At 46.0% G+C, this 56,565-nt stretch carries 70 protein-coding genes and 1 other annotated feature (1 of these 71 only partly in view); of the genes, 1 reads left to right on the top strand and 69 read right to left on the bottom strand.

From position 1 onward, the window contains the following. From sat to G3352_RS12770, 61 genes are all read right to left on the bottom strand, one after another. Positions 1–218 carry the start of a sulfate adenylyltransferase gene (gene sat, locus G3352_RS13070; RefSeq protein ID WP_163757055.1) on the bottom strand. Its footprint begins 952 nt before the window's first position, so 218 of the gene's 1,170 nt are visible here — the first part of the coding sequence; the start codon lies at positions 216–218; its stop codon lies off the left edge, out of view. An 85-nt stretch (positions 219–303) separates the two neighbouring features. Then, positions 304–996, bottom strand: coding sequence for a phosphoadenylyl-sulfate reductase (locus tag G3352_RS13065; protein WP_163757053.1), 693 nt, complete (start codon positions 994–996; stop codon positions 304–306). Between the two features lie 671 nt (positions 997–1,667). Further along, positions 1,668–2,060, bottom strand: coding sequence for a 30S ribosomal protein S9 (rpsI, locus tag G3352_RS13060; protein WP_024633563.1), 393 nt, complete (start codon positions 2,058–2,060; stop codon positions 1,668–1,670). A 19-nt stretch (positions 2,061–2,079) separates the two neighbouring features. After that, a complete protein-coding gene (gene rplM / locus G3352_RS13055; RefSeq protein WP_024633564.1) occupies positions 2,080–2,517 on the bottom strand; it encodes a 50S ribosomal protein L13 in 438 nt (145 codons plus the stop codon). 205 nt (positions 2,518–2,722) lie between these two features. Continuing rightward, on the bottom strand, positions 2,723–3,496 hold the full coding sequence (truA, locus tag G3352_RS13050; protein ID WP_076292172.1) for a tRNA pseudouridine(38-40) synthase TruA: 774 nt from the start codon (positions 3,494–3,496) through the stop codon (positions 2,723–2,725). Positions 3,497–3,655: 159 nt separating this feature from the next. Then, positions 3,656–4,021, bottom strand: a complete 366-nt coding sequence (gene rplQ, locus G3352_RS13045) for a 50S ribosomal protein L17 (protein ID WP_017692102.1) — start codon at positions 4,019–4,021, stop codon at positions 3,656–3,658. A gap of 34 nt (positions 4,022–4,055) precedes the next feature. Further along, entirely contained in the window at positions 4,056–5,000 is a 945-nt protein-coding gene (locus tag G3352_RS13040; RefSeq protein WP_017692101.1) for a DNA-directed RNA polymerase subunit alpha, read from the bottom strand. Between the two features lie 136 nt (positions 5,001–5,136). After that, positions 5,137–5,532 (bottom strand): 30S ribosomal protein S11, encoded by a 396-nt coding sequence (gene rpsK / locus G3352_RS13035; protein ID WP_017692100.1) that lies wholly within the window; start codon positions 5,530–5,532, stop codon positions 5,137–5,139. A 19-nt stretch (positions 5,533–5,551) separates the two neighbouring features. Continuing rightward, positions 5,552–5,920 (bottom strand): 30S ribosomal protein S13, encoded by a 369-nt coding sequence (gene rpsM / locus G3352_RS13030; RefSeq protein ID WP_053779200.1) that lies wholly within the window; start codon positions 5,918–5,920, stop codon positions 5,552–5,554. Between the two features lie 20 nt (positions 5,921–5,940). Further along, entirely contained in the window at positions 5,941–6,054 is a 114-nt protein-coding gene (gene rpmJ, locus G3352_RS13025) for a 50S ribosomal protein L36 (RefSeq protein WP_003333770.1), read from the bottom strand. A gap of 152 nt (positions 6,055–6,206) precedes the next feature. Beyond that, positions 6,207–6,422, bottom strand: a complete 216-nt coding sequence (gene infA, locus G3352_RS13020; RefSeq protein ID WP_017692098.1) for a translation initiation factor IF-1 — start codon at positions 6,420–6,422, stop codon at positions 6,207–6,209. 3 nt (positions 6,423–6,425) lie between these two features. Further along, positions 6,426–6,734 carry a KOW domain-containing RNA-binding protein gene (locus tag G3352_RS13015; RefSeq protein ID WP_024633568.1) on the bottom strand — a complete coding sequence of 103 codons (309 nt, stop codon included), beginning with the start codon at positions 6,732–6,734 and terminating at the stop codon, positions 6,426–6,428. Between the two features lie 10 nt (positions 6,735–6,744). Beyond that, positions 6,745–7,497, bottom strand: coding sequence for a type I methionyl aminopeptidase (gene map / locus G3352_RS13010; RefSeq protein WP_053779202.1), 753 nt, complete (start codon positions 7,495–7,497; stop codon positions 6,745–6,747). A 4-nt stretch (positions 7,498–7,501) separates the two neighbouring features. After that, on the bottom strand, positions 7,502–8,146 hold the full coding sequence (locus tag G3352_RS13005) for an adenylate kinase (protein WP_163757051.1): 645 nt from the start codon (positions 8,144–8,146) through the stop codon (positions 7,502–7,504). Positions 8,147–8,236: 90 nt separating this feature from the next. Further along, on the bottom strand, positions 8,237–9,535 hold the full coding sequence (gene secY / locus G3352_RS13000) for a preprotein translocase subunit SecY (RefSeq protein WP_063567428.1): 1,299 nt from the start codon (positions 9,533–9,535) through the stop codon (positions 8,237–8,239). Next, on the bottom strand, positions 9,535–9,975 hold the full coding sequence (gene rplO, locus G3352_RS12995; RefSeq protein ID WP_062836188.1) for a 50S ribosomal protein L15: 441 nt from the start codon (positions 9,973–9,975) through the stop codon (positions 9,535–9,537). The genes secY and rplO overlap by 1 nt, the downstream gene beginning before the upstream one ends. Before the next feature lie 43 nt (positions 9,976–10,018). Next, positions 10,019–10,204, bottom strand: coding sequence for a 50S ribosomal protein L30 (gene rpmD / locus G3352_RS12990; protein WP_017692092.1), 186 nt, complete (start codon positions 10,202–10,204; stop codon positions 10,019–10,021). Positions 10,205–10,217: 13 nt separating this feature from the next. Further along, complete coding sequence (rpsE, locus tag G3352_RS12985) at positions 10,218–10,715, bottom strand: 30S ribosomal protein S5 (RefSeq protein ID WP_017692091.1); 498 nt, start codon at positions 10,713–10,715, stop codon at positions 10,218–10,220. Positions 10,716–10,742: 27 nt separating this feature from the next. Further along, positions 10,743–11,111, bottom strand: coding sequence for a 50S ribosomal protein L18 (rplR, locus tag G3352_RS12980; protein ID WP_063567427.1), 369 nt, complete (start codon positions 11,109–11,111; stop codon positions 10,743–10,745). Between the two features lie 117 nt (positions 11,112–11,228). Next, positions 11,229–11,771 (bottom strand): 50S ribosomal protein L6, encoded by a 543-nt coding sequence (rplF, locus tag G3352_RS12975; RefSeq protein ID WP_024633576.1) that lies wholly within the window; start codon positions 11,769–11,771, stop codon positions 11,229–11,231. Positions 11,772–11,801: 30 nt separating this feature from the next. Continuing rightward, positions 11,802–12,200, bottom strand: a complete 399-nt coding sequence (gene rpsH / locus G3352_RS12970; RefSeq protein ID WP_017692088.1) for a 30S ribosomal protein S8 — start codon at positions 12,198–12,200, stop codon at positions 11,802–11,804. Between the two features lie 32 nt (positions 12,201–12,232). Further along, complete coding sequence (locus G3352_RS12965; RefSeq protein ID WP_013312154.1) at positions 12,233–12,418, bottom strand: type Z 30S ribosomal protein S14; 186 nt, start codon at positions 12,416–12,418, stop codon at positions 12,233–12,235. Positions 12,419–12,491: 73 nt separating this feature from the next. Further along, positions 12,492–13,034, bottom strand: a complete 543-nt coding sequence (gene rplE / locus G3352_RS12960) for a 50S ribosomal protein L5 (protein ID WP_024633577.1) — start codon at positions 13,032–13,034, stop codon at positions 12,492–12,494. 32 nt (positions 13,035–13,066) lie between these two features. Further along, positions 13,067–13,420 (bottom strand): 50S ribosomal protein L24, encoded by a 354-nt coding sequence (gene rplX, locus G3352_RS12955; RefSeq protein WP_024633578.1) that lies wholly within the window; start codon positions 13,418–13,420, stop codon positions 13,067–13,069. 39 nt (positions 13,421–13,459) lie between these two features. Beyond that, the gene (rplN, locus tag G3352_RS12950; RefSeq protein ID WP_024633579.1) at positions 13,460–13,828 is read right to left on the bottom strand and encodes a 50S ribosomal protein L14; all 369 of its coding nucleotides are present in this window, start codon (positions 13,826–13,828) and stop codon (positions 13,460–13,462) included. Between the two features lie 35 nt (positions 13,829–13,863). Beyond that, positions 13,864–14,130 carry a 30S ribosomal protein S17 gene (gene rpsQ / locus G3352_RS12945; RefSeq protein ID WP_017692084.1) on the bottom strand — a complete coding sequence of 89 codons (267 nt, stop codon included), beginning with the start codon at positions 14,128–14,130 and terminating at the stop codon, positions 13,864–13,866. A 48-nt stretch (positions 14,131–14,178) separates the two neighbouring features. Continuing rightward, positions 14,179–14,376, bottom strand: coding sequence for a 50S ribosomal protein L29 (rpmC, locus tag G3352_RS12940; RefSeq protein ID WP_017692083.1), 198 nt, complete (start codon positions 14,374–14,376; stop codon positions 14,179–14,181). Further along, positions 14,366–14,800, bottom strand: a complete 435-nt coding sequence (gene rplP / locus G3352_RS12935; protein WP_076292170.1) for a 50S ribosomal protein L16 — start codon at positions 14,798–14,800, stop codon at positions 14,366–14,368. Before rplP ends, rpmC begins: the two co-directional genes overlap by 11 nt. Before the next feature lie 2 nt (positions 14,801–14,802). Then, positions 14,803–15,468: a 30S ribosomal protein S3 gene (gene rpsC / locus G3352_RS12930; protein WP_024633582.1), complete on the bottom strand. Its 666-nt coding sequence runs from the start codon at positions 15,466–15,468 to the stop codon at positions 14,803–14,805. A gap of 15 nt (positions 15,469–15,483) precedes the next feature. Next, the gene (gene rplV / locus G3352_RS12925; RefSeq protein ID WP_024633583.1) at positions 15,484–15,816 is read right to left on the bottom strand and encodes a 50S ribosomal protein L22; all 333 of its coding nucleotides are present in this window, start codon (positions 15,814–15,816) and stop codon (positions 15,484–15,486) included. A 35-nt stretch (positions 15,817–15,851) separates the two neighbouring features. Next, a complete protein-coding gene (gene rpsS / locus G3352_RS12920; RefSeq protein WP_024633584.1) occupies positions 15,852–16,130 on the bottom strand; it encodes a 30S ribosomal protein S19 in 279 nt (92 codons plus the stop codon). A 71-nt stretch (positions 16,131–16,201) separates the two neighbouring features. After that, entirely contained in the window at positions 16,202–17,032 is an 831-nt protein-coding gene (gene rplB / locus G3352_RS12915; RefSeq protein WP_076292169.1) for a 50S ribosomal protein L2, read from the bottom strand. 31 nt (positions 17,033–17,063) lie between these two features. Continuing rightward, positions 17,064–17,354, bottom strand: a complete 291-nt coding sequence (rplW, locus tag G3352_RS12910; protein ID WP_024633586.1) for a 50S ribosomal protein L23 — start codon at positions 17,352–17,354, stop codon at positions 17,064–17,066. Beyond that, positions 17,354–17,977 carry a 50S ribosomal protein L4 gene (gene rplD, locus G3352_RS12905; protein ID WP_062329471.1) on the bottom strand — a complete coding sequence of 208 codons (624 nt, stop codon included), beginning with the start codon at positions 17,975–17,977 and terminating at the stop codon, positions 17,354–17,356. Before rplD ends, rplW begins: the two co-directional genes overlap by 1 nt. Before the next feature lie 25 nt (positions 17,978–18,002). Beyond that, positions 18,003–18,626, bottom strand: a complete 624-nt coding sequence (rplC, locus tag G3352_RS12900) for a 50S ribosomal protein L3 (protein WP_024633587.1) — start codon at positions 18,624–18,626, stop codon at positions 18,003–18,005. Positions 18,627–18,672: 46 nt separating this feature from the next. After that, positions 18,673–18,981: a 30S ribosomal protein S10 gene (rpsJ, locus tag G3352_RS12895; protein WP_017692074.1), complete on the bottom strand. Its 309-nt coding sequence runs from the start codon at positions 18,979–18,981 to the stop codon at positions 18,673–18,675. A 434-nt stretch (positions 18,982–19,415) separates the two neighbouring features. Next, positions 19,416–20,606, bottom strand: coding sequence for an elongation factor Tu (tuf, locus tag G3352_RS12890; RefSeq protein WP_076292167.1), 1,191 nt, complete (start codon positions 20,604–20,606; stop codon positions 19,416–19,418). 97 nt (positions 20,607–20,703) lie between these two features. Further along, entirely contained in the window at positions 20,704–22,782 is a 2,079-nt protein-coding gene (gene fusA / locus G3352_RS12885; protein ID WP_163757049.1) for an elongation factor G, read from the bottom strand. A 47-nt stretch (positions 22,783–22,829) separates the two neighbouring features. Further along, positions 22,830–23,300, bottom strand: a complete 471-nt coding sequence (rpsG, locus tag G3352_RS12880) for a 30S ribosomal protein S7 (RefSeq protein WP_018753997.1) — start codon at positions 23,298–23,300, stop codon at positions 22,830–22,832. 87 nt (positions 23,301–23,387) lie between these two features. Continuing rightward, a complete protein-coding gene (gene rpsL, locus G3352_RS12875; RefSeq protein WP_056697677.1) occupies positions 23,388–23,810 on the bottom strand; it encodes a 30S ribosomal protein S12 in 423 nt (140 codons plus the stop codon). Positions 23,811–23,963: 153 nt separating this feature from the next. After that, complete coding sequence (locus G3352_RS12870) at positions 23,964–24,212, bottom strand: ribosomal L7Ae/L30e/S12e/Gadd45 family protein (RefSeq protein ID WP_076292165.1); 249 nt, start codon at positions 24,210–24,212, stop codon at positions 23,964–23,966. Positions 24,213–24,428: 216 nt separating this feature from the next. Beyond that, positions 24,429–28,043 (bottom strand): DNA-directed RNA polymerase subunit beta', encoded by a 3,615-nt coding sequence (gene rpoC / locus G3352_RS12865; RefSeq protein ID WP_163757047.1) that lies wholly within the window; start codon positions 28,041–28,043, stop codon positions 24,429–24,431. Between the two features lie 112 nt (positions 28,044–28,155). Next, on the bottom strand, positions 28,156–31,701 hold the full coding sequence (gene rpoB / locus G3352_RS12860) for a DNA-directed RNA polymerase subunit beta (protein ID WP_076292163.1): 3,546 nt from the start codon (positions 31,699–31,701) through the stop codon (positions 28,156–28,158). A gap of 392 nt (positions 31,702–32,093) precedes the next feature. After that, positions 32,094–32,711: a class I SAM-dependent methyltransferase gene (locus G3352_RS12855; RefSeq protein ID WP_163757045.1), complete on the bottom strand. Its 618-nt coding sequence runs from the start codon at positions 32,709–32,711 to the stop codon at positions 32,094–32,096. A gap of 96 nt (positions 32,712–32,807) precedes the next feature. Further along, complete coding sequence (gene rplL / locus G3352_RS12850; protein ID WP_076292161.1) at positions 32,808–33,170, bottom strand: 50S ribosomal protein L7/L12; 363 nt, start codon at positions 33,168–33,170, stop codon at positions 32,808–32,810. Between the two features lie 72 nt (positions 33,171–33,242). Further along, positions 33,243–33,746, bottom strand: coding sequence for a 50S ribosomal protein L10 (rplJ, locus tag G3352_RS12845; RefSeq protein WP_091001943.1), 504 nt, complete (start codon positions 33,744–33,746; stop codon positions 33,243–33,245). Between the two features lie 23 nt (positions 33,747–33,769). Next, positions 33,770–33,918: a sequence feature (ribosomal protein L10 leader region), on the bottom strand. A gap of 67 nt (positions 33,919–33,985) precedes the next feature. Continuing rightward, on the bottom strand, positions 33,986–34,678 hold the full coding sequence (gene rplA / locus G3352_RS12840; RefSeq protein ID WP_024633597.1) for a 50S ribosomal protein L1: 693 nt from the start codon (positions 34,676–34,678) through the stop codon (positions 33,986–33,988). A 95-nt stretch (positions 34,679–34,773) separates the two neighbouring features. Beyond that, positions 34,774–35,199 carry a 50S ribosomal protein L11 gene (gene rplK, locus G3352_RS12835; RefSeq protein WP_076292159.1) on the bottom strand — a complete coding sequence of 142 codons (426 nt, stop codon included), beginning with the start codon at positions 35,197–35,199 and terminating at the stop codon, positions 34,774–34,776. Positions 35,200–35,267: 68 nt separating this feature from the next. Beyond that, on the bottom strand, positions 35,268–35,801 hold the full coding sequence (gene nusG, locus G3352_RS12830; protein ID WP_024633599.1) for a transcription termination/antitermination protein NusG: 534 nt from the start codon (positions 35,799–35,801) through the stop codon (positions 35,268–35,270). A 22-nt stretch (positions 35,802–35,823) separates the two neighbouring features. Beyond that, positions 35,824–36,015: a preprotein translocase subunit SecE gene (gene secE / locus G3352_RS12825; RefSeq protein ID WP_024633600.1), complete on the bottom strand. Its 192-nt coding sequence runs from the start codon at positions 36,013–36,015 to the stop codon at positions 35,824–35,826. A 21-nt stretch (positions 36,016–36,036) separates the two neighbouring features. Next, positions 36,037–36,186 carry a 50S ribosomal protein L33 gene (gene rpmG / locus G3352_RS12820; RefSeq protein ID WP_072735843.1) on the bottom strand — a complete coding sequence of 50 codons (150 nt, stop codon included), beginning with the start codon at positions 36,184–36,186 and terminating at the stop codon, positions 36,037–36,039. Positions 36,187–36,490: 304 nt separating this feature from the next. After that, the gene (gene sigH, locus G3352_RS12815; protein ID WP_024633601.1) at positions 36,491–37,135 is read right to left on the bottom strand and encodes an RNA polymerase sporulation sigma factor SigH; all 645 of its coding nucleotides are present in this window, start codon (positions 37,133–37,135) and stop codon (positions 36,491–36,493) included. Between the two features lie 171 nt (positions 37,136–37,306). Continuing rightward, entirely contained in the window at positions 37,307–37,828 is a 522-nt protein-coding gene (locus tag G3352_RS12810) for an NYN domain-containing protein (RefSeq protein ID WP_076292158.1), read from the bottom strand. A gap of 5 nt (positions 37,829–37,833) precedes the next feature. Then, positions 37,834–38,580: a 23S rRNA (guanosine(2251)-2'-O)-methyltransferase RlmB gene (rlmB, locus tag G3352_RS12805; RefSeq protein WP_062329492.1), complete on the bottom strand. Its 747-nt coding sequence runs from the start codon at positions 38,578–38,580 to the stop codon at positions 37,834–37,836. Positions 38,581–38,666: 86 nt separating this feature from the next. Continuing rightward, a complete protein-coding gene (locus G3352_RS12800) occupies positions 38,667–39,203 on the bottom strand; it encodes a Mini-ribonuclease 3 (protein WP_481856287.1) in 537 nt (178 codons plus the stop codon). Then, the gene (gene cysS, locus G3352_RS12795; RefSeq protein ID WP_163757043.1) at positions 39,188–40,588 is read right to left on the bottom strand and encodes a cysteine--tRNA ligase; all 1,401 of its coding nucleotides are present in this window, start codon (positions 40,586–40,588) and stop codon (positions 39,188–39,190) included. Before cysS ends, G3352_RS12800 begins: the two co-directional genes overlap by 16 nt. A gap of 29 nt (positions 40,589–40,617) precedes the next feature. Continuing rightward, positions 40,618–41,283, bottom strand: coding sequence for a serine O-acetyltransferase (gene cysE, locus G3352_RS12790; protein ID WP_076292156.1), 666 nt, complete (start codon positions 41,281–41,283; stop codon positions 40,618–40,620). A 594-nt stretch (positions 41,284–41,877) separates the two neighbouring features. Further along, a complete protein-coding gene (gltX, locus tag G3352_RS12785; RefSeq protein ID WP_163757041.1) occupies positions 41,878–43,341 on the bottom strand; it encodes a glutamate--tRNA ligase in 1,464 nt (487 codons plus the stop codon). A gap of 33 nt (positions 43,342–43,374) precedes the next feature. Next, positions 43,375–43,851: a 2-C-methyl-D-erythritol 2,4-cyclodiphosphate synthase gene (ispF, locus tag G3352_RS12780; protein WP_053779226.1), complete on the bottom strand. Its 477-nt coding sequence runs from the start codon at positions 43,849–43,851 to the stop codon at positions 43,375–43,377. Then, complete coding sequence (gene ispD / locus G3352_RS12775) at positions 43,848–44,540, bottom strand: 2-C-methyl-D-erythritol 4-phosphate cytidylyltransferase (protein ID WP_163757039.1); 693 nt, start codon at positions 44,538–44,540, stop codon at positions 43,848–43,850. Before ispD ends, ispF begins: the two co-directional genes overlap by 4 nt. A 93-nt stretch (positions 44,541–44,633) precedes the next feature. Beyond that, on the bottom strand, positions 44,634–45,719 hold the full coding sequence (locus G3352_RS12770; RefSeq protein WP_163757036.1) for a PIN/TRAM domain-containing protein: 1,086 nt from the start codon (positions 45,717–45,719) through the stop codon (positions 44,634–44,636). A gap of 174 nt (positions 45,720–45,893) precedes the next feature. Between G3352_RS12770 and G3352_RS12765 the strand changes: the two genes are divergently transcribed. Continuing rightward, positions 45,894–46,289: a nucleoside triphosphate pyrophosphohydrolase family protein gene (locus G3352_RS12765; RefSeq protein ID WP_024633611.1), complete on the top strand. Its 396-nt coding sequence runs from the start codon at positions 45,894–45,896 to the stop codon at positions 46,287–46,289. 122 nt (positions 46,290–46,411) lie between these two features. On the opposite strand, the gene pssA is transcribed toward G3352_RS12765, so the two are convergent. The 8 genes from pssA to G3352_RS12725 form a co-directional block, all read right to left on the bottom strand. After that, positions 46,412–47,143: a CDP-diacylglycerol--serine O-phosphatidyltransferase gene (gene pssA / locus G3352_RS12760; protein WP_163757035.1), complete on the bottom strand. Its 732-nt coding sequence runs from the start codon at positions 47,141–47,143 to the stop codon at positions 46,412–46,414. 43 nt (positions 47,144–47,186) lie between these two features. Further along, positions 47,187–48,263 carry a DNA integrity scanning diadenylate cyclase DisA gene (gene disA, locus G3352_RS12755; protein WP_163757033.1) on the bottom strand — a complete coding sequence of 359 codons (1,077 nt, stop codon included), beginning with the start codon at positions 48,261–48,263 and terminating at the stop codon, positions 47,187–47,189. A 13-nt stretch (positions 48,264–48,276) separates the two neighbouring features. Further along, a complete protein-coding gene (gene radA / locus G3352_RS12750; protein ID WP_063567409.1) occupies positions 48,277–49,644 on the bottom strand; it encodes a DNA repair protein RadA in 1,368 nt (455 codons plus the stop codon). A 293-nt stretch (positions 49,645–49,937) separates the two neighbouring features. Beyond that, positions 49,938–52,400, bottom strand: a complete 2,463-nt coding sequence (locus G3352_RS12745; RefSeq protein ID WP_163757031.1) for an ATP-dependent Clp protease ATP-binding subunit — start codon at positions 52,398–52,400, stop codon at positions 49,938–49,940. Positions 52,401–52,588: 188 nt separating this feature from the next. Next, positions 52,589–53,659, bottom strand: a complete 1,071-nt coding sequence (gene mcsB, locus G3352_RS12740; RefSeq protein WP_053779232.1) for a protein-arginine kinase McsB — start codon at positions 53,657–53,659, stop codon at positions 52,589–52,591. A 28-nt stretch (positions 53,660–53,687) separates the two neighbouring features. Further along, a complete protein-coding gene (gene mcsA / locus G3352_RS12735; protein ID WP_076292148.1) occupies positions 53,688–54,212 on the bottom strand; it encodes a protein-arginine kinase activator protein McsA in 525 nt (174 codons plus the stop codon). A 30-nt stretch (positions 54,213–54,242) separates the two neighbouring features. Further along, complete coding sequence (locus G3352_RS12730; protein ID WP_024633618.1) at positions 54,243–54,704, bottom strand: CtsR family transcriptional regulator; 462 nt, start codon at positions 54,702–54,704, stop codon at positions 54,243–54,245. 471 nt (positions 54,705–55,175) lie between these two features. Beyond that, positions 55,176–56,351 (bottom strand): GNAT family N-acetyltransferase, encoded by a 1,176-nt coding sequence (locus G3352_RS12725; protein WP_163757029.1) that lies wholly within the window; start codon positions 56,349–56,351, stop codon positions 55,176–55,178. Positions 56,352–56,565: the final 214 nt, after the last annotated feature.

Genomic DNA, 56,565 nt, shown 5'->3' with positions numbered 1-56,565 from the left:
AGACGCATACGAGATATAACCGAAAGATAGTCTTCTTCATTCATAAAACCTTGAAGCGGTGAGAATGCACCCACACCAATGAGATCCAAATCCGAAATTGTCCAGCTGTTAATACGTAAAGAGGACAGTTTCTCACTCTCTCGTAATAATTGTTCCCGTTCTTCTCCTTGTACGACACGCTGTATCAGCGTACCTCCATGAGGCAGAATCGAAGTCATCTTGTCAGCTCCCTGTTTCACCATTTTTTATATCATCAAGAATGAATCTAGTGCATTATAAAATCCATCACTTATTCTGAATAAATTATTTATGAAGACCACATTCCGTTTTTTCGTTCCCAGACCAGCGTCCCGCACGTGGATCTTCTCCAGGCATAACTTGACGTGTGCAATACTCACAACCGATACTCGGGTAATTTTGATCATGTAGCGGATTGTACACGACATTATTAGCACGAATATAATCCCATACATCCTCTGTAGTCCAGTGGGCAATCGGGTTGAACTTCATAAGTCCAAACTTAGCATCATATTCGACCTTCTTGGAATTCGCACGCGTCGGTGCTTGATCTCTCCGAATACCGGTAATCCATGCATCGTACTGAGATAGAATACGTGTCAGCGGCTCAACCTTCCGAATATTACAACAAGCATTGGGATCCGACTTCCACAATTGTTCCCCATGTTGAGCTGCCTGCTCCTCAGGAGTAATTTTCGGAGCCACACGTACAAAATCTAGATTGTATTTCTCCTTCATTTTGTCACGAGTTTCGTAAGTCTCCTTAAAATGAAAATCAGTATCTAAATAAAATATATCCGTGGATGGGCTGATCTTCTGAAGCATATCTACAAGTACAACATCCTCTGCACCGAAGCTGCATGCAAAAGTGATATTTGGAAACGTCTCAATAGCATAACGAATAATATCCTCTGGACTTGCGTTTTCCAATTCTTCAGCCTTCGTCCGTGCAAGTTCTTCTTTCTCCAACAAGTTCATGTCTGCATTTCCCCCATTCTGCATTTCAACATTCACTAAAGCCGACTAATCTAATATGAATTATGTATAGTATAAATCTTTCATGGGGGATGTCAATGCCTGCCATATGGTAAAATACATCAGTTTTGGCCCATTTTTTTGTTGTTCATTTTGAATATAATTTGGTGTTCATTATGCATTTAATTGATTTGTGGATAAAATCATCCATGTGTAGCATCATCGATTTTCACCTTATCCTTATCTCCTCATCATTGAAATCCTTTGCCACTACTGGGTTTATGGTGCACATTTGATAAAACGAAGTATAGAATAACTCTATAAATTCAAACGAATATAGAAGAACGAGAAGGATTTAATAATGAGATAAATGCGGGATTTCTATTCTTCAATAGTAAGTGACCTTTATCAAAACCATAAGAAAAACTGATGAAATTTGAGAATGAAAAATGAATGATTATAACCATTATGAAGTTCTAAAACTGCAAATTTGATTAATGGTTATAGGTGGGTCGCATTTACTGGAGTATTCTCTGGAGGAAAAAACTTTAACCGTTACAAAGGAACCTGAAGCTACTTTGGTGCATCTTCTGAAGTAAAGAGCATTTAATATATCTATTGGTCTGTAGAATACAAAAAAGCCTTTGACCGAGGCCAAAGGCTTGTAATGCATATTAACGTTTGGAGAACTGAGGTGCGCGACGTGCGGCTTTGAGACCGTATTTTTTACGCTCTTTCATCCGTGGGTCACGAGTCAGGAATCCTGCTTTTTTCAGGGAAGCACGGTATTCCGGATCTGCTTTCAACAGAGCGCGGGAGATACCATGACGGATTGCGCCGGCTTGACCAGAGATTCCGCCACCATGAGCGATAACAAGAACATCATAGTTGCTGAGTGTTTCTGTCAGGTTCAGTGGTTGTTTTACGATCAGTTTGAGTGTTTCCAAACCGAAGTATTCATTAATATCACGTTTATTGATGACAATGCGTCCTTCACCCGGTACAAGGCGAACACGAGCTACCGAATGTTTACGACGACCTGTCCCATAGTATTGTACTTGTGCCATGAAACTGTCCTCCTTTTAATTAACCGCGAAGTTCATAAACTTCTGGTTTTTGTGCTGCATGTGGATGCTCAGTGCCTCTGTACGCTTTAAGTCTCAACTTCATTTTCTCGCCCATGCGAGTTTTAGGAAGCATACCGCGAACAGCCAATTCCAACATACGTTCCGGTTTGTTTTTAACCATCTCTTCAGCAGTAGTTACTTTCAAACCACCTGGGTGCATCGAGTGACGGTAGTATTTTTTACCTTGCATTTTTTTACCAGTCAATACAATTTTCTCTGCATTGATGATAACAACGAAATCGCCAGTGTCCACATGTGGAGTGAATTGTGGCTTATGTTTGCCGCGGATCAAAGCAGCTGCTTCGCTCGCCAAACGTCCGAGCGTTTTGCCTTCGGCATCAATGATGTGCCATTGGCGCTCAACTTCGTTAGGCTTCGCCATGTACGTGGTACGCATGAAAAGTTCCTCCTTAAAATGTTCAACATCATTATATTCATTTATCTTCATTCATTAAGTGATAACTTTAGGTGTTGATGGATAGTTCTTTCGTTGTGACCCTCTTAATTGGGGCTGTGGGAAAGCCATTAAGAAAACACAACTTTTATATTACATGATAGGAGCTTAAATCGCAAGTGTTAATTAAGCATTTCACTTCGCAAATTTAATCTTTTTTGTATTCAAGGTCCCAGAGCATTAAACCGCAGCTAACCGCAGTAGGTCCTGCAGCAGAACGATTACAAGCAGCAATCATATTCGGTACGTCAGAGGCTTTCCGTTTGCCCTCTCCGACCTCCAGCAGTGTACCTACAATAATACGAACCATATGCTGCAAAAAGCCGTTACCACTCACATAGATGTGAATGACACCCTGATCGCGCGGATGGTCCCTACACATTGAACGGTCCACTTCTATCCATGCTTCGTATACCGAACGTACATGATTTTCTTTCTGAGACTTGCGTGAAGCAAAGGAGGTGAAATCATACGTACCAATAAAATGACGCAACCCCTCCTGCATTGCCGCAATGTCCAGCTTGGCATGGTGATGATACTGCAGCCTCCGGTTAAATACATCCGGGAATTGATTCGCATTGACGGTATACCGATACGTTTTCTTTTTCGCAGCATAGCGAGAATGAAAATCGTTTGGTACTTCAACCGCATCAATAACGATAATATCGGATGGTAATCTGGAGTTGAGCGCCATACACCATCGTTCAATCGGGATCTGGGATTCCGTAGGGAAATTGAAGATCTGTCTGCGTGCGTGAACGCCAGCATCCGTTCTGCCTGAACCCGTAATTTTAACCTTCTCACCGGTTAAAGCACGAATGGCATCTTCAAGATGGTCCTGAATGGTATTCCCTCCTGGTTGAACCTGAAAGCCGTAATAGGCAGTGCCATCATAAGTTAACGTCATACACAAGTTGCGCATCAATACCACACCTTTGTTCCATACTATACATGTGCCTATCCCGAACAGCAAAAGAAGCCCCTTTCGGAGCTTCTATTACAGCACGAATTCCGAAATGAAGAGAAAAAAAGGGTTAATCCAGAATCAGTGATTCTGTCCCCTTTCCTCATCTCATCTGTTTTACGCGCGGTCAACCAGTTCCAAGTAAACCATAGGCGCAGCGTCACCACGACGAGGTCCCAGTTTCAGGATACGAGTGTATCCACCTGGACGCTCAGCGTAACGACCGGACAATTCGCTAAACAGTTTTTGGATTGCATCTTGCTCACCATCGATTGTTTCGCGGCGAACATAAGCTGCCACTTGGCGACGGGCATGAAGATCTCCCTTTTTCGCTTTAGTGATCAGTTTTTCAGCAATAGAGCGAACCTCTTTTGCTTTCGCTTCAGTTGTCTGAATGCGTTCGTATAAGAACAGGTCGGTTACCAGGTCACGGAACAAAGCTTTACGTGCGCTGGAATTACGGCCCAACTTTTGGTATGCCATTGTTTTCCCTCCTTCACTTCAAGCACTCGGCTGTCTATTCTTCTGTACGGAGTCCCAAACCAAGTTCCTCAAGCTTCTCTTGAACTTCTTCCAAAGACTTGCGTCCGAGGTTACGGACTTTCATCATGTCTTCTTCTGTTTTCGTAGTCAGCTCTTGTACGGTGTTAATACCGGCACGTTTGAGGCAGTTGTAGGAACGAACAGAGAGATCCAGCTCTTCGATCGTCATTTCGAGTACTTTTTCTTTTTTGTCTTCTTCTTTTTCGACCATAATCTCTGCATCTTTCGCTTCGTCTGTAAGACCCACGAAGAGCATCAGATGCTCGGTCAAAATTTTAGCGCCAAGGCTTACAGCCTCTTCAGGACGAATACTTCCGTCAGTCCAAACTTCCAACGTGAGCTTGTCATAGTTGGTTACTTGGCCGACACGCGTATTTTCCACAGCGTAGTTAACGCGGCTGATCGGGGTGAAGATGGAATCGACTGGGATGACGCCGATCGGCTGGTCATCGCGTTTATTCCGATCTGCCTGGACGTAGCCGCGACCGCGATTGGCAAAAATACGCATGTGAAGTCTCGAACCTGGTCCTAGTGTAGCAATGTGCAAATCCGGGTTAAGGATTTCCACATCGGAGTCAGCACGGATATCTCCAGCCGTAATTGCCCCTTCGCCTTCAGCATCAATCTCGAGCACTTTCTCCTCATCAGAATGAATTTTAAGCGACAAAGCTTTCAGGTTAAGAATGACCTCCGTAACATCTTCCATTACGCCAGGAACTGTAGCAAATTCATGCAGAACGCCATCGATTTGAACCGAAGACACTGCCGCACCCGGCAGTGACGAGAGCAAGATTCGGCGAAGCGAGTTTCCAAGCGTCGTACCGTATCCGCGCTCAAGCGGTTCTACTACGAATTTCCCATAGGTGCCATCATCGTTGACGTCTACCGTCTCAATTTTCGGCTTTTCGATTTCAATCACTGCAATACCCCTCCTTCAAAACGTCGGTCCTCTATGAAACATTTACCTTCTCTTGCGAAAACATGTAGTAGTATGCCTAAACAACCATTATTAGCAGATTGTGCCGGAAATATACCACACGCAGGGGCAAATCTCATTAGACACGACGACGTTTTGGAGGACGGCATCCGTTATGCGGGACTGGAGTTACGTCTTTGATCAGGTTAACTTCAAGACCTGCAGCTTGCAAAGAGCGGATCGCTGCTTCACGGCCTGCGCCTGGTCCTTTAACCATAACCTCAACGGCTTTCATCCCATGTTCCATTGCAGCTTTGGCAGCAGTCTCAGCAGCCATTTGTGCAGCAAACGGAGTCGATTTACGGGAACCTCTGAATCCGAGGCCGCCGGAGCTTGCCCACGAAATTGCATTTCCGTGAGGATCCGTAATAGTAACGATAGTGTTATTGAAAGTGGAACGGATATGCGCCACGCCAGATTCAATATTCTTACGGTCACGACGTTTAGTACGTACGACTTTTTTCGGTTTAGCCATTTTCTCTTATCCCCCCTTATTATTTCTTCTTGTTCGCTACAGTACGACGAGGACCTTTACGAGTACGAGCATTCGTTTTCGTACGTTGTCCACGAACAGGCAGACCACGACGATGACGAACTCCACGGTAACAACCGATCTCCGTCAAACGTTTAATATTCAAAGAGATTTCACGACGCAGGTCACCTTCTACTTTGACCTCTTTGTCGATACTTTCACGCAATTTGCTGACTTCATCTTCCGTCAAATCACGGACACGAGTGTCCCGATTGATGCCTGTTGTGCTCAGAATTTTCTGGGAAGTCGTTTTACCGATTCCGAAAATATAAGTCAAGGCGATCTCAACGCGCTTATCACGTGGCAAATCCACACCAGCTATACGTGCCATTTTACGCTACACCCCCTTCTTTAACCTTGTTTTTGTTTGTGTTTCGGATTTTCACAGATAACCATAACATTCCCTTTGCGGCGAATGACTTTGCATTTTTCGCAAATCGGCTTGACCGAAGGTCTTACCTTCATGTGAATTACCTCCTCAAAGTTTTGCTAAGCAAAACCCTCTTCGTAAGCATTGACCTTGTTTTACCATTGTAAAACCGGCTTCGAAGCTTTCGCAAGTTTTGCCGGGCAAAACCCGCTTCATAAGCTTCACAGTTCATTGCAACTGTCTACTACTATTTACGGTAAGTTATACGACCTTTTGTCAAATCATAAGGTGATAACTGAACAACTACTTTGTCTCCAGTCAGGATACGAATAAAGTGCATCCGCAACTTGCCGGAAACGTGAGCGAGAATTTGATGACCGTTCTCAAGCTCAACCTTGAACGTTGCATTCGGTAGCGGCTCGAGAACCGTACCTTCCACTTCAATGACATCTTCCTTGGCCATTAGTCAGTCTCCTTTCTCTTCAGCTTGAATGTTGGTGGATTCCAGAAACGAATGAACCGCATAGCGGAGCTTTCCGTTTGTCACCCGACCACTCTCGTTTAAACTGTTTACAACCTCGCTACTAATCATCGGCTGGAGTTCAAGATGAAGAATATTCTTCTTCTTGGGTTGATCAAACTTACGTTTGTCCCCATCCGCAATATATACGAACTTACTGTCCGCTATAGCAACAATTACTGCGGCTTGGTCCGCATTGCGGCCTTTACGGATCTTCACAAGTTGACCGAGCTGCGGATTAGACTGATTGTTCATGCCTTATCACCTACGCATTCAGTTTTGTGAAAATTTCCATGCCTTCATGTGTAACTGCTACGGTGTGTTCAAAGTGGGCGCATAACGATCCATCAACAGTGACGACAGTCCAGTTATCTTCCAACGTTTTCACATACCGTCTACCTGCGTTAACCATCGGCTCAATGGCCAGCACCATGCCCGCTTTAAGCCGTGGTCCCCGATCAGGAAGACCATAGTTCGGAATCTGTGGTTCTTCGTGCAGATCCGCTCCTATACCGTGACCGACATATTCACGTACTACCGAGAACCCTTCATCTTCAATATATTTCTGAATCGCATGAGATATTGTAAACAAGCGAACGTCCGGTTTTACCAGCGCCAGACCTGCGTATAACGAAGCCTCGGTAACGTCCAGAAGACGACGGGCTTCTTCGGAAATACGGCCGACTGGATAAGTCCAGGCGGAATCTCCGTGATAACCCTGGTACTGCGCGCCAATGTCAAACGTAACGATATCGCCCTCGTTCAACTTTCGTTTGCCGGGAAATCCATGCACCAACTCTTCATTCACTGAAGCGCACACACTGGCAGGGAAACCGTTATAACCTTTGAAAGACGGCACAGCTCCTTGACTGCGGATGTATTGATCGGCCATATGGTCAAGTTCTCCAGTCGTAATACCGGGAGCGATATGCTCTGCCAAGAGACGATGCGTTTCCGCAACAATTCTCCCTGCTTCCCTCATCAAGCCCAGTTCCGTTTCGGACTTACCAATGATCATTCAATTAACCTCGCAGCAGGGACACGATTTCATGAGAAACTTCATCGATATCCTGCTCTCCGTCCATTTGACGAAGAAGGCCTTTGTTCTCATAAAATGTGAGGAGTGGTGCTGTTTTGTTGATATATTCGTCGAGACGTGTGCCTACGCTCTCTTCATTATCATCAGAGCGCTGGTACAAGTCACCGCCGCATTTATCACAAATACCTTCCTGCTTGGGCGGATTGAACACGACATGATATGTGGCGCCACAGTTCTTACAAATACGACGACCCGTCAAACGGGCGAGCAATTTGTTGCGGTCCACTTTCAGGTTGATTACATGATCGAGACCTGAGTTCAGTCGATCCAGAATGCCATCGAGCGCTTCTGCTTGAGACAGGGTTCTTGGAAATCCATCCAAGAGGAATCCTTCTCTGCAATCAGGCTGCTGCAAACGTTCTTCAACAATGCCGATGGTTACATCATCTGGTACGAGCAATCCTTGATCCATATATTCCTTGGCTTTCAGGCCAATGGGAGTTCCCTGCTTAATCGCCAGACGAAATGCATCGCCTGTTGAAATGTGGGGAATACCGAACTCTTTCACAATGACGTCTGCTTGCGTTCCTTTTCCTGCCCCCGGAGGGCCCATGAATAGGATGTTCACGTTATGTCACTCCCTCCAAGACTACCCTACATCAACAAACAGCACAATAGGTGCCGGCAAGTAAATCTTAGCTTGACCGGTACCTATTGCCTATTTATTGATAAAACCTTTGTAGTGGCGTTTGATCAATTGGCTTTCGATTTGCTTCATCGTATCCAGCGCAACACCGATAACGATCAGGAGAGAAGTTCCTCCAATTTGCGCTGATTGAGGCAAACCAGAAAGTGCCCCCAAGATTACAGGCAGAACGGAAATTACTGCCAAGAAGATGGCACCTGCCGTTGTCAAACGAGTCATGACACGGGTCAGATATTTCTCGGTTGCTTTACCCGGACGAATGCCTGGGATGTAACCGCCGTTCTTTTTCATGTTGTCAGCCATCTGCTGTGGATTCATCTGTACAAAAGTATAGAAGAATGTGAACCCGAAAATCATCACTACATAGAGTAACATACCCAGAGGTTTGTGAGTAGTGAGATTGGCTCCGATCCACTGTGCCCACGTACGATCAGCCCAGAAGTTTGCGATGATCGATGGGAACATCAACAGAGATGAAGCAAAGATGACAGGGATAACACCTGCTGCATTAATCTTCAGCGGGATATGTGTGTTCTGTCCACCGTACATTTTGTTACCTACGACACGTTTAGCGTACTGTACAGGAATTTTCCGAATCGCCTGCTGGATGTAAATGACACCTATGATAATCAGCACAATAACAATTGCGACGATTACCCCTTTAAGAATGTTCATGAACAGTTGATCAGCTTGGATGAAGTCGGATTCGATCGTTTGTTTGATAATATTAGGTACCGTTGATAGGATACCCGCAAAGATCAAAATCGAAATCCCGTTTCCTATGCCCTTCTCGGTGATCTGCTCACCAAGCCACATTAGGAATGAAGTACCGGCCGTAAGTACAATTGCGATCAAGATATAATCTGCAAATGTTGCGTTAGGCACCATTTCTGTATTGTACAAGCGGTTGAATCCGATCGACGTACCAAACGCTTGAATCAATGCCAGACCTACCGTTAAATAACGGGTCAGTTGTGCAGATTTCTTCTTACCTTGTTCACCCTGCTTTGCCCACTCCGCTAATTTAGGAATAACGTCCATGGAAAGCAGCTGCACTATGATAGACGCAGTGATGTAAGGCACGATCCCGAGCGCAAATATCGAGAACTGGAAGAGCGCTCCACCCGAGAACGTATTGAGAAGTCCAAAAACTTCTTTACCCGCAGAATTTGTCGCTTCGAACACATCTTTGTTAACTCCCGGTACGGGAACAAAGGAGCCGATGCGGTAAATGATCAGTACAAAAAGGGTAAATAATACCCTTTTGCGCAGATCTTCAACCCGCCAGATATTCTTTAGGGTCTTGAACATTAAATCACCTCAGTTGTACCGCCGGCAGCTTCAATTTTCTCAATAGCAGATTGAGAAAACTTGTTAGCTTTAACAGTCAGCTTCACAGTGACATCACCGTTACCCAGGATTTTGATTCCGGATTTAGCGTTTTTAACTACGCCGTTCGTCATCAAGAATTCTGGAGTTACTTCAGTACCCGCAGCAAAACTGTTCAGGTCTTCAGTATTCACAACTGCATATTCTTTGCGAGTTGGGTTTACAAAACCACGTTTTGGCAAGCGACGATACAATGGATTTTGTCCACCTTCGAAGCCTGGACGTACTCCACCGCCAGAACGAGCGTTTTGTCCTTTGTGACCGCGACCTGATGTTTTACCTGTACCACTACTTGGACCGCGACCAAGACGTTTACGTTCTTTGCGGGATCCAGGAGATGGTGAAAGCTCATGTAACTTCATCGTTCGTTGCACCTCCTTAAAGATTTGTGGGATTAACCCGTTTTTAAGCTTCTACTTCTTTAACAGCAACCAAGTGGCTTACTTTGTTAATCATACCACGGATGGCAGGATTATCGTTTTGTACCACTTTGCTATTGATTTTGCGCAAACCCAATGTTTTCACAGTTGTTCTTTGCGTCTCCGGACGTCCGATCAAGCTGCGGACGAGGGTAATTTCTAATTTAGCCATGAGAATTCCCTCCTTAACCCAGAAGCTCTTCGACGGATTTTCCGCGCAGTTTAGCCACGTCTTCAGCACGCTTCAAACGGGACAAACCTTCCAAAGTCGCATTGACCATGTTCATGGAATTCGAAGAACCCAGAGATTTTGTCAAAATGTCACCTACACCAGCAAGTTCGAGAACCGCACGTACAGGACCACCAGCGATAACACCAGTACCTTCAGATGCTGGTTTCAACAGCACGCGTCCTGCGCCGAACTTACCTGTTACCAAGTGAGGAATCGATGTTCCTACGAGTGGAACGTGTACAAGGTTTTTCTTAGCGTCTTCAATACCTTTGCGAATTGCATCAGGTACTTCGCCCGCTTTACCGATACCAGCTCCAACCCAGCCGTTGCCGTCGCCGACTACAACCAGTGCGCTAAAGCTGAAACGGCGTCCGCCTTTTACTACTTTAGCTACGCGATTAATATTTACAACTCTTTCAGTCAGTTCCAAAGTATTCGGATCTACACGCAAGTCGTTAACCTCCTTTTGAAAAATATCTTAAAACTCAAGTCCTGCTTCACGAGCCGCTTCAGCCAATGCTGCGATACGACCATGGTACAGATAACCGCTACGGTCAAATACGATGTTGGAAACACCTTTGTCTTTAGCACGTTTAGCAACGAGTTCGCCAACTTTACGAGCTGATTCAACAGATGCACCATTTTTGATGTCAGTGCTCAATTCTTTGTCTACGGTAGACGCGGAAGCGATTGTTACACCAGCAACATCATCGATGATTTGAGCATACATATGTTTACCAGAACGGAATACGTTCAAACGAGGACGTGCTGCCGTTCCTTGGATTTTCTTACGAACACGCAGGTGTCTTTTCAGACGTGCCTTGTTTTTATCTGTTTTCGTAATCATCTCAGGGATTCACTCCTTTCAGGTTACCTCGCTGGCTTCAAACCGGAAGCCACGGGGTATATTAGAAACACAAGAAGCAAGCAAGCCGAAAACCGCGCAAAGGCGGTAAGAAAAATCTTATTTCTTCTTACCGGCTTTACCTTCCTTACGGATGATACGCTCGCCTTCATATTTAATACCTTTACCTTTGTACGGCTCAGGTTCACGAACGGAACGGATTTTAGCAGCGTAAGCACCTACACGCTCTTTATCGATTCCGCGAACGATGATTTTCGTGTTCGAAGGAACTTCGAATTCGATTCCCGCTTCCGGTGTAATTTCAACCGGGTGAGAGTAGCCAACGTTCAGAACGATTTTATCTCCGGATTTGCTTGCACGATATCCGACCCCAACCAGCTCCAGAGATTTTGCGAATCCTTCAGTAACACCACTCACCATGTTGTTTACAACGCTACGCGTTGTGCCGTGCAAAGAACGGTGAGTTTTGTTATCGGAAGGACGCACAACTGTAATTTCGTTGTTTTCAACTGTTACCTTCATATCTTTATGAAGTTCACGAGTCAAAGATCCTTTTGGTCCTTTTACCGTAATAACGGTGTTGTCCAGTGTGATGTCCACACCACTTGGTACTGTAATTGGTTTGCGACCAATACGAGACATATGTTGCACCTCCTATCTTGTGACGTTATATTACCAAACGTAGCAGACGACTTCTCCGCCGGATTTTGATTGACGAGCTTCTTTGTCCGTCATGATACCTTTGGATGTCGAGATAATAGCGATACCCAGACCACCAAGTACACGAGGTACTTCGTTGCTTTTCGTGTAAACACGAAGACCAGGTTTACTGATTCTTTTCAGACCAGTAATAACACGCTCGTTATTTTGACCGTATTTCAGGAAAACACGGATAATCCCTTGTTTGTTATCATCGATAACTTCAGCGTCACGGATGAAACCTTCACGCTTCAAGATATCGGCGATTTGTTTTTTCATTGTCGAAGCAGGCATTTCTACCGTTTCGTGACGAACTGTGTTCGCGTTACGAATACGAGTAAGCATATCTGCAATTGGATCAGACATAGTCATTGTGAGTTAACCTCCTTCCCGTTCAGGACTTTTTACCAGCTTGCTTTTTTCACGCCAGGGATCTGGCCTTTATAAGCTAATTCACGGAAGCAAATTCTGCAAATTTTGAACTTCTGCAGTACCGAATGTGGACGTCCGCAACGCTCACAGCGTGTATAAGCACGTACTTTAAACTTTGGTGTACGTTGTTGTTTAACTTTCATCGAAGTTTTTGCCACTTAGCCTGACACCTCCTAAATAATTTCGGAGAAAAGGGAGTCTTTCCAGACACCCGGAAACGTTATAGCAACATTATTTCACGAAAGGCATTCCGAGTTGCGTGAGCAATTCACGGGATTCTTCGTCTGTTTTCGCCGTTGTTACGATGACAATATCCATACCGCGGACTTTGTCTACTTTATCATACTCGATCTCTGGGAAGATCAATTGTTCTTTCAGACCCAGTGTATAGTTACCACGTCCGTCGAAAGCTTTACTCGATACACCACGGAAGTCGCGGACACGAGGAAGCGTAACGTTGAGCAGTTTATCGAGGAAGAAGTACATGCGCTCGCCGCGCAATGTTACTTTCACACCGATAGGCATGTTCTCACGCAGTTTGAAACCTGCGATAGATTTTTTAGCACGAGTGATTACAGGTTTTTGACCTGCGATCAATTGCAAATCGTTTACTGCGGAATCCAACACTTTGGAGTTTTGAACAGCATCGCCCACACCCATGTTGATAACGATTTTCTCGATTTTCGGCACTTGCATTACCGTTGTATAGTTAAACTTCTGCATTAAAGCAGGAGCAATTTCGTTCAGGTAACGTTCTTTCATTCTTGCTGCCATGAATCATAGACCTCCTTTCTCATTCGGTTCAATTAGTCGATAATTTCTCCGGAACGTTTAGCAACGCGCACTTTCTTTCCGTTATCCAACACTTTGTAACCTACACGGGTTACTTTTCCGCTCTTTGGATCGATGTGCATTACGTTGGAAACGTGAATCGGAGCTTCCTTCTCGATAATGCCGCCTTGCGGATTTTGCTGGTTAGGCTTCTGGTGTTTTTTAATCATGTTAACACCTTCCACAAGGACGCGGTTCTCACGAGGATAAGCAGCGATGACACGGCCTTTTTTACCTTTGTCTTTACCGCTGATCACCATAACTGTATCTTCTTTTTTAACATGAAGTTTATTGTTATGGGATTCCAGAACTTTTTTCACTCTTGGCATTTCGTACACCTCCTGTTTCTAACATCACGAGATTAAGCTTTAGATAACTTCTGGGGCCAAGGAAACGATTTTCATGAAGTCTTTCTCGCGGAGTTCACGAGCAACAGGTCCGAAAATACGTGTTCCACGCGGGCTTCTGTCGTCTTTTACAACAACCGCTGCATTTTCATCAAAACCGATGTAGGAACCGTCTTTACGACGTACAGAACGCTTCGTACGAACGACAACCGCTCTAACTACATCACCTTTTTTGACAACGCCGCCTGGTGTTGCTTGTTTTACAGAACAAACGATCAGATCACCGATTTGAGCTGTACGACGTCCCGTACCGCCGAGTACGCGGATACACATCAGTTCCTTCGCACCGGAGTTGTCAGCCACAGTCAAACGTGTAAATGGTTGAATCATTTAGTATTCCTCCTTTCAGCTATGCTGCTGATGCATTAGATGATAACCGCTTTTTCTACGATTTCAGTAAGTCTCCAGCGTTTATCTTTCGAAAGCGGACGAGTCTCCATGATTTTCACCGTGTCACCGATTTTCGCAGTGTTTTCTTCGTCATGCGCTTTGAATTTTTTAGTAACCTTAATGCGTTTATGGTACAGGTTGTGTTTTTTGTAAGTTTCTACAGCAACAACAATCGTTTTGTCCATTTTATCGCTGACTACTTTACCTGTTTGCACTTTACGTGCGTTACGTTCTTCGCTCATTGTTGGCCTCCTTCCTGATTACGGACGGATTAGACATCCGATCCCTAATTAACCGATTCCCAATTCTCTTTCACGGATAATGGTTTTAGCACGAGCTATTTCTTTCCGCACATCACGGATTCGAGTCGGGTTATCCAGCTGACCGGTAGCGAGTTGAAAGCGGAGGTTAAAGAGTTCTTCTTTAAATCCGGCAATCTTTTGCTCGATTTCAGCAGAGGTTAGGTTGCGAAATTCACTAGCTTTCATTTGCTTCACCACCCAATTCTTCACGTTTCACAAACTTCGTTTTGATTGGCAGTTTGTGAGCGGCAAGACGCATTGCTTCGCGTGCAATATCCTCCGGTACACCAGCAAGTTCAAACATGATCTTACCTGGTTTCACAACTGCAACCCATTTTTCTACGTTACCTTTACCGCTACCCATCCGAACCTCGAGAGGCTTTTGAGTGATTGGTTTGTCTGGGAAGATCTTGATCCAAACTTTACCACCACGTTTGATGTAACGAGTCATCGCAATACGAGCCGCTTCGATTTGACGGTTCGTAATCCAAGCCGGTTCCGTAGCTTGCAGACCGTATTCGCCGAAATTCAGCGTAGTTCCGCCTTTAGCTTGGCCCTTCATATGTCCACGTTGTTGCTTACGGTGTTTTACACGTTTTGGTACCAACATGATTAGTTGCCTCCTTCCTTAGCAGCTTGTTTCTTAGCCGTAGGAAGAACCTCTCCACGATAGATCCATACTTTTACGCCGATACGGCCGTAAGTTGTATGAGCCTCTGCTGTACCGTAGTCGATGTCGGCACGAAGCGTATGCAGTGGAACAGTTCCTTCGCTGTAGCCTTCCGAACGAGCAATCTCAGCACCGCCAAGACGTCCGCCCACTTGAGTTTTAATACCTTTTGCACCAGAGCGCATAGTTCTTTGAATAGCTTGTTTCAGAGCACGACGGAAAGAAACGCGACGTTCCAATTGTTGTGCAATGCTTTCAGCTACCAGGATTGCGTCCAGGTCTTGGTTCTTAATTTCAGAGATGTTGATGTGTACTTTTTTACCGCCTGCGATTTTCGTAATTTGATTACGCAGATTTTCAACTTCAGAACCACCCTTACCGATAACCATACCTGGTTTCGCAGTGTGAATCGTTACGTTTACGCGGTTAGCCGCTCTCTCGATTTCAACACGAGACATAGCGGAGTCTTTCAATTTATTTTTCAGGAATTCACGAATTTTCACGTCTTCCATCAAAAGATCGCCGAAGTCTTTACCTGCATACCACTTAGATTCCCAGTCACGGATAATTCCGACACGGAGTCCGACTGGATTTACCTTTTGGCCCACACATTTCCCCTCCTTCTACTTTTCAGATACCACCAAAGTGATGTGGCTAGTACGTTTGTTAATACGACTTGCACGTCCCATTGCACGAGGGCGGAAACGTTTCATTGTCGGTCCTTGGTTCACGTAAGCTTGCGAGATGACCAAGTTATTAACATCCAAAGAATAGTTATGTTCCGCATTTGCAATCGCGGAGTTAAGCAACTTCTCAACAATCGGAGAAGCGGATTTCGGAGTGTGACGGAGAATGGCAACCGCCTCACCAACTTGCTTGCCGCGAATCAAGTCAACAACGAGTTGAACTTTACGAGGAGCAATCCGGATAAACTTAGCATGTGCTTTTGCTTCCATTGTGTAACCTCCTCTCAAACATTAAAGATGTTCATTTATCTTCTTGTTTTCTTATCATCATCAGTATGGCCTTTGTACGTACGGGTTGGAGCGAACTCACCCAGTTTGTGTCCGACCATGTCCTCAGTTACGTATACTGGTACGTGTTTACGACCGTCATATACGCCAAATGTGTGTCCGATGAATTGCGGGAAAATTGTAGAACGACGGGACCAGGTTTTAATAACAAGCTTTTTACCGGATGCTTCCATCTCTTCTACCTTTTTCAGCATGTAGCCATCAATGAATGGCCCTTTTTTCAAACTGCGACCCATGTGGAGATCCTCCCTTCAAACGTAGCTATTATGCATCCGCAGATGCCTCACGAAGTTATGCACAGTGTGTATTACTTCGTGCGGCGGCGAATGATGTATTTATCAGAAGCTTTATTTTTCTTACGCGTTTTGTAACCAAGAGTAGGTTTACCCCATGGTGACATTGGCGATTTACGTCCGATTGGAGCACGACCTTCACCACCACCGTGTGGGTGATCGTTAGGGTTCATTACTACACCACGAACTTCAGGACGTTGTCCCAACCAACGGCTACGACCGGCTTTACCGATTTTGATGAGCTCGTGATCTTGGTTACCAACAGATCCGATTGTTGCGCGGCAAACCTTCAGAATACGACGAACTTCTCCGGAAGAGAGACGAACAGATACGTATTTTTCTTCTTTACCAAGCAATTGAGCTTCTGTACCAGCAGCACGAACCAATTGTCCGCCTTTACCTGGTTTCAACTCGATGTTGTGGATAACGGTACCTACTGGAATATTTTCAAGTGGCAGTGCGTTACCGATTTTGATGTCTGCGTCAGGACCGGAGAATACTTGATCGCCAACTTTCAGACCTTTAGGAGCGATGATGTAACGTTTCTCACCATCAGCGTAGTGAATCAAAGCGATGTTGGATGTACGGTTCGGGTCATACTCAATCGTAGCAACGCGGCCCGGTATTCCATCTTTAGTACGTTTGAAGTCAATGATACGGTATTTACGTTTGTGTCCACCACCGTGGTGACGAACTGTAATTTTACCTTGGTTGTTGCGGCCTGCTTGTTTGCTCAACGGGGCCAACAACGATTTCTCCGGCTTATCTGTGGTGATTTCCTCAAATGTAGAAACGGACATGTTCCGTCTTGCCGGGGATGTTGGTTTATACTTTTTGATTGGCACTAGGTTTCCCTCCTTACTTCAAAAATTTCAATTATACAGTTTCAAAGAACTCAAGCGTTTTGCTGTCTTGTGTCAGCGTTACAAACGCTTTTTTCCATTCGCTTGTATATCCGGAATAACGTCCGTACCGTTTAGGCTTAGCTGGAACACGCAGAGTGTTCACGTTTTTCACTTTTACGTTGAAAATAGCTTCTACGGCTTTTTTGATCTCGGTTTTGTTTGCACGGATATCGACTTCAAATACATATTTCAAGTCATTCATCATGTCAGCAGTACGTTCCGTAATAATCGGACGTTTTACAATATCACGAGGATCCTTCATTACGCGAGCACCTCCTCTACCTTCTGAACTGCTTCTTTCGTAATGATCAATTTGTCGTGCGAAAGCACGTCAAGAACATTAATGCCGTCAGCAGCTACGAATTTCACGCCAGGAATATTCCGTGCGGAAAGAGCCACATTATCATCATAGCTAGGAGCTACGATCAAAGCTTTGCGTCCAACTTTCAAGTTGTTCAAGATGGCTGCAAATTCTTTTGTTTTAGGTGTGCTCAGCGTGAGAGCATCCAGAACGATAATGTCATTGTCGATCACTTTAGATGAAAGGGCTGATTTGATCGCCAAACGGCGAACTTTTTTAGGCAGTTTGTATGCATAGCTCCGTGGTGTCGGACCAAATACAATACCGCCGCCTTTCCATTGTGGAGAACGAATCGAACCTTGACGAGCGCGACCTGTACCTTTTTGTTTCCAAGGTTTACGTCCACCGCCACGTACTTCAGAACGTCCTTTTACTTTGTGGGTACCTTGACGAAGGGAAGCGCGTTGCATAAGAACTGCATCGTACAGAACGTGTTGGTTCGGCTCAATTCCGAAAACCGCATCATTCAATTCAACTTCGCCTACTTGGCTACCATCTACATTGTAAACTGATACTTTTGGCATTTTGTGTTCCTCCTTTCTTCAGTGGTTATTTTTTCACTGTTTCTTTAACTTTAATGAGACTGTTTTTCGGTCCAGGAATGGAACCTTTCACGAGCAACACATTACGTTCAGCGTCTACTTTAACTACTTCAAGACGTTGGATTGTAACAGTATCATGTCCCATGTGTCCTGGCAGGCGTTTGCCTTTAGGAACGCGGTTAGCTTGGATCGAACCCATTGAACCAGGGCCACGGTGGTAACGCGAACCGTGTGACATAGGTCCAGTGCTTTGTCCCCAACGTTTGATAACGCCGGCAAAACCTTTACCTTTAGAAATACCCGTTACGTCAACGAATTCGCCTTCAGCGAAAATGTCAGCTTTCAGTTCTTGGCCAACTTCATATTCTGCGATGTTGATACCGCGAACTTCACGAACGTAGCGCTTAGGGGCAGTGTTCGCTTTTTTAGCGTGACCTGCTTCTGGCTTGTTAGCATTTTTCTCTTTCTTATCGGAGTAACCGATTTGAATTGCTTCGTAGCCATCATTCTCAATGTCTTTCTTTTGCAAAACAACACAAGGGCCTGCTTCGATAACCGTTACTGGTACAACGTTACCCTCAGGTGTAAATACTTGAGTCATTCCGAGTTTTTTTCCTAAGATTGCTTTCATGTTGACACCTCTTTTCCTTTATACATGGTCTTTGTTGCAGCTTGTATTACAATTTAATTTCGATATCTACACCGGACGGCAGATCCAAGCGCATCAAGGCATCCACAGTTTGTGGAGTCGGGTTAACGATGTCGATCAAACGCTTATGTGTGCGTTGTTCGAATTGTTCCCGAGAATCCTTGTACTTGTGCACCGCACGAAGAATAGTAATGATTTGTTTTTCAGTAGGAAGCGGAATCGGACCGGATACACCTGCACCCGAACGTTTTGCTGTTTCAACAATTTTCTCCGCGGATTGATCAAGAATTCTGTGGTCGTAAGCTTTCAAACGAATACGAATTTTTTGCTTTGCCATTTTAGTCCCTCCTTCTATCGCCCAATTTTTTATCGGACATACTCCGTGAAAATTTTCTAGCCACTGTCCCATGGCAAAGGGGCCGGGTGTGCCAGTAACCTCTCACATCATCGCAACGTCACAGAACAACATTCATTATTATATAGAAAAAATGGGCATATTGCAAGCATATTTAAGAAAAACATTTAAACTAATCTTTTCTCATGAAATGACTTCGTTTAGTGCAGTGTTATCTCCAATATCCCTGTTGCCTTACCATTCCTTCTACATTCGTAAATGATGTTCATTTCGTATGACGCAGGTTCCGAAACTATTACATAATAAAAGAGTTCTTTATCCGATGTCGGATAAAGAACTCTTCCGAAGCTTCGTTACAGTACAATGTTACTCGTTCCAGCACACTGTTGCATATACTTACTCAGCGATAAGCTGAATTATTTTTGAATAGTTGCTACGGAACCTGCACCTACTGTACGGCCACCTTCACGAATGGAGAACTTAGTTCCTTCTTCAATCGCGATTGGGGAGATCAGTTGAACAGTAACCGTGATGTTGTCACCAGGCATTACCATTTCAGTACCTTCTGGCAAGTTGATGATACCAGTTACGTCAGTTGTACGGAAGTAGAACTGTGGACGGTATCCAGTGAAGAAAGGCTTATGACGGCCACCCTCTTCTTTAGTCAAAACGTAGATTTGTGCAGAGAATTCTGTGTGTGGCTTAACAGAACCCGGTTTTGCCAAAACTTGTCCACGCTCGATTTGAGTACGGTCAACACCACGCAGCAATGCGCCGATGTTGTCACCCGCTTGAGCGGAATCCAGCAATTTACGGAACATTTCAACGCCCGTAACTACGGATTTTTTAGTTTCTTCAGTGATACCAACGATTTCGATCTCTTCGCCGACTTTAACAGTACCACGCTCTACACGACCTGTAGCAACAGTACCACGACCAGTGATGGAGAATACGTCCTCGACAGGCATCAAGAAAGGTTTGTCAGTTTGACGCTCAGGCAGTGGGATGTACGTATCGATTTCTTTGAACATCTCAACGATTTTTTGAGCCCACTCACCATCAGGGTTTTGCAGAGCTTCACGAGCGGATCCACGAGTGATTGGAGTATCATCACCTGGGAACTCATATTCGTTAAGAAGGTCGCGAACTTCCATCTCAACCAATTCCAACAACTCTTCGTCTTCAACCATGTCACATTTGTTCAAGAATACAACAATGTAAGGTACGCCTACTTGACGGGAGAGCAAGATGTGCTCACGAGTTTGTGGCATTGGGCCGTCAGCTGCGGATACTACCAAGATAGCTCCGTCCATTTGTGCCGCGCCAGTGATCATGTTTTTAACATAGTCGGCGTGACCTGGGCAGTCTACGTGAGCGTAGTGACGAGTGTCAGTTTCGTACTCAACGTGAGCTGTGGAGATTGTGATACCGCGCTCGCGCTCTTCTGGAGCTTTGTCGATTTGGTCGAATGCTACAGCAGCGCCACCGTAAGTTTTAGACAATACAGTAGTGATTGCAGCAGTCAGAGTTGTTTTACCATGGTCGACGTGACCAATAGTACCAATGTTAACGTGGGGTTTATTACGTTCGTATTTAGCCTTTGCCATTTGAACGTGGCCTCCTTAAAATTATAATTTTATGTTTTCACTAAATGAAGTGCAAAGAATACATGACTCTTACGCACTTTCATTCAATGAGAGAAAACTACTCGGTTCCTTTTGTTTTGGCAACAATCTCTTCAGCGATGCTCTTAGGAACTTCTTCATAGTGAGAAAGCTCCATGGAGAATACGCCGCGTCCTTGAGTACCGGAACGAAGAGTTGTAGAGTATCCGAACATTTCAGACAAAGGTACTTTAGCACGGATGATTTGAGCTCCACTACGAGAATCCATACCTTCGATGCGGCCACGACGGGAGTTAAGCATACCCATAACATCACCCATGTACTCTTCTGGAACGGTTACTTCTACTTTCATGATTGGCTCAAGCAGAACCGGCTTACATTTGTCTTTCGCAGCTTTCAGCGCCATCGATCCGGCAATTTTAAATGCCATCTCGTTGGAATCGACATCATGGTAAGATCCGTCTACGATTGTAGCCTTAACGTCAACAAGCGGGAAGCCTGCGATAACGCCGTTTTTCATTTGCTCTTCGATACCTGCAAGAGCTGGTTGAATGTATTCTCTTGGAACGGAACCACCGACAACCTTACTTTCGAACTGGCTGCCTGTACCCGCCTCGAGAGGTTCGAACTCAACCCATACGTGACCGTATTGACCACGACCACCGGATTGACGAACGAATTTACCTTCAACACGCGCTGGTGCACGGAAAGTTTCACGGTAAGCTACTTGTGGTTTACCCACAGTAGTTTCAACCTTGAACTCACGACGCATACGGTCAATGATGATATCAAGGTGAAGCTCACCCATACCAGCCAAGATCGTTTGGCCTGTTTCTTCGTCAGTATGAGCACGAAGAGTAGGATCCTCTTCAGTCAACTTACCGAGAGCAACACCCATTTTATCTTGGTCAGCTTTGGTTTTAGGTTCAACGGCGATTTCGATAACCGGATCAGGGAAGTTCATTGACTCCAGGATAACCGGATTTTTCTCATCACACAGTGTATCACCTGTACCCGTATCTTTCAAACCTACAGCAGCTGCAATGTCACCGGAGTAAACTTCAGTGATCTCTTGACGGCTGTTCGCATGCATTTGAAGGATACGACCGATACGCTCACGTTTGTTTTTAGTTGCGTTCAATACGTAAGATCCGGATTGAAGAACACCGGAGTAAACGCGGAAGAATGTCAATTTACCAACGTAAGGGTCAGTCATGATTTTGAAGGCCAATGCGGAGAAAGGCTCTTCATCGGATGACTTACGAATTGCTTCAGTTCCATCTTCAAGATGACCAGTGATAGATGGAACGTCTGTTGGAGCCGGCAAGTAGTCGATAACAGCATCCAACATCAGTTGAACACCTTTGTTACGATACGAGGATCCACAGATAACCGGGAAGATCTTAACTTCAACAACACCTTTACGGAGGGCCGCTTTGATCTCATCAATAGTGATCTCTTCGCCTTCCAGGTATTTCATTGTCAAATCTTCGTCGAGTTCGGCAACACGCTCAACCAATTCGTTACGGAGTTCTGCAACTTGCTCAACAAATTCCGCAGGAATTTCGGTTTCTTCGATATCTTGTCCCAGGTCATCTTTGTACATATGAGCCTTTTGTGCAACGATATCAATGATACCTTTGAAATCATTTTCAGCGCCGATAGGAAGTTGAATCGCAACTGCGTTCGCTTGAAGGCGATCACGCATGTCAGATACAACGTTCAGGAAGTCAGCACCGATGATATCCATTTTGTTTACGTAAGCGATACGAGGTACGCCGTACTTATCAGCCTGTCTCCATACGGTTTCGGACTGAGGCTCAACGCCTTCTTTCGCACTGAATACACCAACTGCTCCGTCCAATACACGAAGGGAACGTTCAACTTCAACAGTGAAGTCAACGTGTCCCGGGGTATCAATGATATTAACGCGGTGGCCCTTCCAAGCAGCGGTAGTTGCAGCGGAAGTAATCGTAATTCCGCGCTCCTGTTCCTGTTCCATCCAGTCCATTGTCGCAGCGCCTTCGTGAACTTCACCGATTTTGTGCGTACGGCCTGTGTAGAACAAGATCCGCTCAGTTGTAGTGGTTTTACCCGCGTCAATATGAGCCATGATCCCGATATTACGTGTATTTTTCAAGGAGAACTCTCTTGCCATGAATTGGGTCTCCCTTCAAAATTGAAGTTATTATTGTGAACTGAATCCTACCAACGGTAGTGAGCAAACGCTTTGTTCGCTTCAGCCATTTTGTGCGTGTCTTCGCGTTTCTTAACGGAAGCGCCTGTGTTGTTGGAAGCGTCGATGATCTCAGCCGCCAAACGCTCTTCCATTGTTTTCTCACCGCGGTTGCGGGAGTAGTTCACGAGCCAACGTAATCCCAAAGCAGTACGTCTCTCTGGTTTTACCTCGATTGGTACTTGGTAGTTGGCACCGCCGACACGGCGAGCTTTAACTTCCAGGACTGGCATGATATTTTTGATTGCTGCTTCAAATACTTCCATAGGGTCATTACCCGTACGTTCTTGAATCAACTTGAACGCATTATACAGAATGCTTTGAGCAACACCGCGTTTTCCGTCGAGCATGATGCGGTTGATCAAACGAGTAACCAACTTGGAGTTGTATACCGGATCTGGCAACACGTCTCTTTTCGTAACTGGACCTTTGCGTGGCATGGATATCCCCCTTTCTTTCTTGTTGAGCCGATCCAACACTTTCAGATATTAATCCAAAAGGTATATAGGATGGCTACTTATAATGTTTTAGGCTTTTTTAGCTTTTGGACGTTTAGCACCGTATTTCGAACGAGCTTGCATACGGTTGTTTACGCCTGCAGTATCAAGAGCTCCACGAACGATGTGATAACGAACCCCTGCAAGGTCTTTAACTTTACCTCCGCGGATCAACACAACGCTGTGCTCTTGAAGGTTATGTCCGATTCCCGGGATATAAGCAGTTACCTCGAGACGGTTCGTCAAACGAACACGGGCATACTTACGAAGTGCAGAGTTTGGTTTACGTGGAGTCATTGTACCTACACGAGTGCAGACACCACGTTTTTGTGGGGCACTGATGTTAGTAGATTCACGTTTCAAAGCGTTGAACCCTTTTTGCAAAGCTGGCGATTTGGACTTATCAACTTTAGCTTGACGTCCTTTACGAACCAGTTGGTTAATAGTTGGCATGTGATTGCCACCCCCTTCCTCAATTGTTCATGTTTCTTTACAAACCTCATTACGCTAAGTCCACAGACCCAGGCGGTTCATAAAAAGACAAATGAAAAGTTTTTGCCTTGGAGAATCCCTAAAAGTTCTCGGACAAAAACGTTCCTTACTCTATCATTTTGCGACAGCAGCCATTGCTGCTCCCACTCCAATCCCGCAAGCTTTGCCGAGATTTTTCATTGTGTCCACTTTCGTGTACTTCACATTGTGTTGTTCACACAAGGCAATGATTTTGGAAGTGAGCTGCGGATCACTATCTTCAGCCACATAGACTTCAGCAGCCATTCCTGACTGGACCATCCGCATGGTCTGTTTGGTACCAATTTTGACATGAGCATCTTGCAGACCTTTTTCATTAGACATTGTTCATTCCTCCGAATAGGACCATATACAATCAGCTGCCCACGCACCTTTGATATATTAGCATCTAGCGCAAGCAATGTCAATGCTAATCATAAAACATTTATTTGCAAGTTTTGCTATACCGGGAAACGTCCGTCTGTATAAAACATTCGTCCGCTCCCAGGCATACAAAACCTTAACTCATCCTATTAATCAGAATAAAGTTAGCAAATCCATTTAATCAACCGAAACTGGCTCAAGTTCTTCTACTGAAGATTGGCCATCTTCCGGCTCAGCAAATTTGATGCTGCGGTAACGGTGCATGCCCGTACCTGCAGGAATCAGTTTACCGATGATTACATTCTCTTTCAGACCGAGCAACTGATCGACTTTACCTTTGATCGCTGCATCTGTCAGGACACGTGTAGTTTCTTGGAACGATGCCGCTGAGAGGAAGGAGTCTGTTTCCAGAGATGCTTTCGTAATACCGAGCAGGATTGGTTTCGCAACCGCTGGCTCTTTATCACTAAGAATCGCTGTTTTGTTAGCTCTTTCGTACTCATGCGTATCCACGAACGATCCTGGCAACAACGTAGTGTCCCCTGCATCGACGATACGGATTTTACGCAACATTTGACGGATCATAACTTCAACGTGTTTGTCATTGATTTCTACGCCTTGGTTACGGTATACGCGCTGTACTTCCTGCAAAATGTAGTTCTGTACGCCACGTACGCCTTTAATGCGCAACATTTCTTTTGGATCGATAGAACCGTCTGTCAACTCGTCACCCGCTTCAATTTCCATGCCTTCGCTTACGCGCACACGGGAACCGTAGGTAACAGAGTACACTTTGGATTCTGCTTCACCTTGAATTTCGATTTCACGACGATCTTTCGCTTCGCGAATCTCTTTGACAACACCATCGATCTCACTGATTGTTGCTTGACCCTTAGGATTACGAGCCTCAAACAACTCCTGGATACGCGGCAAACCTTGCGTAATATCGTCTCCGGCTACACCACCGGTGTGGAACGTACGCATTGTCAACTGTGTTCCTGGCTCACCAATGGATTGTGCTGCGATAATACCAACTGCTTCACCGATCTCCACGTGTTTACCAGTCGCCAAGTTGCGACCATAACACTTCTTGCAGACACCGTGACGTGCACGGCAACTAAGTACGGAGCGGATTTGTAGTTTGGTTACGCCAGCTTTGATGATTGCCTCAGCTTTATCAGAGTCAATCAGTTCATTACGGTGTGCAATAATTTCTTTTGTTTCCGGATGACGAACAGTCTCGAAGCAGTATCTGCCTTCAATACGGTCGTAGAGATCCTCAATAACCTCTTTACCATCCTGGATACGGCTTACGGTAAAGCCTTTATCTGTACCACAATCATCTTCACGCACGATCACGTCTTGTGCCACGTCTACGAGACGACGGGTCAGGTATCCTGAATCCGCTGTACGCAGGGCCGTATCGGCCAAACCTTTACGGGCACCGTGAGTAGAGATGAAGTATTCGAGTACCGTCAGACCTTCACGGAAGTTCGATTTGATTGGGAGTTCAATGATTCGACCGGATGGGTTGGCCATCAGACCACGCATACCGCCCAATTGGGTGATTTGCGATTTGTTACCCCGTGCTTTGGAGTCAACCATCATCATGATGGAATTGTAGCGATCCATCGATTTCATCAGAATCTCGGTGATATCATCTTTCGATTTCGACCAGATATCAATGATGCGGTCATAGCGCTCTTCGTTCGTAATCAGACCACGACGGTATTGGTTCGTAACGATTTGTGCTTTTTCCTCAGACTGTCTAAGAATTTCAAATTTCTCAGGTGGAACAATAACATCCGACACCGCTACAGTGATACCAGCGCGAGTGGAGTATGTGAATCCGAGTTGTTTGATTTTATCCAAAATAACGGCTGTTTCCGTCGTATGATAAATTTCAAAACAACGTGCGATGATCGAACCGAGATATTCTTTACCGACACCACCAGCCAAAGGAGCGTTCATAATCGCTTCTCTAAGGTCAGCACCCTTCTCATAAACAAATGAATGCTCCGCGGTACCCTGGTAGAGGTTCGCACGAGTTGCATCATTGATGTATGGGAAGCTTGCCGGGAAGATTTCATTAAAGATGATTTTACCGACCGTAGTCAGCAACATTGCATCTTGTTGTTCATCGGTAAAGCTTGTTTTGCCAAGTGCTCTAACCGGGATCGCTACACGTGCATGCAAACCAGCAGTTCCACGTTGGTACGCGGATACAGCTTCGTTTACCGTGCGCAAAATCATACCTGTTCCTTTTTCTTCCTTGTTGTCCATGGTCAGGTAGTAAGAACCAAGCACCATATCCTGGGAAGGGGTAACAACCGGTTTACCGTCTTTCGGGTTCAAAATGTTACCTGATGCAAGCATCAGGATACGTGCTTCTGCTTGAGCTTCAGCAGACAATGGAACGTGCACGGCCATTTGGTCACCGTCAAAGTCGGCATTGTATGCCGTACATACGAGCGGGTGAAGACGGATAGCTTTACCTTCAACCAGAATCGGTTCAAATGCTTGAATACCGAGTCTGTGAAGCGTAGGGGCACGGTTCAACAGAACCGGGTGCTCCTTAATTACTTCTTCAAGAACATCCCATACTTCAGGACTTACACGCTCAACTTTACGTTTAGCGCTCTTGATGTTGTGGGCAAGCCCTTTATTTACAAGCTCTTTCATAACGAAAGGCTTGAACAGTTCAAGTGCCATATCTTTAGGCAGACCACACTGATACATTTTCAGGTAAGGTCCAACTACGATAACGGAACGACCCGAATAGTCAACCCGTTTACCGAGCAAGTTCTGACGGAAACGTCCTTGTTTACCTTTCAGCATGTGGCTGAGGGATTTCAAAGGACGGTTACCAGGACCCGTTACAGGGCGTCCACGACGGCCGTTGTCGATCAATGCGTCAACAGCTTCCTGCAGCATCCGTTTTTCATTTTGTACGATAATGTCTGGCGCGCCAAGATCAAGCAAACGTTTCAGACGATTGTTCCGGTTGATTACACGGCGATACAGGTCATTCAGGTCAGACGTTGCAAAACGTCCACCGTCCAGCTGTACCATCGGACGAAGTTCCGGTGGGATAACAGGAAGTACATCCATGATCATCCACTCAGGTTTATTACCAGAGTTGCGGAATGCTTCGATAACTTCCAAACGTTTAATCGCACGGTTACGACGTTGTCCTTGTGCAGTGCGGAGCTCTTCCTTCAGGAATTCAAGCTCTTTATCCACATCAAGGTCTTGAAGCAGTTTTTTAACCGCTTCTGCACCCATGCCAGCTTGGAATCCATATCCGTATTTCTCACGGTAGCTGCGGTATTCTTTCTCGGACAACAGCTGTTTTTTCTCCAGTGGAGTTTCTCCTGGATCAGTTACTACATATGATGCAAAATAAATAATCTCCTCGAGAGATCTTGGAGACATATCCAAAGCGAGACCCATGCGGCTCGGAATACCTTTGAAGTACCAGATATGCGATACCGGAGCAGCGAGCTCAATATGGCCCATCCGTTCGCGGCGTACTTTCGCACGTGTCACTTCAACGCCACAACGATCACAGACAACGCCTTTATAACGGACGCGTTTGTATTTACCGCAATGACATTCCCAGTCTTTTGTAGGGCCAAAAATCTTTTCGCAGAACAGCCCTTCTTTTTCCGGTTTCAACGTACGATAGTTGATCGTTTCCGGTTTTTTCACTTCTCCGCGGGACCAAGAACGAATTTTTTCTGGGGAAGCAAGCCCGATCTTCATGTATTCGAAATTGTTGACGTCCAACAAGGAGCAACCCTCCTTAACCAAGTCCTGTATTCTAGGTTACGCCCCCTCCGGCCGAAGCCGGAGCAAGACGCGAGCCTGATGAAAAACGCCGGTCATCATGCGCCCGAAGCGGTTACTCCGCTCCGACCTCTGTACCCTCAAGGTTGAGGCTGAGCTTATCGCTCGCAGCGTCATCTTCATCGTCCATTTCTTTCATTTCAATCTCTTGCTCATCTTCGCTCAAAATCTTAACGTCCATACCCAAGCTTTGCAGCTCTTTGATCAATACTTTGAATGATTCAGGAACACCTGGTTCAGGAACATTCTCGCCTTTGACGATGGACTCATACGTTTTCACCCGACCTACAACATCATCGGACTTAACAGTCAAGATTTCTTGCAGTGTATAGGCCGCACCATAAGCCTCAAGCGCCCATACTTCCATCTCCCCGAAACGTTGTCCACCGAACTGGGCTTTACCACCCAGAGGCTGTTGCGTAACGAGTGAGTAAGGACCTGTGGAACGAGCATGGATTTTATCGTCAACCATGTGCGCCAGCTTGATCATATGCATGACGCCGACAGTAACTTCACGTTCGAACTCTTCTCCCGTACGACCGTCGTACAGAACGGTTTTACCATTTCGCTGCATACCTGCTTCTTCCATCGTATCGAAGACGTCATACTCCTTCGCTCCGTCGAATACAGGAGTAGCTACGTGAATACCGAGCTGCATGGCTGCCATACCCAAGTGAACTTCAAGTACTTGACCGATGTTCATCCGGGAAGGTACGCCCAGCGGGTTAAGAACGATTTGAACTGGTGTACCGTCCGGCAGGAAAGGCATATCTTCTTCCGGCAGGATACGGGCCACGACCCCTTTGTTACCGTGACGTCCGGCCATTTTATCACCCTCGGAAATTTTCCGTTTTTGAGCGATATAGACACGAACGAGTTGGTTAACACCTGGAGGCAGTTCATCACCGTTTTCACGGGTAAAGACTTTTACATCAACTACGATACCGTCAGTACCGTGAGGTACACGCAGGGAAGTATCACGTACTTCACGCGCTTTCTCACCGAAGATCGCATGCAGGAGACGTTCTTCTGCAGTCAGTTCCGTTACACCTTTTGGTGTTACTTTACCAACCAGAATGTCGCCAGCACTGATTTCAGCACCGATACGGATAATACCGCGCTCATCCAGATTACGAAGCGCTTCTTCCCCTACATTCGGGATATCACGCGTGATCTCTTCAGGTCCGAGCTTAGTATCACGTGCTTCAGACTCATATTCCTCGATATGAATGGATGTATACACATCTTCTTTAACGAGTTTTTCGCTGAGCAAGATCGCATCCTCGTAGTTGTAACCTTCCCAAGTCATGAAAGCAACAACTACGTTACGTCCAAGTGCCAATTCACCCATTTCCGTCGAAGGACCGTCTGCAAGGATGTCGCCAGCTTTGACAACAGCACCTCTTTTGACAATCGGACGTTGGTTAATGCATGTTCCTTGGTTCGAACGCATAAATTTGTGTAATTTATATTTAACGATATCGCCTTTGACTTCTTGACCATCAACTTCTTCAACACGACGCAACCAAATCTCATTCGCAGAAGAACGTTCAATAATCCCGTCATATTTGGAGACAATACATACACCGGAATCTTTCGCGGCTTTATGTTCCATACCTGTTCCGACCAGCGGAGCTTTAGGAATCAAGAGTGGAACGGCTTGCCGCTGCATGTTCGATCCCATGAGCGCACGGTTGGAGTCATCGTTCTCAAGGAACGGAATAAGCGCTGTAGCGACAGATACAACTTGCTTAGGAGATACGTCCATGTAGTCAACACGTTCACTCGGCATCGTAAGGATGTTATCCGACTGCTTGTTGTAACGTACAATGATCGCTTCTTCAGCAAAAGTACTGTCTTCATTCAGCTTCGCATTCGCTTGAGCAATTACATAGTTGTCCTCTTCGTCTGCTGTCAGATAATCGATTTGCTCGGTTACGACACCAGTCTTCGGATCGACCCAGCGATAAGGAGCTTCGATGAATCCATATTCGTTCACACGGGCAAATGTCGACAAGGAGTTGATCAAACCAATGTTTGGTCCCTCTGGTGTCTCGATTGGACACATCCGGCCATAGTGGGATGGATGCACGTCACGGACTTCCATGCCGGCACGCTCACGTGTCAAACCACCCGGTCCGAGTGCGGACAAACGGCGTTTATGCGTCAACTCACCCAGTGGGTTCGTTTGATCCATAAACTGTGACAATTGGGAGCTACCGAAGAACTCTTTAATGGATGCGATAACAGGACGTATGTTAATCAAAGCCTGAGGCGTGATTACGTTAGCATCCTGAATGGACATTCTCTCACGAACTACACGTTCCATACGGGATAAACCGATACGGAATTGGTTTTGTAAGAGTTCACCAACCGAGCGGAGACGACGGTTACCCAGGTGATCGATATCATCTGTGCTTCCGATGCCATGCAGAAGGTTAATGAAGTAACTGATTGAGGAAATGATATCAGCCGGTGTAACATTCTTCACTGATTTATCAATGTTAGCATTGGCGATCAGTTTAACAACCTTACCATCCTCAATTGGTGAAAACACATCAATTGTTTGCATCGGGATATCATTGGCATCCAAAACGCCGTTAGCAACGTGATATGTGCGGAAACCAACACTCTTCTCTAGTTGCGGCATGATTTCATCCAACAGACGACGGTCTATCATTTGACCTGCTTCAGCGATAATTTCGCCAGTTTCGGTATCTACAAGAGACTCAGCCAAACGTTGGTTGAACAAACGGTTCTTGATGTGCAGCTTTTTGTTGATTTTGTAACGACCTACATTAGCCAGGTCATAACGTTTTGGATCAAAGAAACGAGCTACAAGCAAGCTTTTCGCATTATCAAGCGTTGGTGGCTCGCCCGGACGAAGACGCTCATAAATCTCAATCAGCGCTTTCTCCGTTGAATCCGTATTGTCTTTGTCCAGTGTATTGCGGATATATTCGTCATTACCGAGCAGATCCAGAATCTCAGCGTCTGTGCCAAAACCAAGTGCACGCAGGAGAACCGTCACCGGTATTTTACGTGTACGGTCGATCCGGACGTAAACAACATCCTTCGCGTCCATCTCCAGTTCGAGCCAAGCGCCGCGGTTAGGAATAACTGTAGCGGTATACGTTTTTTTGGCGTTTTTATCTACTTTGGTACTGAAGTAAACGCTAGGAGAGCGAACCAACTGGCTGACAATAACCCGTTCCGCACCATTAATAATAAATGTGCCGGTGTCGGTCATCAGCGGGAAATCTCCCATGAATACTTCCTGCTCTTTGACTTCGCCGGTTTCCTTATTAATGAGCCGGACTTTGACCCGAAGCGGTGCTGCATAAGTAACGTCACGCTCTTTCGCGTCGTCTACTGTATACTTCGGTTCACCGAGACTGTAATCGATAAATTCCAAAATCAAGTTACCTGTAAAATCCTGGATCGGCGAGATATCCTGGAACATTTCGCGCAACCCTTCCTCCAAAAACCAATCGTAAGATTTTTGTTGGATCTCAATCAGGTTCGGAACTTCGAGTATCTCGTTAATTCGTGCATAACTGCGCCGAGTGCGTCGACCATATTGAACAAGATGTCCTGCCAACTTAAACTCACCCCTCAATGTCTACTCACTTTAAAAATTTCGTTGCGAACCTCTGTTTGTAACCTTATAATGGTACACATACAGAGCAAAGCAATGCATCCACAAATAAAGAAAAGCCCTTACTCGAATGTCGTTCGAAAAAAGAGCAACTTTGATCGGCGGATGTCTTTCCAAATCATACTTATCCCCAGTTTGCCCAAAATGTACATATTATACGCCAAACGTAGGCATAATAAGCCCGTTCGGCGTAAAAAAGGTTGACATTTTTAGTTAGCTAAAGCCAAATAGGGCATCTTAATACTGACATTTTACAATAATACCACGGCCTGAATTTCAAGTCAATAGTCCTATTGCAAAAAAAATGCTGCCCTGCTTACTTTACAAATTAGGATTTAGCCTAAAGGCGCCTCTTCCAATTTTACCGCTTTGAAAATTCGGTAGCCTTTATCCTTCGTTACTTCCTCCACTCTTCCAAAGAGAGATTCCAGCTTCGCTTTTGCCGAAGGTGCTCCCTGCTTTTTCTGAATGACAATCCATAACGCTCCGCCCATCTTCAAATGACTATAAGCCTGTTCAAAGATCGTATGCACGGTTTCCTTACCCGCACGGATCGGAGGATTGGTCAGAATCGCGTCAAAGTCTTCCTTTTTAACTTCAGCCAGAAGATCGCTTTGCATAACTGTTACATTCGTTATGCTGTTCGCTTTTGCATTTTCCTTGGAAAGCTCAACCGCTCTCTCATTGATATCGATCATGGTGACATGTCCATCCGGTACAAGTTTAGCTGCTGTAAGACCAATGGGTCCATACCCGCAGCCCACATCCAGTACATGAGCTCCAGCAGGCAACTCTATAGCATCAATCAACACTCTGCTGCCGTAATCGATTCCGTTTTTGGAAAATACCCCTGCATCCGTAACGAGTCGTAATTTCCATCCGCGTAGCTCCGCTTCTGTAGCCCGTCTGTCATGTGCCACCTGCGGTTTGTCCGAATAATAATGATTGGACATGTCCTCACTCACTTTCCTTATACAATTACAGCAACAAACCCCTTGATATAAGTCAAGGGGTTTGTTGTTTTGTTCATCTAGCTAATGAAAGCTAAATTATTTAACTTCGATTGAAGCGCCTGCTTCTTCAAGCTTAGCTTTAACCGCTTCTGCTTCTTCTTTGCTTACTTTTTCTTTCAGTGGTTTTGGAGCGTTGTCAACCACTTCTTTTGCTTCTTTCAGGCCAAGACCTGTGATTTCACGAACCGCTTTGATAACGTTGATTTTGGAAGCACCAGCGCTAGTCAAGATTACGTCGAACTCGGATTGCTCAGCTTCAGCTGCAGCAGCTCCGCCACCTGCAACAGCTACTGGAGCTGCAGCAGTTACGCCGAATTCTTCTTCGATTGCTTTAACGAGATCATTCAATTCCAGTACAGTCATGCCTTTGATTGCTTCCAAGATTTGCTCTTTACTCATGATTGAACCTCCATATATAATATTATTTTTTTGTATTTCATCACTGCCTAAGCAGCATTCAGATCAAGTTGCTTACGCGCCTTGTTCTTCTTTTTCAGCAACAGCTTTAACCGCAAGCGCGAAGTTGCGCACTGGCGCTTGAAGTACGCTGAGGAGCATGGAAAGGAGACCTTCGCGGGATGGCAATTCTGCCAACGCTTTGACTTCTTCTACTCCAATTACGCGACCTTCTACAACTGCACCTTTCAATTCCAGTGCATCGTTCTTTTTCGCGAAGTCGTTCAGAATTTTGGCTGGAGCCACTACGTCGTCTACGCTGAATGCAATTGCACTAGGACCTGTCAGTACTTCGTTAAGTTCTGTCAGTTCTGCTGCAGCTGCTGCGCGGCGAAGCAACGAGTTTTTCAGCACTTGGAATTCGATTCCGGCTTCACGAAGCTGCTTACGCAGCTCAGTTACTTGGGCAACGTTCAAACCGCGATAGTCAACAACAACGCTAGTAGCGCTCTCGCGCAATTTTGCTGTTACTGCATCAACGGACTCTTGTTTTGCTTGAATCACTTTTGCGTTTGCCAAACTGTACACCTCCTGATCAAATTTATCCCATTAAGAAAAGCCTCCGTAGAATCACGAAGGCTTGATATATACTCATAACCGATTTTCATCGTTCTAAGTTCTATAATCACACCTCGGCAGGAAATTAAGCCATATTGGCACCTACTGTCTACGGTAAGCATATTCAAATGTCAACGGTCAGTCACTCGGACTCACAACTTTTATAGATTATCAGAACAGGACAAGCCTGTCAAGTGATATTATCTAAAAGATGCTGCGTTCACGCGTGCGCCAGGGCCCATCGTTGAAGAAAGACTTACATTCTTCAGATAAACACCTTTTGCTGCCGCCGGTTTAGCACGAGTCAAAGCATCCATGAGAGCTTTAAGGTTCTCATTCAATTGCTCTGCTGAGAAAGAAGCTTTACCGATCGGTGCATGAATTTGACCTGCACGATCCAGACGATATTCGATTTTACCGGCTTTAATTTCTTGAACAGCCTTGGATACATCGAAAGTTACCGTTCCGGCTTTAGGGTTAGGCATCAGACCTTTACCGCCGAGCAGTCGGCCCAATTTACCTACTTCACTCATCATGTCCGGTGTCGCTACGCAGACGTCGAATTCGAACCAGCCTTGTTGGATTTTGTTGATCATGTCTGCATCACCAACATAGTCCGCGCCAGCCGCTTCCGCTTCTTTCGCTTTGTCACCTTTTGCAAATACCAATACGCGTTGTGTTTTACCTGTGCCGTGTGGCAAGACAACAACACCACGTACTGCCTGGTCTTGTTTACGTGGGTCAACGCCCAAGCGTACTGCTGCTTCGATAGTTTCATCGAATTTTGCAGTGGCTGCCTTTTTCACAAGCTCTACAGCTTCTGAAGGCTCGTAAGTTGCTTCGCTGTCAATCAGCTTAGCAGCTTCCAGGTATTTTTTACCGTGTTTAGCCATGTTATATTCCTCCTTTGTGGTGTTAGCGGATATACCTCCCACATCAACCGGCCGCGAATCGGCCGGCTTTACGAAGCCATGTTTCAGATGAAAAATTAGTCTTCGATGGTGATACCCATGCTGCGGGCAGTACCTTCGACCATACGCATTGCAGACTCAACGTCAGCAGCATTCAGGTCAGGCATTTTTGTTTCCGCGATTTGACGTACCGCATCACGTTTAACGGTAGCGACTTTTTTCTTGTTCGGTTCGCCGGATCCTTTTTCTACTTTAGCTGCCACTTTCAACAGAACTGCTGCTGGTGGAGTTTTAGTAATGAAAGTAAAGGAACGGTCTTCGAATACTGTGATTTCAACAGGAATAATCAATCCCGCTTGATCGGCTGTACGAGCGTTGAACTCTTTACAGAATGCCATGATGTTGACACCTGCTTGACCCAAAGCTGGACCTACCGGAGGCGCTGGATTCGCTTTACCTGCTGGAATTTGCAGTTTTACCATTTTGATTACCTTTTTTGCCATGATTGACACCTCCTTGCAAAATAGTGGTTAACGGGCCTCTCAGCCCTCCCACAAGAAACTTGAAGAGATTATATCTTCTCCACTTGCGTATATTCCAACTCAAGCGGTGTTTCCCGTCCAAACATGTTCACGTGCACTTTCAACTTGCTTTTGTCTACCAAGATTTCTTCCACGGAGCCCACAAAATTCGCAAAAGGACCAACTTTAATACGTACGGATTCCTTAATATCGAATTCAATTTTAGGCTTCGGCTCAACCATGCCCATGTGCTTCAGAATTTGTTCCACTTCTTCAGGCAGCAAGGCTGTTGGTTTGGACCCGGAACCTGTCGAACCGACAAATCCCGTAACACCTGGTGTGTTGCGAACAACATACCAAGAGTCATCCGTCTGGACCATTTCCACCAAGACATATCCGGGGTAAACTTTACGCATAACGGTTTTTTTCTTACCGTCTTTGTTTACCACTTCTTCTTCCATAGGAACAAGAACGCGGAAAATCTTGTCTTCCATGCCCATGGACTCTACGCGTTTTTCCAAATTGGCTTTGACCTTATTCTCATACCCTGAATAGGTATGAACGACGTACCATCTTTTTTCCATATCAAGCCACCTGGGACCCTTCTTAAATAATCGCTTCGATCACAGCGGAGATGCCGATATCAACGACCCAAAAAAACAGCGTCATAACCACAACAGTACCAAGAACGATCAATGTGTAGTTGGTCAGCTCTTTACGATTAGGCCAGCGAACTTTTTTAAGTTCAGCCCAGCTTTCAGAGAAAAAGGAAATCAGAGATTTGAAACTACGTTTCACGCCGACTACACCTCCAAAAAACTATCTGGTTTCGCGATGAGAAGTCTGCTCGTTACAAAACTTGCAAAATTTCTTCATCTCCATGCGGTCGGGGTGATTACGCTTGTTTTTTGTCGTAGTGTAATTTCTTTGTTTGCAGTTTGTACAAGCCAAAGTAATAATTACCCGCATGATGTACACCTCCCGAAGACTTCCACATTCAAGCGGAGTCTCTAAATTGATCCTAAAAAAAAGCCGCGAATTTAGGCCTACCTAAAACACTTTATCATAAGGGTATAACCATGTCAATGAAAGAATAGCCTTTCATCAATGGGTAAAAAGTTCCTATCAAACACATTCAGTTTCTCATCTCTGTTTTTCTCTTCTCCTGCATGGACCAAGCGATTACTAGTATAATCATTCTTTAACTTTATAAACTTGAGGCAGCAAAAAAAGACTCAAACCCCGAGCCTTTTCCGTCAACGACAACATGTGTTCAATTATCTCGAACTTCCAGGTACTTTTCAAGTTTACGCTTGACGCGCTGAAGTGCATTATCAATGGACTTTACATGCCTGTCCAAATCTACTGCAATCTCTTGATAAGATCTCCCGTCCAGATACAACATCAATACTTTACGTTCCAGATCACTCAGAATCTCAGACATCTTATCTTCCAGGCCCACAAACTCTTCCTGATTGATGATAAGTTCTTCCGGATCGCTGACCTGTGTTCCACAAATCACATCGAGTAACGTACGATCGGACTCTTCGTCATAAATAGGTTTGTCCAGTGATACATAAGAATTAAGCGGAATATGCTTCTGACGTGTTGCTGTCTTGATTGCCGTAATAATCTGTCGTGTAATACACAACTCGGCGAAGGCTTTGAAAGAAGCGAGCTTGTCCCCTTTAAAATCTCTAATGGATTTATAGAGTCCAATCATTCCTTCTTGAATGATATCTTCCCGGTCAGCCCCAATCAGAAAATAAGATCTTGCCTTGGCGCGTACAAAGTTACGATATTTGTTAATCAAAAACTCCAGCGCTTCGCTTTCACCTTCACGGACCGCTTCGACAATGTCTTCGTCACTTTGGTAATCATACTTGGATAACATGATATCTTTGAGGTCGACACTCACAGACAATCCCTCCGGCTGCAACGCAAGGTACCCCGTTACTCTACTCTATGAAATATAGGATCAGTATATATGATGGTACCTCACACCGTCAACCACGCTCTGCCTAAAAAAGAACATCAATAACATAATTGTCAAGAGTTTCAAAATTCTAATTTTTGTAAAAGCGTGCTGTTATTCCCGGCGCCATCGCTCAAATTGCTTCAAAACATCCGGACTTAACTTGCCGCCGAGTGTATTTCGCGTTGCTTTAGCTTGATCTTCTTCCAGACGTTTCTGTAACTCTTTTTCGTTCTGCTCTACTTCGATCAGCAATTCCCTTGCGGATACACGCAGAGCTCCTTGTCCAAAAATGACATGCTGCTCTACCATATCGCTTGTAGCCACATAGATTTGGCGTCTTCGCGTGCTTAGTTCCCGAACGAGTCTCTCAATGCATTCGTCTGCCGTCTCTTTTTCCTTTGTAAAAAAGATCTGCACTTTGCTCTGTGTAAAGGATTTACCGAGTCCAGGCACGAGGTAGGCGTCAAAAACAACAATGACTCTCCGGCCAGAGAATGCCTGATAGTCGGCTAGTCGAGAGAGAAGCCTGTTGCGGGCCTCCTCCAATCCACTCTCCGCCAATCTGGATAGCTCCGGCCAGTCACCAATCATGTTGTACCCGTCTACAAGAAGCACATCACGGGAATCAGCCATATCTTCTAGTCCTGCGCTTGGCGCGAGCGGAGCACTTCATACATGACAACACCCGCTGCCACGGAAGCATTCAGGGAATTAATCTGACCTTGCATCGGCAATTTGATCAACACATCGCATTTCTCACGAATGAGTCGTCCCATTCCCTTGTTTTCGTTTCCGATCACGAGAGCTACCGGGCCTGTAAAGACTCCGTTACCAAACACGCTCTCCTGAGCAGCCACATCGGTACCTACAACCCATACGCCCTCTTCCTTGAGACGGTCAATGGTTTGACCCAGATTGCTTACACGAGCCACTGGCACATACTCCACCGCACCTGCTGATGTTTTGGATACGGTCACTGTAACAGCAGCTGAACGCCGTTTAGGTACAATGACACCATGTGCACCTGTGCAGTCAGCCGTCCGCAAAATCGATCCAAGATTATGTGGATCTTCAATCTCATCCAACAAAATCAAAAATGGATGTTCATTTTTTGCAGCCGCTGCAGCAAGAATGTCCTCAACCTCCACATAAGCGTAAGGAGCCGCTTGTGCTACCACGCCCTGGTGTTGAATGCCTGGAACCGTTTGATCCAGTTTACGCTTGTCCACGTGTTGAATGACAATCCCTAGTTTTTTCGCTTCCGCGATAATGGGCTGCGTCAAATGTTTTTGCGCTGTATCTGCAATCCATATTTTATTAATGGTCCGGCCTGAACGCAGCGCCTCCGTCACGGAGTGTTTACCGGCGATCCATTCTTCTTCCATCTTTGTTCGATCCTCTCTATAACGCCCTGTGATACACTGCACCCTATTCGGCACATCTTACAGAAGCGGCTTTGTTGTAATTTATATTATTTTGTCGGCGATTGCGAATGTTGTTCCGCATGCTCGATGCCCCTGCGAATTAATTCAATCATGCGGTCATGTCGACCACTGCTATACAGGTAACCAATCAGACACTCCAGAGCTGTGGCATGTCTATATTCCAAAACATCTGCGTTTTTGGGAATACTGCCAGACTTGGCATTACGACCTTGTCTGACAATGTCACGTTCCTCCTCGGTCAGCTCAGCCTCAATACCTGTGAGGATACGGCTCTGTGCCTTCGCCGATACCAAACCCGTTGCACTACGGTGCAGATGGTTGGGACGCATATTGGCTTTGGACAACAGATATTGGCGTACGGCTACCTCATATACCGCATCACCAATGTAGGCAAGAGCGATGGGAGGAATCAACCGTGCAGGCCGAGAGGGCGGATAAGGAAACCACCCTCCCTGGTCAACGCTCAGAGATTGTTCATCTGTCTGTTGTTCCTCCCGTTGCTCGGCATGTTCGACGGTTTCAGACAACTTTTCCAGTTGTTCTTCGCTCATTTGCGGCGCCATCTCATTCCTTGAGCCGTATCCTCAAGCAAGATGCCCTGCGCAGACAGTTCATCCCGAATTTCATCAGCCCGCGCCCAGTTTTTGGACTTGCGCGCTTCGTTACGTTCTTCAATTAGACGTTCGATTTCTTCGTCCAAAAGCTCCGGTTCAGCCTCGGTGTAGATGCGAAGCACCGCATTCAGCTCACTGAATAATTCCAGCAGAGCGCGAATCTCCGCAGCGTTTACCACATCTTGCTGCAACAGTTGGTTAGCTTCCCCAGCCCATTCAAACAGTGCCGTAATCGCATCAGGCGTATTGAAGTCGTCCTGCATTTTCTCATGATACTGCTGACGAATCTGCTCCAGTCTCGTTGCAAACTCTGCTGACACAGCCTGATCCACGCTCACAGCCTGCAAGCGATGATTAAGGTTACCTACGGCATTAGCGATCCGGTCCACACTATTCTGTGCCTGTTCCATCGTATCTTCCGTGAAGTTCAACGGATTGCGATAGTGAGTAGACAACATGAAATAACGAATGGCTTCGCGTTTATATTGATTGCGAAGGTCTTTAACAAGCACTCCGTTACCGAGTGATTTCGACATTTTTTCGTTATCAATACGAATAAATCCGTTATGCATCCAGTAGTTTGCCAGTGGTTTGCCAGTCAACACCTCAGATTGAGCGCATTCGCACTCATGGTGCGGGAACTGCAAATCCTGTCCTCCGCCGTGAATATCCAACGTATCCCCCAAGTATTCCCGTGCCATGGCAGAGCACTCGATATGCCAGCCCGGACGACCATCACCCCATGGACTGGACCAGAAGATCTCACCCGGCTTCGCAGCTTTCCAGAGTACGAAGTCTTCCGGATGTTCTTTGCGCTCATCTACACCAATGCGGATTCCAAACTGTAATTCCTGAAGGTTTTGCTTAGATAATTTGCCGTACTCCGCGAATTTGCCTGTTCGATAATATACGTCACCGCCATTTTCATAGGCGAAGTCCTTTTCAACCAGCTCACGGATAAAATCAATAATGAGTGGCATGTTTTCCGTCACTCTTGGATTACTGCTTGCCTTCGGAATACCCAGCCCTTCGAGATCCTCGTAATAAGCTGCAATAAACTTTTCTGCGACATGAGGAACATCCGTACCAAGCTGTTCGGCCTTGCGAATGAGTTTGTCATCCACATCCGTGAAGTTCACGACATAGTTCACTTCATGACCGATCTGTTCCAGGTATCCGCGAACCGTGTCGAAAAAGATAACTGGACGTGCATTCCCGATATGAATGTAATCATATACCGTCGGCCCGCACACATACATTTTCACTTTCCCCGGCTCTTGAGGAACAAAATTCTCTTTGGTACGACTCATCGTATTGTAAATTTGAAGCGTCATAGTCACTTTCCTTTCATCCGTTTCCATCATTATTCTATTGTACCACGGGAATACTCACTTTCACGTGTACTCTGCAGAGTACGCACTTCTTCACGCAATCGTTCGATTTCTTGCTGCATCGTGCGCAGGGAATCAATGACCGGATCGGGAAGCTGCTGATTCAGACGGTCCACCCGGCGGCCATCCTGCTTCACAATTCTGCCCGGTATGCCTACAACGGTGCTGTTCGAAGGAACTTCCTTCAGTACAACCGAGTTCGCACCAATATTACATTGATCCCCCACGCTGAAGGAACCTAGCACCTTCGCCCCGGATGAGATAACCACATTATTGCCAATTGTCGGATGTCTCTTCCCTTTTTCTTTACCCGTTCCACCAAGTGTGACCCCCTGATAGATGACAACATCATCGCCAATTTCACATGTTTCCCCAATCACGACGCCCATGCCATGGTCAATAAACAACCGATTGCCAATCGTAGCGCCGGGATGGATTTCGATGCCTGTCATAAAACGGCTGACCTGTGAAATGAACCGGGCGAAAGAAAACCATTTCCGCTTGTATAAAAAGTGTGCCACCCGGTGCGCCCATATCGCATGCAGCCCCGAGTAGGTAAATACAACTTCAAACCATCCCCGGGCCGCCGGATCGTTTTCAAACACCGCCTGGATATCTGATCTGATCTTCTTGAACATGCTCGTTCCCCTCTTGTTCAGGTCTTCGTCCTCCGGCTTACCGGACGGCGCGGCCCTCATGGTAGTGTACTTCCGACTCGACCTAAATAGAAAACGCCCCTGCAGCTATTAAGCTGCAGAGGCGTTTATCGCGGTCCCACTCTGCTCGGTTCATGCCTTAACATACAAGAACTAGGCTGCCTGTTATAGCCGCCTCATGTCCTTGCACAAGAATGAACCCTCAACAGTTCCGTAACGGGAACCAACCGTCACAACCTATCCTGACGTTTTCCTCTCTCCTACATAACGAGAGGCGGGGCCGGATTCGGCTATGCAGCTCACGGGTGCATTTCGACTGACGGACAGCGGATGGCTCACAGCCACCGCAGCAAAGAATCCTGTTCTTTACTGCGGGGCCATCCTCTCTGAATCTGTCCGGTTCAACCTACTTCTCCCGGTCTTTGCTGTTTTTATGATGAATGATAAAATCATACCATTTAACCTTTGTGTTGCTATTATAGCGAAAAGGTTATGGACTGACAACAATCTTCCTTCATATCGGTATAAACGAAGTTCTATCCTTAAGTCCAAAGTAGACTCTAATAGGGGCGTTTCTTATGCGCCTTTTACCTGAGCATGCAATCGATCAATCACCGTATCACGGCCAAGCAGTACAATCGTTTGGTTCAGATCACGGCCATGAGTCTGTCCTGTCAGAGCTACACGAATCGGCATAAACAACTGTTTACCCTTAAATCCGGTCTCTTTCTGAACTTCTTTGATCAGCGCAGCCATTTTACTTGGTGTAAATTCGTCGCTAGCCTGTACTTTATCTGCAAATGCCTTCAGAACGATTGGTACCTGCTCCTCAGCCAGTACAGCAGCTCCTTCACTTTCCAACTCCAGGTGGGAACGGAAGAACACTTCCGACAATTCCACGATATCGGAGGCAGAATTCATTTGCTCCTGGTAGAGATGAACAAGCGTATATGCCCATTCTTTCTGTTCAGGTGACAGCTCAGCGGCAATACGTCCCGCTTTTTGCAGATGTGGAATCGCCATTTCGGCAATGCGATCCGGGTCCGCATTTTTGATGTAGTGGTTGTTCAAGTGAGCCAGCTTGTGAGTATCAAATACCGCCGGGCTCTTGGACAGACGCTTCGTATCAAAAATGGAGATTAACTGCTCCTGCGAGAAGATCTCTTCTTCGCCTTCAGGGGACCAGCCAAGCAGGGAGATGAAGTTAAACATCGCTTCAGGCAAATAGCCGAGCTGATCATATTGTTCAATAAACTGAATAACGGACTCGTCACGTTTACTCAGCTTTTTGTGGTTTTCATTCACGATCAACGTCATATGACCGAATTGCGGCGGCTCCCAGCCAAGCGCTTCATAAATCATCAGTTGACGCGGTGTGTTAGAGATGTGATCTTCGCCACGCAAGACATGAGAGATCTTCATCAGGTAATCATCCACAGCAACTGCATAGTTGTACGTGGGAATGCCGTCTTTTTTCACAATAACGAAGTCGCCGGATTCCTTGCTGTTGAATGAGATTGCTCCTTTGACCATGTCATCAAACGTATAGATGCGTTCTTCCGGTACACGGAAACGAATACTCGCCACACGGCCTTCCGCTTCAAATGCGCTCTGTTGCTCCGGTGTCAGATCACGGTGTTTACCCGAATAACGCGGAGTTTCTCCACGTGCTGTCTGTTCTTCACGTTCTTGCTCCAGCTCTTCTTCCGTGCAATAACAACGATAAGCCAGACCTTTGTCCAGCAGTTCCTGCGTATATTTACGATAAATGTCCAAACGTTCCGTCTGACGGTATGGTCCGTACTCGCCGCCGACATCAATACTTTCGTCCCACTCGATTCCGAGCCATTTCAAGTATTTCAGCTGACTTTCCTCACCACCGGCAATGTTGCGTTTCACGTCCGTATCCTCAATACGAATAATGAATTTGCCGTTATTATGTTTGGCATACAAATAGTTAAACAGCGCCGTACGGGCGTTCCCGATATGCAGGTGTCCCGTTGGACTCGGCGCGTAGCGCACGCGAACTTCGGTGCTCATAATATCCCCTCCGTCTCTAATTGGTTGATGATATCACACGCGAACAAGGCAAACAACCGATTGGGCAGCTATACCCTCTCCCCGTCCGGGGAATCCGAGTTGCTCTGTTGTTGTCGCTTTGACATTCACCTGAGTTACATCCGCTTCAAGTGCCTTGGCAATAACCTCGGCCATCTGCGGAACATAAGGTGCCATCTTCGGTTTCTGTGCAATTATGGTTGAATCGATGTTCCCCAGACGGTATCCACGATCCTTCACCAACTGCCACACATGCTCCAGCAGTTTCAGGCTATCCGCATCCTTGAACTCCGGATCGGTATCCGGGAAGTGTTTGCCAATATCCCCAAGTGCAAGCGCACCAAGAATGGCATCACTGATGGCATGCAGCAGCACGTCTGCGTCCGAGTGACCCAGCAGTCCTTTTTCATAAGGGATCGTGACCCCGCCAATAATGCATGGGCGTCCCTCTACCAGTTGATGTACATCGAATCCCTGTCCTACACGTATCATCGCTTCTTCTCTCCCTTGAGCAAAAACGCGGCGTATTCCAAATCTTCCGGCGTCGTTAATTTGATATTCGTATAACTGCCTTCCACAACCTTGACCGACATTCCCTGGCGTTCAGCCAGCATTGCGTCATCCGTTCCTAGAAATCCGTCCCGGTCCGCCGATTCGTACGCAAGCAGCAGGGAAGAAAGACGAAAAGCCTGCGGGGTTTGAATGCTCCACAGACTGCTGCGGTCCGGCGTCGCCGTAACGATTCCATCCGCATTTACTTGTTTGATCGTATCCTTCACTGGAACGGCCAGTACAGCTGCTCCACCCGACATAGCGGCCTTCATACATCCCATAATCTGCTCACGGTTTATAAAAGGACGTACCCCGTCGTGAACGAGGACCCAGTCTGTCCCTAGTGCCTTAAGGCCTTCGTGGACCGAATGCTGTCTCTCTTTCCCTCCGGGGATGACACGGACACGTGATTCCAGTCGGTATTCTTTTACCCAATCCTGGCTGCGTTCAACATCGGCAGCTCCCGTGACCAGCACCATTTCGCTGACCTCGTCCATAGCCGCAAACACTTCAAGCGTATGTATGAAAACGGGCTTGTCCTGCAGCAGCAGAAACTGCTTACTCTCGGTTGTTCCCATCCGGGTCCCCCGACCTGCCGCCACAATGACAACACCCCACCCTTTATCCATGCCGCAATCCCTGCCTTGTCTGTCAGTTTACCGTTCGGAGATATAATACAGTTATATTATAAACTCTAACGATACACTACCCATCATACCGCTTTATTGGGCTTTTTCCAACAGTTTCGGCTTGGCAAAAATCATTCGTCCCGCTGACGTCTGCAGCACACTGGTCACCAGCACTTCCATCATCATGCCGATATACTCGCGTCCGCCTTCCACAACAATCATCGTGCCATCATCCAGATAGGCTACACCTTGACCGTGTTCCTTACCATCCTTAATAATCTGCACCATAATCTCCTCACCTGGCAATACCACCGGCTTAACCGCATTGGCGAGATCATTGATGTTTAGCACGGATACGCCTTGCAGTTCACAGACCTTATTCAGGTTGAAGTCGTTGGTGACAACTTTGCCCTGAAGCACCTTGGCGAGTTTGACCAGTTTACTGTCCACTTCGGAAATTTCCTCGAAATCACCTTCGTAAATGAGAACTTTGACGTCCAATTCCTTCTGAATTTTATTCAGAATATCAAGCCCTCTCCGTCCTCTGTTCCGCTTGAGCAAGTCCGATGAATCGGCAATGTGCTGCAATTCTTCCAGAACGAATTCCGGGATTACAATCGTTCCCTCGATAAATCCGGTTTTGCATATATCCGCGATGCGACCATCGATAATTACACTGGTATCCAAAATTTTGTGCTCTTCCAGCCGTCTCTCCTCATCTACCTCGGGATGACCCCAGCGTCCTGACATCCAGAAGGCCGCCAGATCGTCTTTCTTCGCCATGGCAAGCATATAGCCTGTATAGCTACTTACGACCGTCAGCGCCACCTGAAGCACCTCTCCAGCCGTCCCAAGCCATGCCACACAAGGATATAACAGCAAGGCCACCAGCAGTCCTGCAACTGTACCCGCCGCACCTGCAGCCAATTCTTTCATCGGTACTTTGGCCAAAGAATCAATACTATTATGCAGTCTGGTTGCCATTAATGTTCCACCGATGTTACACATGGACATAAACAATACAGCACCTAGTAGGGTTGATACCCCAACCCCCAACAATCCTGCTGATTGAATCCATTCAGCCATCCAAGGGACGGATTTTCCTGCCAGATGATATGCCGTGTAGCCGAACCATGCACCGCACAATCCTGTAAAAGTTAAAATGCCTTTTTTCCACATAAGTCCCTGCACCTCCTTCAATATATCTTCATCTTTATATCCAGTATGATCCAATTCCCAGATTGCTAATCCTGCTTTTGAAGAACTTTTTGGAAATGTTGCAATCGTCAGTTGAAAGAAGGTAAATTATTGGCATATAATGAATTCAATTCATATCCCGAGGTGAGTAGCAAAATGAGTACGCTAAGTTTACAGGCTTTTCAGGATCAAGTTTCCGAGCTGTTGCTGCGTCATCGCAGCCTGATTGATGTACTGTCCAAAACAGGACAAGCCGGCGCCTCTGTCAACCGTGCCGTGTCCAAGGCCATTACCGAATGCGGCTGCATTGAGCTGCACGCCACCAAGCAGAAATATGCCCCTGAGAGCGATATTGCTCAATCAAAAGGCCTGCTGGAAACGCATGTGGAAGGTGAATTGTGCGAGAATTGCAAAGAGGTAATCAGCTCTGAACTGGGGCGGAACCTGTTTTATATGTCGGCTCTCTGCAATCTACTGGACATCAACATGGAAGAGGTCGTAAATCACGAGTCACAGAAATGTTCGACGTTAGGGATGTTCAATTTGTCGTAAACAATACGTATTTCGTTGCAAATGGTTAAGTTACCGTATAGATTTGAAAAACAAAAATAAGCACGCATTCTCCTGTCAGGAGCGTACGTGCTTTCTTTGTATTTTCCAGAATACTGGATTACCTAGCGATCGGAAGGACGGGAAGACTTCTCTTCTTTACGCTTTTTGGCTCGGTTACGTGAGGCTGCCGTCCGCATATTATGCTTCATCCCATATAGAGCGTATAACACAAGTGGAATAAAGATCAATTTGGACAATTGTTCTGGAAACATGACCGCCACCACTACCGCAAAGACGATAACCCAAGGTGCAATCCAAATCGCTTTGCGCGGCAGACCAACCTTTTTGAAGTTGGGGTATTTCAGCGAACTTACCATCAGATAAGATAACAGCAACGTCGCAATCATCATACTTACAGGACCGATATCCTTGTTAAAGAGGGACAGTGTTGCCAGAACCCCTCCGGCCGCTGGAATCGGCAATCCTGTGAAGTACCCGGGGATGCCGGGGCGAACGTTAAACCGGGCAAGCCGGATAGCCCCACAAATTGGAAAGCTTGCGGTTGCGATCCAGGCGAGAACCGGAGTTGCGTCCTGAAACGAGACCATGAATATAATCAGAGCTGGAGCTGCACCAAATGAAACCATGTCCGACAAAGAATCCAGCTCTTTACCAAACTCACTCTGGGCATTAAGCGCACGTGCCACACGGCCATCCAGACCATCCAACAACATCGCAATAATGACCAAAATGGCAGCCAAACTATAATTCCCATCAATTGAAAGCAGGATTGCCATCATTCCAAGAAACAGATTACCCAAGGTAAAGAGATTCGGAATGAATCTGGTTAACATCGTTGTTTCACCTCATTATTTTCAAGCCGTTATAGGCAAACCCTTACATTTGTCTGTCAATAAACATCTGCTCCTGCAAACGCTTGAGACCTTCCTTAATGGTTCGGGCGCGTACCTCTCCAATCCCGTCCACTTCGTCCAGCTCTTCAATTGTAGCCATAATGACATGAGGCAATTGTTCGAATTGATCCACCAGGTTATGGATGATGACATTCGGCAGGCGGGGTATCTTGTTTAATACCCGATATCCGCGAGGTGCAACCGAATCTTCGGATGTAGCCGCTGATGAAGGATATCCCAACAGACGTACGATATGATGTGCATCCAGCAATTCATCGTCCGACAATCTTTTCAGACCAACGATAATCTCACGGATTCTGTCATCACTGTCATCACGGGCATAGTCCTTATACAGTAGCCATGCTTCCTCTTCTGTTGTACCGACGAGTTCCTCCATCTGCATAGAGATCAAACGACCCTCGTTGCCGAGTTCATGAATGTAACGCTTAATTTCCGTTTTGATACGCATAACCATTTCCGTACGCTGAATGACATTGACCACCTCAGGAATCGTCACCAGTTCCTCAAACTCGGAGGCGCTCAGATTCGTAAGCGACTGCGTCAAAACAGCTTTGTATTTCTCCAAGGTTTGAATCGCTTGATTCGCCTTGGTCAAGATAACCCCAATTTCCTTGAGGGAATACCGTAGTGTTCCTTGGTATAAGGTGATAATATTCCGGCGCTGCGATATAGATACGACTAATTTTCCTGTTTGTTTCGCGACACGCTCAGCCGTCCGGTGACGGATCCCCGTCTCAGATGAAGAAATGGATGAGTCAGGAATGAGCTGAGTATTGGCGTATAGGATACGCTTTAAATCCTCGCTTAGGATGATGGCACCATCCATCTTGGCGAGTTCATACAGATAGTTCGGGGAGAAATCACAGTTAATCGAGAATCCTCCATCCACCACTTCCATTACTTCAGGGCTGTATCCTACAACCAGCAGTGCACCCGTCTTGGCGCGCAGCACGTTCTCCAGACCTTCGCGGAAAGGTGTACCTGGTGCGATCAGCCTTAACAATTCGTTCATATTATCCAGTTGGCTCGAATCTTTCATCTTGTTATGCCCCCTAATCTAAAGCAACCGCTAGTGCATCTGCCACGGTATTCACACCGATCAGTTGTATCCCGCGAGGATGTTTCCAGCCCTTTAAGCTTTTTTCTGGTAAAATGACACGCTTGAAGCCCAATTTCTGAGCTTCTTTCACACGTTGTTCAGCCCGTGAAACGGCCCGAACCTCACCCGTCAAACCGATTTCCCCAAAGATGACGTCATCTGGCTTGGTCGGTACATCTCTCAAGCTGGATGCGATACTTACAGCAACCGCCAAATCTACTGCCGGCTCATCTAATCTCACACCACCAGCTACGTTTAGATAAGCATCCTGTGTTTGCAAGAACATGCCCATTCGTTTCTCCAGTACCGCAATAATCAAGTTTAATCGATGGAGATCTACCCCTGTTGCCATACGTCGGGGAGAAGGGAAATGTGTGGTTGAAATCAATGCCTGCAATTCCACAAGCAGAGGACGTGTGCCCTCCATGCTGGCAACTACGGTAGAACCCGCCACACCCAGTGGACGTTCTGACAAAAAGAGCTCAGAAGGGTTGCCTACTTCACGAAGTCCATCTTCGCCCATTTCAAAAATGCCGATCTCATTGGTCGAACCAAAACGGTTCTTGACCGCACGTAAAAGGCGATACGTATGATGCCGCTCTCCTTCAAAATAAAGAACACAGTCCACCATATGCTCCAACATACGTGGACCGGCAATAGCACCTTCTTTCGTAACATGCCCCACAAGTACGGTTGCAATGCCTCGCCCTTTGGCGATCCGCATGAACCGTGATGTACATTCCCTTACCTGAGCTACACTGCCGGGAGCACTGGTGACTTCTGGCAGATATACGGTCTGAATGGAGTCGATGACTAGAAAATGCGGCTGGATCTGCTCCACCGCTTCCTCAACCCGCTCCATATTGGTCTCACATAGTACATATAACTCAGGAGACAGCGCACCCAGACGGTCAGCCCGCAATTTCGTTTGCTTAACTGATTCCTCGCCTGAGACATATAACACGCGCAAACCTGAATGAGTCAATGCATGAGATGTTTGCAACATCAATGTTGATTTTCCGATTCCGGGGTCTCCGCCCACCAGAACGAGAGATCCTGGAACAATTCCGCCGCCCAAAACCCGGTTCAGCTCTTCAATTCCAGTCTGTACACGCGGTTCCTGACCGCTATCTATATCTATGATGGGAAGTGGCTTATCTTTACTCTCAAAAAGAGGGGAATTTCTTCCTTGTGTTTTGACCACCGTTTCGGTTTCTTCCACCATCGAATTCCAAGACTGACAACCCGGACATTTGCCGTACCATTTGGGGGCTTCATAGCCGCATTCCGTACACTGAAACTTGGTTTTAACTTTGGCCACTTCAGCACTCCTAGGATTTATTTTATAACAGCATTTTGCATTTTTCGACGAATTTTGCCTAAACTCCCTGACGTGCAGGGTTAATAAAAGTTTACCATTGTTTGAGATTTTTCGTAAAGGATTATCGCAAACTTTACACATGTTCGTAGCCAGTTCAAATTTTGTTTTCTGATAAACAACAGCTTTGGGGCTCTGACTGGCACAAAAACACAAAAATCCTTCCCGACTTAAGCCAGGAAGGATTTTTGTTTTATACATCAGACTCAGTAGTTATGTCACTAGTTAAGTGACACTTATTTCGTTTCGATTTCCTCAGTGGAAGGAACAACAACGTCTTTTTTCGTTACAGACAATGCCCCGTTCTCTTCATCAATTAGCAATGAATCACCTTTGGTTACATTACCCGTGAGCAACTCTTCAGACAATTTGTCTTCGATATGCTTTTGGATCGCCCGACGAAGCGGACGCGCACCGTAAGCTGGATCGAAGCCAGCTTTGGCAAGGAAATCCTTGGCATTGTCGGTGAGTTCGAAGTCAACCTCGTATTCACGTAGCCGTTTCCGAAGCTCCTCACTCATCAGTGTAACAATCTCAGCGATGTGTTTCTCTTCAAGAGAGTGGAACACGATAATTTCATCAATCCGGTTAAGGAACTCTGGACGGAAGCTTTTCTTCAGCTCATCCATGACTTTACCCTTCATGTTATCATAATCCGCACCTGCATCCACAACTGCTGTGAAGCCGAGTGTAGAGTTACGTTTGATCGCTTCAGCACCCACGTTGGATGTCAGAATAATCAACGTATTTCGGAAGTCAACAACGCGACCTTTGGAATCCGTCAGACGACCATCCTCAAGCACTTGCAGCAAGATATTGAATACTTCCGGATGTGCTTTCTCGATTTCATCGAGCAGGACGACGGAGTAAGGTTTGCGACGAACTTTCTCTGTCAGCTGCCCACCTTCTTCGTATCCAACATATCCCGGAGGCGCTCCGACGAGTCGGGAAGTGGAATGCTTCTCACCATACTCGGACATATCGATCCGGATCACTGCATTTTCATCGCCGAACATCGCTTCAGCCAGAGCACGAGCCAGCTCGGTTTTACCTACCCCGGTAGGACCTAGGAAGATAAATGAACCCATCGGACGTTTAGGATCTTTCAATCCGGCCCGAGCACGACGAACTGCACGACTGACGGACTTCACAGCCTCATCTTGGCCAATGACACGTTCATGAAGAATAGACTCCAGGTTCATCAAACGTTGTGTTTCTTCTTCTTTCAGCTTGTTCACCGGAATTCCAGTCCAGTTGGCTACCACTTGCGCGATATCCTCAGGCGTTACTTCAGAATCCGTGCGACCTTGTTTTTCTTTCCATTGGTTCTTCGTTACATCCAGCTCTTCACGGATTTTTTGTTCCGTGTCACGCAGAGCTGCTGCTTTTTCGAATTCTTGGCTTTGAACCGCTGCGTCTTTTTCCTTACGGATATCTTCGAGACGGCTTTCCAATTGTTTGAGGTTTGGTGGAATCGTGTAAGAGTTCAATCTTACTTTGGAGCCCGCCTCATCAATCAGGTCGATCGCTTTGTCCGGTAGGAAACGGTCTGTAATGTACCGATCAGACAGTTTAACAGCCTGCACAATCGCTTCATCTGTAATTTTCACCCGGTGATGCGCTTCGTAACGATCACGCAAGCCGTGTAAAATCTGAATTGCTTCTTCTGGAGAAGGCTGATCCACCGTGATCGGTTGGAAACGGCGCTCCAGGGCAGCATCTTTCTCGATATATTTGCGGTATTCATCCAGTGTTGTTGCACCGATGCACTGCAATTCTCCACGGGCCAAAGCCGGTTTCAAAATGTTCGAAGCATCAATTGCACCTTCTGCTCCACCTGCACCAATCAGGGTATGCAATTCGTCGATGAACAGGACAATGTTACCCGCTTGACGAATTTCATCCATAATTTTTTTCAGACGATCTTCGAATTCACCACGATATTTTGTACCTGCGACAACCGAACCCATATCTAAGGTCATGACACGTTTGTCACGCAAAGTCTCCGGAATTTCGTTGGCGATGATTTTTTGTGCAAGTCCTTCAGCGATGGCCGTTTTACCTACACCTGGCTCACCGATCAGTACCGGGTTATTCTTGGTACGACGGCTCAGAACCTGAATAACACGTTCGATTTCTTTACTACGTCCAATCACTGGGTCCAGGTTGTTCTCTCTGGCATACGCCGTAAGGTCACGTGCCAGACTGTCCAGTGTTGGTGTGCTGACATTGGCAGGTGTACCGTTATGACTGGATACGGCTTCACTGCTGCCAAGCAGTTGCAGTACTTGTTGACGTGCCTTGTTCAAACTAATACCCAGGTTGTTCAGCACACGTGCCGCAACCCCTTCGCCTTCACGAATCAATCCAAGCAGGATATGCTCTGTGCCTACATAGGTATGGCCCAATTTGCGAGCTTCATCCATAGACAATTCAATTACTTTTTTCGCACGAGGCGTATATGCAATGTTCGTAGGTTGCTCTTGGCCACGGCCAATCAGCGTTTCTACTTCATCTTGAATTTTTTCCAATCCGAGTCCCAGGCCGATCAGCGCTTTGGCTGCGATGCCTTCGCCTTCACGAATGAGGCCGAGCAAAATGTGCTCTGTACCGATGTTATTATGACCAAGACGGACAGCTTCTTCCTGCGCCAATGCGAGCACCTTTTGGGCCCGTTCCGTAAATCTTCCAAACATCATATCTCCTGCACCTCCATGGTTTTGGATAAAACGGGGGCTGTTAAAAGGATCCCACCGTATTCTTCATATCATTTTTGTTTGCAGCCATGCTGCGAATAAAATCATTCAGCATTCATTTATAGAAATGCTCTATTATATAAAAAGCCGCAGATGCGACGTGAAACCTTTATAAACAACTCTTGATCAACCTAAGATTGATTGGCTGCACTGATCGTATCACGGATCAACTGAGCCCGATATATGTCACGCTCATCTGTCCGCATGTCTTCCCCAAATGTTTTCTGCAAAAAGCCCGGCTGTGTCATCACATTCAACTCGTTCATCACGGTTATGGACAAGCCGTCCAACAAGCCGAGATCTACGCCAAGTCGAACATCAGACAGACGCTGTGCAGCTTCCTTCGAATCGACGATGGCTGCATGGGACAGTATGCCGTATGAACGCATAACCCTGTCGGTAATTCGGAGTCTAGAGTCCGTAATTAACCGTTCTCTAGCAGTTCGCTCATGCCCAATCATCTGTAACACAACACTATGCAGGTTATCGATGACTTCTTGTTCCGTCTGTCCCAGTGTGATCTGGTTCGAGATCTGGAACAGGTTACCCATCGCCTCACTGCCTTCACCGTAAATTCCCCGTACAGTCAGTCCGACTTGGGAGACTGCGGTTAGAATGCGGCCAATCTGCTGTGTCATCACCAGAGCGGGCAAATGCATCATGACAGATGCTCTTACACCTGTACCTACATTCGTAGGACAGCTGGTTAAATATCCTCTGCGGTCATCAAAAGCATAATCCACATGCGCTTCAAAAGCATCATCTATGGCGGAAGCTTTCTCCCAGGCTTCTTTCACCTGGAACCCCGGATAGAGGCACTGGATACGAAGATGATCCTCTTCATTAATCATAATACTGACAGATTCATCCTCACTGAGAATAACAGCACCATTTCTGGATTCGTTCGCAAGACTAGGACTGATCAGATGTTTCTCTACCAGCACCCGTTTGTCAAGGTCATCGATATCAATCAGATCCAAGGTATGAAAATCTCCAAAGGCATGAACGTCATCGTACTGAAGTACTTCGCTCAGCTTATTCAGCACTTCTTCCGATTGCTCATTGGAAGCCAGCATCGGAAACGGATAATGCTGCAGGTTGCGTGCGATCCGGACTCGGCTGCTAATGACGATTTCGGAATCAGCCGCATCACTGCGCATCCAGTCGCTGAGCGCCTTCTCTGTAAAACGAAGATTAGGCATTACGCATCCCTCCTACTCATCACAAACTTTACTCCTGAGCTATTTCTTTTTCAAGTTCCCTGATCTGATCACGAATTTGAGCAGCTTCTTCAAACTCCTCTTGCGTTATACTCTCCTGAAGATCCCGTTTCAGATCAGCAATCTGTCGTTTCACCTTGATGCGGCCACCAGCTCGTGCAGGCACTTTACCCACGTGGGAAGTGCTACCATGAACCCGTTTGAATAGCGGGTCCAAACGACTGTCAAAATATTTATAACAAGAACTACAGCCAAAGCGGCCGATTTTGCTAAACTGTGAATAGGTCATCCCGCATTCTTCACAACGAAGGGATTGCGCAGGTGTTGCTCCTGCACTGCCATTTTTGCCTGTAGGCTCAAAATCAAGCAACCCGGACAATAAGTTATGAATGGAAAATCCGTTGGATGTTCCGGGAATCATTTCCCCTTTTTCACGAGCGCATGACTCACAAATATGGAATTCCGTCTTCTCTCCGTTCACGATTTTCGTGAAATGGAGTGTTGCCGGACGTTTGTTGCATTCTTGGCACAGCACAATGATGTACCCCCTTGATCCCGATAGTTTTCATTTACCGAGCAAAGATATTAACATCGCCTTTAACATTCTGGCACGAATTTGATCCCGGTAAGGAAGTTTGACCAATATAATCTCTCTCGATACAGCTGCCCGCATCAACCCGGCTTCCCTTTTGCTTAAGAAACGTGCTTCTTCCAGTTGGTAGATCAGACCTTCGGCAGCTGTCTGCCCGATCTCATCTCCAATACTATGGTGCAAATGGTTATGCAGAGCCGAGTGAGCCGGCAATTCAATCCGCTGTATGCGAACATAACCGCCGCCGCCACGTTTACTCTCTACAAGGTAACCTTTTTCGAGTGTAAATCGGGTGCTGATGACATAATTGATCTGGGAAGGCACACATGAAAATTGGTCAGCCAGATCATTACGTTGAATTTCGACCATTCCTTCGGGACTTTCATGCAAAATACTCTTCAGATATTGTTCGATAATATCAGAGATATTACGCATCCACTCATCCTCCACTGTCTGAAACGTTAAGTCAATAAGGACCCACACGCCCCTACAGAGTACACCTTCTCAACCCATTTAACCAATCAAGGAAACAGCGAAACTGATCTTCAACGGTCTTTAACGGGAGAGCGAAGGACGCTCGAAGGTCCTTTAATATTGCTTTTATCCGCTGATGTGCACTACCTCTAAAATGGCTCCCACCACCGGATTGCAGAAAGAAAGCTACGTAAGTATTTAACCTTTAGTTGACTTTGACTTTCTTTGACTTTATATACATTATAGCATATTTTGTGGTTTTGCCAAGAGGGAGCACTATTCATTTTTTACGATTTTACACGAAATATTCGGCTGACACAAAAAAACCTCTCCAAAATAGCTGGAGAAGTCCATTTGTCTCATACTAGCAACGTAATGCTATACAAGTTAATCTACAAAATTGATCCTAGAATATTCGTTACTCTATGAGGATCAGAAAAAATCAAGTAGATACGTTTCCCGATCAGGAATCGCTTGTTCCAGAGCCTTAATCGCTCCATTCGGCCCTTCAATTCTACCTATTTGAGCCATCTCTGAGGGCCTGCGATACCCCATCAGTATTGCTGTGAGCGCCTGAATGTCTACTTTAACAGTCTGATCTTTAGCAGCCGGCTCCGATGTTTTCCAAATCGAAGCTGTACCGTTCATCGCCACATTCAACTGCCATACCCCTTCATTCCATGGTGCGTGTGCATCCTCTACCTGGAGATTAATCTGTACTGGTGAGTCTGGGCTCGCAAAAGGATACTGTGAAATAAATTGTTCTACACTCACAATACGTGCCATGAAGAAAGGTACAATTTCCTGCTGAATCCGCGGATTATCTAATTGAAAAGCAAGCATATCACTGGCTGGTGCCTGTAAAGTGACTTCCTCAATCATAGAATCATGGTTGGCAATAAAGGTCCATAAACCTTGTCTTGCCTCTTCATTCAGATAAATGATCTCTCTAATGGTAAACTTTCTTTCCTTAACCTCATATAAAACATAGCCTTGTGCTTTACCAGCTTCATCATAATATACGACTTTCTGGTTGGCTCCATTAGTGAGAACTGAGTTCTCCCATCTCGCATCATCCCGGATCAAAGTTCCGTTATAGCGCTCAGCATACGCACTGTATACTTCCTTTAATACGCTGAGTCCGGGATCACCACGGCGAATTGTTCCAAGGGTTGCCTTTTTCGCAGGCAGATGAGCTGTAGGCACTTTATATCGTTTAAACTCAACATACGTCTCCCATCCATATCTGCGATAAAATGCAAAAGAGAACGGATGCAAAAACGATATACTTTGTTTGTTACGGTTCATTTCCTCCAGCGCATGCTTCAACAGCCCAGCTACCCAGCCTTTGCGTCTATATTCTGGCCATGTGGCTACTCCCGCAATACCGCCCATCTCGAACGATCTCCCATGAATATAGGTTTGAAAAGGAATAATGTGAAGTTTGGCACCCAATTGTCCCTCCTCAAATACACCCCATATATCCTGTGAATCAAATTGACTCCGTCGCTTCTCCGTTTGTTCTTCACTCATTACCATTTGAAAAGCATACTCGGAGAGTGCCATAGCTGGCTCAAAATCATCTACGGTTAATTTCTGAATTTCCATGTCGTCCTGCACCCCGTTCTCTAAGTTATGATATCTTTCAAATCATGGCCTGATACGTGATGTATGTATCCATTTATGAGTGTGTCAGAGGAACGGGACAAAGTCAAACAAGAGATGCGTGGGCATCTCTCGGAAATAAAAAAAAGCAAATAAAAACCACCACCGAATAACATCGGCAGTGGTTCTTCGCTTGGCGGCGTCCTACTCTCCCAGG

The organism is Paenibacillus sp. ALJ109b (assembly GCF_010747435.1).
GTDB classification, from domain to species: domain Bacteria; phylum Bacillota; class Bacilli; order Paenibacillales; family Paenibacillaceae; genus Paenibacillus; species Paenibacillus taichungensis.
The sequence above is the reverse complement of the archived record's forward strand: the minus strand, read 5'-3'. Positions and strand labels throughout refer to the sequence as shown.

Excerpts from the sequence above, each read along its gene's own strand:
- disA (WP_163757033.1), bottom strand. The coding sequence starts at position 48,263 with ATGAAAGATTCGAGCCAACTGGATAATATGAACGAATTGTTAAGGCTG.
- G3352_RS12745 (WP_163757031.1), bottom strand. The coding sequence starts at position 52,400 with ATGATGTTTGGAAGATTTACGGAACGGGCCCAAAAGGTGCTCGCATTG.
- rpmD (WP_017692092.1), bottom strand. The coding sequence starts at position 10,204 with ATGGCTAAATTAGAAATTACCCTCGTCCGCAGCTTGATCGGACGTCCG.
- rplR (WP_063567427.1), bottom strand. The coding sequence starts at position 11,111 with ATGATTACGAAAACAGATAAAAACAAGGCACGTCTGAAAAGACACCTG.
- truA (WP_076292172.1), bottom strand. The coding sequence starts at position 3,496 with ATGCGCAACTTGTGTATGACGTTAACTTATGATGGCACTGCCTATTAC.
- G3352_RS12810 (WP_076292158.1), bottom strand. The coding sequence starts at position 37,828 with ATGGCTGATTCCCGTGATGTGCTTCTTGTAGACGGGTACAACATGATT.
- pssA (WP_163757035.1), bottom strand. The coding sequence starts at position 47,143 with ATGTTAACCAGATTCATTCCGAATCTCTTTACCTTGGGTAATCTGTTT.
- rplV (WP_024633583.1), bottom strand. The coding sequence starts at position 15,816 with ATGGAAGCAAAAGCACATGCTAAGTTTATCCGGATTGCTCCTCGTAAA.
- G3352_RS12730 (WP_024633618.1), bottom strand. The coding sequence starts at position 54,704 with ATGCGTAATATCTCTGATATTATCGAACAATATCTGAAGAGTATTTTG.
- rplK (WP_076292159.1), bottom strand. The coding sequence starts at position 35,199 with ATGGCAAAAAAGGTAATCAAAATGGTAAAACTGCAAATTCCAGCAGGT.
- tuf (WP_076292167.1), bottom strand. The coding sequence starts at position 20,606 with ATGGCAAAGGCTAAATACGAACGTAATAAACCCCACGTTAACATTGGT.
- rplA (WP_024633597.1), bottom strand. The coding sequence starts at position 34,678 with ATGGCTAAACACGGTAAAAAATACCTGGAAGCTGCTAAGCTGATTGAC.
- rplM (WP_024633564.1), bottom strand. The coding sequence starts at position 2,517 with ATGCGTACCACGTACATGGCGAAGCCTAACGAAGTTGAGCGCCAATGG.
- rpsJ (WP_017692074.1), bottom strand. The coding sequence starts at position 18,981 with ATGGCAAAGCAAAAAATTCGTATTCGTTTGAAAGCTTACGACCACAGA.
- cysE (WP_076292156.1), bottom strand. The coding sequence starts at position 41,283 with ATGTTCAAGAAGATCAGATCAGATATCCAGGCGGTGTTTGAAAACGAT.
- infA (WP_017692098.1), bottom strand. The coding sequence starts at position 6,422 with ATGGCCAAGGAAGATGTCATTGAAGTGGAAGGTACGGTTCTCGAGCCG.
- rplC (WP_024633587.1), bottom strand. The coding sequence starts at position 18,626 with ATGAAAGCAATCTTAGGAAAAAAACTCGGAATGACTCAAGTATTTACA.
- rpsS (WP_024633584.1), bottom strand. The coding sequence starts at position 16,130 with ATGGGTCGCAGTTTGAAAAAAGGGCCATTCATTGATGGCTACATGCTG.
- rpmG (WP_072735843.1), bottom strand. The coding sequence starts at position 36,186 with ATGCGGGTAATTATTACTTTGGCTTGTACAAACTGCAAACAAAGAAAT.
- ispF (WP_053779226.1), bottom strand. The coding sequence starts at position 43,851 with ATGATACGTGTAGGACAGGGATTCGATGTACATCAACTGGTAGAGGGA.
- rplX (WP_024633578.1), bottom strand. The coding sequence starts at position 13,420 with ATGCCAAGAGTGAAAAAAGTTCTGGAATCCCATAACAATAAACTTCAT.
- cysS (WP_163757043.1), bottom strand. The coding sequence starts at position 40,588 with ATGACGCTTCAAATTTACAATACGATGAGTCGTACCAAAGAGAATTTT.
- G3352_RS12770 (WP_163757036.1), bottom strand. The coding sequence starts at position 45,719 with ATGTGGAAAAAAGGCATTTTAACTTTTACAGGATTGTGCGGTGCATGG.
- rplE (WP_024633577.1), bottom strand. The coding sequence starts at position 13,034 with ATGGCAGCAAGAATGAAAGAACGTTACCTGAACGAAATTGCTCCTGCT.
- rplD (WP_062329471.1), bottom strand. The coding sequence starts at position 17,977 with ATGCCAAAAGTATCAGTTTACAATGTAGATGGTAGCCAAGTAGGCGAA.
- mcsB (WP_053779232.1), bottom strand. The coding sequence starts at position 53,659 with ATGCCTAATCTTCGTTTTACAGAGAAGGCGCTCAGCGACTGGATGCGC.
- rlmB (WP_062329492.1), bottom strand. The coding sequence starts at position 38,580 with ATGGAAGAAGAATGGATCGCCGGTAAACACTCCGTGACGGAGGCGCTG.
- gltX (WP_163757041.1), bottom strand. The coding sequence starts at position 43,341 with ATGAGCACCGAAGTTCGCGTGCGCTACGCGCCGAGTCCAACGGGACAC.
- fusA (WP_163757049.1), bottom strand. The coding sequence starts at position 22,782 with ATGGCAAGAGAGTTCTCCTTGAAAAATACACGTAATATCGGGATCATG.
- map (WP_053779202.1), bottom strand. The coding sequence starts at position 7,497 with ATGATCATTGGTAAGTCCGAAACGGAACTGGGCTTGATGAGGGAAGCA.
- G3352_RS13065 (WP_163757053.1), bottom strand. The coding sequence starts at position 996 with ATGAACTTGTTGGAGAAAGAAGAACTTGCACGGACGAAGGCTGAAGAA.
- rpsL (WP_056697677.1), bottom strand. The coding sequence starts at position 23,810 with ATGCCAACTATTAACCAACTGGTTCGTAAAGGACGTCAAGCTAAAGTT.
- rplL (WP_076292161.1), bottom strand. The coding sequence starts at position 33,170 with ATGAGTAAAGAGCAAATCTTGGAAGCAATCAAAGGCATGACTGTACTG.
- secY (WP_063567428.1), bottom strand. The coding sequence starts at position 9,535 with ATGTTCAAGACCCTAAAGAATATCTGGCGGGTTGAAGATCTGCGCAAA.
- rpsI (WP_024633563.1), bottom strand. The coding sequence starts at position 2,060 with ATGGCACAAGTACAATACTATGGGACAGGTCGTCGTAAACATTCGGTA.
- rplW (WP_024633586.1), bottom strand. The coding sequence starts at position 17,354 with ATGAAGGATCCTCGTGATATTGTAAAACGTCCGATTATTACGGAACGT.
- rpmC (WP_017692083.1), bottom strand. The coding sequence starts at position 14,376 with ATGAAAGCTAGTGAATTTCGCAACCTAACCTCTGCTGAAATCGAGCAA.
- ispD (WP_163757039.1), bottom strand. The coding sequence starts at position 44,540 with ATGGATAAAGGGTGGGGTGTTGTCATTGTGGCGGCAGGTCGGGGGACC.
- rplF (WP_024633576.1), bottom strand. The coding sequence starts at position 11,771 with ATGTCTCGTATTGGTCGCAAACCAATTACAGTACCAAGTGGTGTGGAC.
- G3352_RS12800 (WP_481856287.1), bottom strand. The coding sequence starts at position 39,203 with ATGGCGCCGCAAATGAGCGAAGAACAACTGGAAAAGTTGTCTGAAACC.
- rpsK (WP_017692100.1), bottom strand. The coding sequence starts at position 5,532 with ATGGCTAAACCGAAAAAAGTCGTACGTACTAAACGTCGTGACCGTAAG.
- rplP (WP_076292170.1), bottom strand. The coding sequence starts at position 14,800 with ATGTTGGTACCAAAACGTGTAAAACACCGTAAGCAACAACGTGGACAT.
- rpsM (WP_053779200.1), bottom strand. The coding sequence starts at position 5,920 with ATGGCACGTATAGCTGGTGTGGATTTGCCACGTGATAAGCGCGTTGAG.
- rpmJ (WP_003333770.1), bottom strand. The coding sequence starts at position 6,054 with ATGAAGGTAAGACCTTCGGTCAAGCCGATTTGCGAAAAATGCAAAGTC.
- G3352_RS12855 (WP_163757045.1), bottom strand. The coding sequence starts at position 32,711 with ATGTCCAATCATTATTATTCGGACAAACCGCAGGTGGCACATGACAGA.
- rplO (WP_062836188.1), bottom strand. The coding sequence starts at position 9,975 with ATGAAGTTACATGAGCTTTCACCATCTCCTGGATCCCGCAAAGAACGT.
- G3352_RS12765 (WP_024633611.1), top strand. The coding sequence starts at position 45,894 with ATGAGTACGCTAAGTTTACAGGCTTTTCAGGATCAAGTTTCCGAGCTG.
- G3352_RS13015 (WP_024633568.1), bottom strand. The coding sequence starts at position 6,734 with ATGAACAATCAGTCTAATCCGCAGCTCGGTCAACTTGTGAAGATCCGT.
- rplN (WP_024633579.1), bottom strand. The coding sequence starts at position 13,828 with ATGATTCAACCATTTACACGTTTGACTGTGGCTGACAACTCCGGTGCG.
- rplQ (WP_017692102.1), bottom strand. The coding sequence starts at position 4,021 with ATGGCATACCAAAAGTTGGGCCGTAATTCCAGCGCACGTAAAGCTTTG.
- rpsG (WP_018753997.1), bottom strand. The coding sequence starts at position 23,300 with ATGCCACGCAAAGGTCCAGTTACGAAAAGAGACGTGTTGCCAGATCCG.
- G3352_RS12725 (WP_163757029.1), bottom strand. The coding sequence starts at position 56,351 with ATGGAAATTCAGAAATTAACCGTAGATGATTTTGAGCCAGCTATGGCA.
- rpsH (WP_017692088.1), bottom strand. The coding sequence starts at position 12,200 with ATGACTATGTCTGATCCAATTGCAGATATGCTTACTCGTATTCGTAAC.
- rpsQ (WP_017692084.1), bottom strand. The coding sequence starts at position 14,130 with ATGAGCGAAGAACGTAACGCACGTAAAGTGCAAACAGGTAAAGTAGTC.
- G3352_RS12870 (WP_076292165.1), bottom strand. The coding sequence starts at position 24,212 with ATGTCTAATGAAAAAGGTCTGCAAGATGCTCATGTCAAAATTGGTACC.
- nusG (WP_024633599.1), bottom strand. The coding sequence starts at position 35,801 with ATGGAAAAAAGATGGTACGTCGTTCATACCTATTCAGGGTATGAGAAT.